Source organism: Streptomyces sp. NPDC005302 (genome assembly GCF_040607345.1).
Classification (GTDB): Bacteria; Actinomycetota; Actinomycetes; order Streptomycetales; family Streptomycetaceae; genus Streptomyces.
Map to the genome: position 1 here is coordinate 1 of NZ_JBEXGN010000021.1, position 57527 is coordinate 57527.

The 57527-nt window shown below is 71.1% G+C and carries 47 protein-coding genes, 1 pseudogene and 1 riboswitch (1 of these 49 running past the window's edge); of the genes and pseudogenes, 15 read left to right on the forward strand and 33 right to left on the reverse strand.

What is annotated here, in order from left to right:
• Window positions 1-143: 143 nt before the first annotated feature.
• Complete coding sequence (locus ABZT74_RS26725; RefSeq protein ID WP_081218833.1) at window positions 144-410, reverse strand: GlsB/YeaQ/YmgE family stress response membrane protein; 267 nt, start codon at window positions 408-410, stop codon at window positions 144-146.
• Window positions 411-591: 181 nt separating this feature from the next.
• On the opposite strand from ABZT74_RS26725, the gene ABZT74_RS26730 reads away from it, so the two are divergent.
• A complete protein-coding gene (locus ABZT74_RS26730) occupies window positions 592-1836 on the forward strand; it encodes an APC family permease (RefSeq protein ID WP_356438726.1) in 1245 nt (414 codons plus the stop codon).
• A gap of 147 nt (window positions 1837-1983) precedes the next feature.
• Here the strand turns inward: ABZT74_RS26730 and ABZT74_RS26735 are convergent, their stop codons facing one another.
• The 13 genes from ABZT74_RS26735 to ABZT74_RS26795 form a co-directional block, all read right to left on the reverse strand.
• Window positions 1984-2550: an SMI1/KNR4 family protein gene (locus ABZT74_RS26735; RefSeq protein ID WP_355884173.1), complete on the reverse strand. Its 567-nt coding sequence runs from the start codon at window positions 2548-2550 to the stop codon at window positions 1984-1986.
• A gap of 417 nt (window positions 2551-2967) precedes the next feature.
• Window positions 2968-3360: a YccF domain-containing protein gene (locus tag ABZT74_RS26740; protein WP_355884175.1), complete on the reverse strand. Its 393-nt coding sequence runs from the start codon at window positions 3358-3360 to the stop codon at window positions 2968-2970.
• Complete coding sequence (gene htpX / locus ABZT74_RS26745; RefSeq protein WP_356438728.1) at window positions 3357-4220, reverse strand: zinc metalloprotease HtpX; 864 nt, start codon at window positions 4218-4220, stop codon at window positions 3357-3359. The genes ABZT74_RS26740 and htpX overlap by 4 nt, the downstream gene beginning before the upstream one ends.
• A gap of 286 nt (window positions 4221-4506) precedes the next feature.
• A complete protein-coding gene (locus ABZT74_RS26750; protein ID WP_356438731.1) occupies window positions 4507-6006 on the reverse strand; it encodes an NADH-quinone oxidoreductase subunit N in 1500 nt (499 codons plus the stop codon).
• The gene (locus tag ABZT74_RS26755; RefSeq protein WP_356438734.1) at window positions 6003-7577 is read right to left on the reverse strand and encodes an NADH-quinone oxidoreductase subunit M; all 1575 of its coding nucleotides are present in this window, start codon (window positions 7575-7577) and stop codon (window positions 6003-6005) included. The genes ABZT74_RS26750 and ABZT74_RS26755 overlap by 4 nt, the downstream gene beginning before the upstream one ends.
• Window positions 7578-7583: 6 nt before the next feature.
• Window positions 7584-9575, reverse strand: a complete 1992-nt coding sequence (locus ABZT74_RS26760; protein ID WP_356178172.1) for an NADH-quinone oxidoreductase subunit L — start codon at window positions 9573-9575, stop codon at window positions 7584-7586.
• Window positions 9572-9952 (reverse strand): NADH-quinone oxidoreductase subunit NuoK, encoded by a 381-nt coding sequence (nuoK, locus tag ABZT74_RS26765; protein ID WP_356178171.1) that lies wholly within the window; start codon window positions 9950-9952, stop codon window positions 9572-9574. Before nuoK (ABZT74_RS26765) ends, ABZT74_RS26760 begins: the two co-directional genes overlap by 4 nt.
• Window positions 9952-10623, reverse strand: coding sequence for an NADH-quinone oxidoreductase subunit J (locus tag ABZT74_RS26770; RefSeq protein WP_356178168.1), 672 nt, complete (start codon window positions 10621-10623; stop codon window positions 9952-9954). Before ABZT74_RS26770 ends, nuoK (ABZT74_RS26765) begins: the two co-directional genes overlap by 1 nt.
• On the reverse strand, window positions 10620-11501 hold the full coding sequence (locus ABZT74_RS26775) for a 4Fe-4S binding protein (RefSeq protein ID WP_356438737.1): 882 nt from the start codon (window positions 11499-11501) through the stop codon (window positions 10620-10622). The genes ABZT74_RS26770 and ABZT74_RS26775 overlap by 4 nt, the downstream gene beginning before the upstream one ends.
• Window positions 11502-11503: 2 nt before the next feature.
• Window positions 11504-12472, reverse strand: a complete 969-nt coding sequence (locus ABZT74_RS26780) for a complex I subunit 1 family protein (protein ID WP_356438740.1) — start codon at window positions 12470-12472, stop codon at window positions 11504-11506.
• Complete coding sequence (locus ABZT74_RS26785; protein WP_356438743.1) at window positions 12469-14109, reverse strand: NADH-quinone oxidoreductase subunit C; 1641 nt, start codon at window positions 14107-14109, stop codon at window positions 12469-12471. Before ABZT74_RS26785 ends, ABZT74_RS26780 begins: the two co-directional genes overlap by 4 nt.
• Window positions 14106-14810 (reverse strand): NADH-quinone oxidoreductase subunit NuoB, encoded by a 705-nt coding sequence (gene nuoB / locus ABZT74_RS26790; RefSeq protein ID WP_356178161.1) that lies wholly within the window; start codon window positions 14808-14810, stop codon window positions 14106-14108. The genes ABZT74_RS26785 and nuoB overlap by 4 nt, the downstream gene beginning before the upstream one ends.
• Window positions 14801-15214: an NADH-quinone oxidoreductase subunit A gene (locus ABZT74_RS26795; RefSeq protein WP_355884195.1), complete on the reverse strand. Its 414-nt coding sequence runs from the start codon at window positions 15212-15214 to the stop codon at window positions 14801-14803. Before ABZT74_RS26795 ends, nuoB begins: the two co-directional genes overlap by 10 nt.
• Before the next feature lie 305 nt (window positions 15215-15519).
• Here ABZT74_RS26795 and ABZT74_RS26800 point away from each other — a divergent pair, with 305 nt between their 5' ends.
• From ABZT74_RS26800 to ABZT74_RS26820, 5 genes are all read left to right on the forward strand, one after another.
• Window positions 15520-16719 carry a sensor domain-containing protein gene (locus ABZT74_RS26800; RefSeq protein WP_356178160.1) on the forward strand — a complete coding sequence of 400 codons (1200 nt, stop codon included), beginning with the start codon at window positions 15520-15522 and terminating at the stop codon, window positions 16717-16719.
• 319 nt (window positions 16720-17038) lie between these two features.
• Window positions 17039-18394, forward strand: a complete 1356-nt coding sequence (locus ABZT74_RS26805) for a sensor domain-containing protein (RefSeq protein ID WP_355884199.1) — start codon at window positions 17039-17041, stop codon at window positions 18392-18394.
• Between the two features lie 343 nt (window positions 18395-18737).
• A complete protein-coding gene (locus ABZT74_RS26810; protein WP_355884205.1) occupies window positions 18738-19397 on the forward strand; it encodes a response regulator transcription factor in 660 nt (219 codons plus the stop codon).
• 235 nt (window positions 19398-19632) lie between these two features.
• Window positions 19633-21576 carry a 2-oxoacid:acceptor oxidoreductase subunit alpha gene (locus ABZT74_RS26815; RefSeq protein WP_356438746.1) on the forward strand — a complete coding sequence of 648 codons (1944 nt, stop codon included), beginning with the start codon at window positions 19633-19635 and terminating at the stop codon, window positions 21574-21576.
• Window positions 21569-22648, forward strand: a complete 1080-nt coding sequence (locus ABZT74_RS26820) for a 2-oxoacid:ferredoxin oxidoreductase subunit beta (protein WP_356438749.1) — start codon at window positions 21569-21571, stop codon at window positions 22646-22648. The genes ABZT74_RS26815 and ABZT74_RS26820 overlap by 8 nt, the downstream gene beginning before the upstream one ends.
• A 116-nt stretch (window positions 22649-22764) precedes the next feature.
• Here ABZT74_RS26820 and ABZT74_RS26825 read toward each other — a convergent pair whose 3' ends face one another.
• Complete coding sequence (locus tag ABZT74_RS26825) at window positions 22765-23178, reverse strand: helix-turn-helix domain-containing protein (RefSeq protein ID WP_356176911.1); 414 nt, start codon at window positions 23176-23178, stop codon at window positions 22765-22767.
• Between the two features lie 91 nt (window positions 23179-23269).
• On the opposite strand from ABZT74_RS26825, the gene ABZT74_RS26830 reads away from it, so the two are divergent.
• From ABZT74_RS26830 to ABZT74_RS26840, 3 genes are all read left to right on the forward strand, one after another.
• Window positions 23270-24124 (forward strand): SDR family oxidoreductase, encoded by an 855-nt coding sequence (locus tag ABZT74_RS26830; RefSeq protein WP_356438752.1) that lies wholly within the window; start codon window positions 23270-23272, stop codon window positions 24122-24124.
• A 218-nt stretch (window positions 24125-24342) separates the two neighbouring features.
• Window positions 24343-25311, forward strand: a complete 969-nt coding sequence (rarD, locus tag ABZT74_RS26835) for an EamA family transporter RarD (RefSeq protein ID WP_355878028.1) — start codon at window positions 24343-24345, stop codon at window positions 25309-25311.
• Between the two features lie 100 nt (window positions 25312-25411).
• Complete coding sequence (locus ABZT74_RS26840; RefSeq protein ID WP_355878031.1) at window positions 25412-25876, forward strand: VOC family protein; 465 nt, start codon at window positions 25412-25414, stop codon at window positions 25874-25876.
• Between the two features lie 21 nt (window positions 25877-25897).
• Here ABZT74_RS26840 and ABZT74_RS26845 read toward each other — a convergent pair whose 3' ends face one another.
• On the reverse strand, window positions 25898-26590 hold the full coding sequence (locus tag ABZT74_RS26845; protein WP_356438755.1) for a hypothetical protein: 693 nt from the start codon (window positions 26588-26590) through the stop codon (window positions 25898-25900).
• Window positions 26591-26729: 139 nt separating this feature from the next.
• Window positions 26730-27554: a hypothetical protein gene (locus tag ABZT74_RS26850; RefSeq protein ID WP_356438758.1), complete on the reverse strand. Its 825-nt coding sequence runs from the start codon at window positions 27552-27554 to the stop codon at window positions 26730-26732.
• A 346-nt stretch (window positions 27555-27900) separates the two neighbouring features.
• On the opposite strand from ABZT74_RS26850, the gene ABZT74_RS26855 reads away from it, so the two are divergent.
• Both ABZT74_RS26855 and ABZT74_RS26860 read left to right on the forward strand, forming a co-directional pair.
• A complete protein-coding gene (locus tag ABZT74_RS26855; protein ID WP_356438761.1) occupies window positions 27901-28080 on the forward strand; it encodes a hypothetical protein in 180 nt (59 codons plus the stop codon).
• A gap of 574 nt (window positions 28081-28654) precedes the next feature.
• Window positions 28655-29239 (forward strand): NAD(P)H-dependent oxidoreductase, encoded by a 585-nt coding sequence (locus ABZT74_RS26860; RefSeq protein ID WP_356438764.1) that lies wholly within the window; start codon window positions 28655-28657, stop codon window positions 29237-29239.
• A 21-nt stretch (window positions 29240-29260) separates the two neighbouring features.
• Here the strand turns inward: ABZT74_RS26860 and ABZT74_RS26865 are convergent, their stop codons facing one another.
• The 4 genes from ABZT74_RS26865 to ABZT74_RS26880 all read right to left on the reverse strand — a co-directional run bounded on the left by ABZT74_RS26865 (window position 29261) and on the right by ABZT74_RS26880 (window position 33989).
• The gene (locus tag ABZT74_RS26865; RefSeq protein ID WP_356438767.1) at window positions 29261-30268 is read right to left on the reverse strand and encodes an ABC transporter permease; all 1008 of its coding nucleotides are present in this window, start codon (window positions 30266-30268) and stop codon (window positions 29261-29263) included.
• A gap of 88 nt (window positions 30269-30356) precedes the next feature.
• Complete coding sequence (locus ABZT74_RS26870) at window positions 30357-31352, reverse strand: ABC transporter ATP-binding protein (RefSeq protein ID WP_356438770.1); 996 nt, start codon at window positions 31350-31352, stop codon at window positions 30357-30359.
• Window positions 31353-31383: 31 nt separating this feature from the next.
• Entirely contained in the window at window positions 31384-32646 is a 1263-nt protein-coding gene (locus ABZT74_RS26875) for a DUF2092 domain-containing protein (RefSeq protein WP_356438773.1), read from the reverse strand.
• Window positions 32647-32978: 332 nt separating this feature from the next.
• Window positions 32979-33989 (reverse strand): polyprenyl synthetase family protein, encoded by a 1011-nt coding sequence (locus tag ABZT74_RS26880; protein ID WP_081218804.1) that lies wholly within the window; start codon window positions 33987-33989, stop codon window positions 32979-32981.
• A 342-nt stretch (window positions 33990-34331) separates the two neighbouring features.
• On the opposite strand from ABZT74_RS26880, the pseudogene ABZT74_RS26885 reads away from it, so the two are divergent.
• The 3 genes and pseudogenes from ABZT74_RS26885 to ABZT74_RS26895 all read left to right on the forward strand — a co-directional run bounded on the left by ABZT74_RS26885 (window position 34332) and on the right by ABZT74_RS26895 (window position 38794).
• Window positions 34332-35355: pseudogene (locus tag ABZT74_RS26885) on the forward strand (oligopeptide:H+ symporter).
• Between the two features lie 10 nt (window positions 35356-35365).
• The gene (locus ABZT74_RS26890) at window positions 35366-37363 is read left to right on the forward strand and encodes a CocE/NonD family hydrolase (protein ID WP_356438776.1); all 1998 of its coding nucleotides are present in this window, start codon (window positions 35366-35368) and stop codon (window positions 37361-37363) included.
• Between the two features lie 537 nt (window positions 37364-37900).
• Window positions 37901-38061, forward strand: a riboswitch (cyclic di-AMP (ydaO/yuaA leader).
• Window positions 38062-38065: 4 nt separating this feature from the next.
• Complete coding sequence (locus ABZT74_RS26895; protein WP_356176898.1) at window positions 38066-38794, forward strand: LysM peptidoglycan-binding domain-containing protein; 729 nt, start codon at window positions 38066-38068, stop codon at window positions 38792-38794.
• A gap of 252 nt (window positions 38795-39046) precedes the next feature.
• Here ABZT74_RS26895 and ABZT74_RS26900 read toward each other — a convergent pair whose 3' ends face one another.
• From ABZT74_RS26900 to ABZT74_RS26910, 3 genes are all read right to left on the reverse strand, one after another.
• On the reverse strand, window positions 39047-39856 hold the full coding sequence (locus ABZT74_RS26900) for an HAD family hydrolase (RefSeq protein ID WP_355878058.1): 810 nt from the start codon (window positions 39854-39856) through the stop codon (window positions 39047-39049).
• A gap of 287 nt (window positions 39857-40143) precedes the next feature.
• Complete coding sequence (locus ABZT74_RS26905) at window positions 40144-41364, reverse strand: FAD-dependent oxidoreductase (protein WP_356438779.1); 1221 nt, start codon at window positions 41362-41364, stop codon at window positions 40144-40146.
• Window positions 41365-41391: 27 nt separating this feature from the next.
• On the reverse strand, window positions 41392-42663 hold the full coding sequence (locus ABZT74_RS26910; RefSeq protein ID WP_355878064.1) for an ATP-grasp domain-containing protein: 1272 nt from the start codon (window positions 42661-42663) through the stop codon (window positions 41392-41394).
• Between the two features lie 228 nt (window positions 42664-42891).
• Here ABZT74_RS26910 and fahA point away from each other — a divergent pair, with 228 nt between their 5' ends.
• Entirely contained in the window at window positions 42892-44133 is a 1242-nt protein-coding gene (fahA, locus tag ABZT74_RS26915) for a fumarylacetoacetase (protein WP_356438781.1), read from the forward strand.
• A 402-nt stretch (window positions 44134-44535) separates the two neighbouring features.
• On the opposite strand, the gene recQ is transcribed toward fahA, so the two are convergent.
• The 9 genes from recQ to ABZT74_RS26960 form a co-directional block, all read right to left on the reverse strand.
• Window positions 44536-46581, reverse strand: coding sequence for a DNA helicase RecQ (recQ, locus tag ABZT74_RS26920; protein WP_356438878.1), 2046 nt, complete (start codon window positions 46579-46581; stop codon window positions 44536-44538).
• A 236-nt stretch (window positions 46582-46817) separates the two neighbouring features.
• A complete protein-coding gene (gene nuoN / locus ABZT74_RS26925) occupies window positions 46818-48476 on the reverse strand; it encodes an NADH-quinone oxidoreductase subunit NuoN (protein ID WP_355878070.1) in 1659 nt (552 codons plus the stop codon).
• Window positions 48473-50044, reverse strand: a complete 1572-nt coding sequence (locus ABZT74_RS26930) for an NADH-quinone oxidoreductase subunit M (protein WP_355878073.1) — start codon at window positions 50042-50044, stop codon at window positions 48473-48475. The genes nuoN and ABZT74_RS26930 overlap by 4 nt, the downstream gene beginning before the upstream one ends.
• Before the next feature lie 5 nt (window positions 50045-50049).
• Window positions 50050-51963: an NADH-quinone oxidoreductase subunit L gene (gene nuoL / locus ABZT74_RS26935; RefSeq protein WP_356176891.1), complete on the reverse strand. Its 1914-nt coding sequence runs from the start codon at window positions 51961-51963 to the stop codon at window positions 50050-50052.
• 14 nt (window positions 51964-51977) lie between these two features.
• Window positions 51978-52277 carry an NADH-quinone oxidoreductase subunit NuoK gene (gene nuoK / locus ABZT74_RS26940; protein WP_164369613.1) on the reverse strand — a complete coding sequence of 100 codons (300 nt, stop codon included), beginning with the start codon at window positions 52275-52277 and terminating at the stop codon, window positions 51978-51980.
• On the reverse strand, window positions 52274-53089 hold the full coding sequence (locus ABZT74_RS26945) for an NADH-quinone oxidoreductase subunit J (protein ID WP_355878081.1): 816 nt from the start codon (window positions 53087-53089) through the stop codon (window positions 52274-52276). The genes nuoK (ABZT74_RS26940) and ABZT74_RS26945 overlap by 4 nt, the downstream gene beginning before the upstream one ends.
• Window positions 53086-53727, reverse strand: coding sequence for an NADH-quinone oxidoreductase subunit NuoI (nuoI, locus tag ABZT74_RS26950; RefSeq protein WP_356438784.1), 642 nt, complete (start codon window positions 53725-53727; stop codon window positions 53086-53088). Before nuoI ends, ABZT74_RS26945 begins: the two co-directional genes overlap by 4 nt.
• A complete protein-coding gene (gene nuoH, locus ABZT74_RS26955) occupies window positions 53720-55093 on the reverse strand; it encodes an NADH-quinone oxidoreductase subunit NuoH (RefSeq protein ID WP_355878087.1) in 1374 nt (457 codons plus the stop codon). The genes nuoI and nuoH overlap by 8 nt, the downstream gene beginning before the upstream one ends.
• Window positions 55090-57527 carry the 3' portion of an NADH-quinone oxidoreductase subunit G gene (locus tag ABZT74_RS26960; protein ID WP_356438787.1) on the reverse strand. It continues 67 nt past the right edge of the window, so 2438 of the gene's 2505 nt are visible here — the last part of the coding sequence; its start codon lies beyond the right edge, outside the window; it ends in the stop codon at window positions 55090-55092. The genes nuoH and ABZT74_RS26960 overlap by 4 nt, the downstream gene beginning before the upstream one ends.

Here is a 57527-nt window from a genome sequence, read left to right on the forward strand (position 1 = left end):
GGCGCCCGACGCTCAGCTCGTCGTCACCGTGGTGGGCGGCGTCACGCTCCTGTTCGGTGCGATCGTCGGTTGCGCGAAGGACGTCGGGGGTGCCCACCCTTCTCGCGTGCCGGTCATGGTCTCCGGCGGTACTCGCTGCGCGCTCAGTCGCGCGAGTTGCCGAAGAGGACCCGGTAGATGATCAGCAGCACGAGCGAACCGCCGATGGCGGCCGCCCAGGTGGCACCGTCGTAGAAGTGCTTGCTGATGGGGTGGTCCAGCCAGCGGGCCGATATCCAGCCGCCGATGAACGCGCCCGCGACACCGATGAGGGTCGTGCCGATGAAGCCTCCCGGGTCGCGGCCCGGGAGCAGGAGCTTGGCCACGGCGCCCGCCAGCAGCCCCAGAATGATCCAGCTGATGATGCCCATGCCCTGAACCTGCCCCTCCGTGCCGCAGCCACGCTGTCCCGAACCTGTGAGTTCGGTCCGGCCGTGACGTGCTCGTCCTGTCCGTCCACGCGGCCGGTGACGTTTGCGTCCCGGTGCCGTGTCGGTGAACAAGACGTGGCCACGGCTCCTTTCGGTTGCAGCGATCAGTAGGGTGCGGCGCATGCCTCAGTCCAGCACCGCGTTGCGCCGAACCCTCGGCCTGGGTGACGCCGTGGTCATCGGACTCGGCTCGATGATCGGCGCCGGGATCTTCGCCGCGCTCGGACCGGCGGCGCGAGCGGCCGGACCCGGACTGCTGCTCGGTCTCGCGATCGCCGCTGTCGTCGCCTACTGCAACGCGATGTCCTCGGCACGCCTCGCCGCCCTGTACCCCGCTTCGGGAGGCACGTACGTCTACGGGCGTGAGCGGCTCGGGGCCTTCTGGGGGTATCTGGCGGGCTGGTCGTTCGTCGTCGGCAAGACGGCCTCCTGTGCTGCCATGGCGTTGACGGTGGGCGCGTATGTCTGGCCGGCGCAGGCGCACGCGGTGGGCGTCGCGGCCGTGGTCGCACTGACCGCCGTGAACTACGGCGGCCTGCAGAAGTCGGCCTGGCTGACCCGGGTGATCGTGGCGGTGGTCCTGGGTGTCCTCGCCTCCGTGGTGGTCGGGTGTCTCGGCTCGGACGCCTCCGACGCAGGGCGACTCGGCGTCGGGCTGTCGTCGGGCGCGGGTGGGGTGCTCGAGGCGGCCGGTCTGTTGTTCTTCGCGTTCGCCGGGTACGCGCGGATCGCGACTCTCGGCGAGGAGGTGCGGGACCCGGGGCGCACCATTCCGCGGGCGATCCCGCTGGCCCTCGGCATCACGCTCGTGGTGTACGCGGCGGTCTCGGTCGCTGTCCTTTCCGTGCTCGGGCCGGGAGGCCTGGGGCACGCTGCCGCGCCGCTCGTGGACGCCGTGCGGGCGGCGGGGGTGCCCGGGCTCGTGCCGGTCGTGCGGGTCGGGGCCGCGGTGGCCGCGCTCGGCTCACTCCTCGCGCTGATCCTGGGCGTCTCGCGGACCACGCTGGCCATGGCCCGTGACCGTCATCTGCCCGGTGCTCTGGCCGCCGTGCATCCACGCTTCCAGGTCCCGCACAGGGCGGAGCTGGCCGTGGGCGTGGTCGTCGCCGTGCTCACGGCGACCGTGGACGTACGGGGTGCGATCGGCTTCTCCTCCTTCGGGGTCCTGGCCTACTACGCGGTCGCCAACGCGTCCGCTTGGACGCTGAGTTCGGCTCCCGTGTCGCGGGTCGTGCCGGTGCTGGGTCTCCTGGGGTGCCTGACGCTGGCGTTCGCCCTGCCGGTGACGTCGGTGGTGGTGGGCGCCGGTGTGCTGGCGGTCGGAGCAGCTGTCTACGGCGTACGTCTGTCAGCGGCCTCGCGCTGACCGACCCGGGCGCCGGCGACTGCGCCGGACCTGGACTCGGACTCGGACTCGGACTCGGACTCGGACTCGGACTCGGACTGGATGATGCCGCCGGACTTCGGTGGCTTCTTGTTCTGCTCCGCCGCGCCTGGTGAAGGGAGCTGTGGGTCAGGGCGTCCCGGCTGTCGCCGTGCGGCGGGAGAAGTCCGTCCAGGGCTGGAGGTCCACGCCGTCGCTCGATTCCTCGTACCAGCCCGTTCCGTCGAGCCAGGTGCGCAGCCAGGTCGCGAGGTCGGGCGCGTCCACGTACCAGGCGTGGTCCGCCTCGTCGGCGTTCGGCTCGTAGAGCAGGACGGCTCCGTCGGGGTCCTGGCAGTCCACGCACGCGTACATGCCGCAGCCCCAGTGGGATATCGGCAGCACGCCGTCTGGCCAGGGCCACTCGGGGTCCTTCTGGCCGCTCCGCCGACTGGCCAGGTACTGCGGGACGACCGCGGGCTCGCCCGAGGGCGGGCCTTCCAGGAGGGGCAACAGGCCGTATTCCGGACCGAATCCGCCGTCCCCTATCCGCAGGTAGAGCGAGGCGAGCAGTGCGGGCAGCGGGAAGCCCAGGACGGCCTCGGCGCGGGCGACCTCGGCCGTGTCCACGGGCGCGGGGAGCGAAGGCCAACCCCAAGGACGGGTGTTGCGGGCCTCCGTGGCAACCCGTGCCAGCAACTGCTCGATTTCGGTCATGGGTTCATCATGCAGCGCGCCGCTGACAATCGGGGAGCCTGTGGACAACCCTCACGCGAGACGGTCGTCGACCCCTTTTTCCGCCAGGAGCGCGGGCAGGTGGAGCGCCCGGAGCCCGGAGCCGCCGAGGTCTGGGACCTGTGGTGGAACAGGCGCGCGGCGTCCGGTCCAGGCTGTCCGGGCAGAGGTGCCCAGCGGGGCGGAACCTCCCGCACGCAGGTGCGGGAGGGTTTTCCCCAGGTCGTCCTGGGGCGCGCGTCCGAACAGTTCGCCGGTCCGGCGGGGGCGGGTCGCCGAACGGTCTCCGCGTCGGCGCGCAGGGCCAGGGCTCGCTCGGAGCTTCCCTGCCGCACGGCTCGGCCTCGGCCTCGTGCGGCATCAGCCGGTACTTGGGCCGGCCCTCCCCACGGTCACGCCCTAGCGCGCCGCGAACGGCTCGTCCGTGGGCACGATTTCTCGGCCCAGCGGGAACAGCGAGACCGGGATGAGCTTGAAGTTGGCGATACCGAACGGGATGCCGATGATCGTGATGCACATGGCGATACCCGTCACGATGTGGGTCAGGGCCAGCCACCAGCCCGCGAGGACCAGCCACAGGACGTTGCCCACGCAGGACGGCGCGCCCGCGTCGTGACGCTCCACCGTCGTATAGCCGAACGGCCACAACGCGTAGATGCCGATGCGGAAGGCGGCGATCCCGAACGGGATGCCGATGATGGTGATGCAGAGGATGACGCCCGCGGCCAGGTACCCGAGGAACAGCCAGAAGCCGCTCAGGATCAGCCAGATGACGTTCAGAATCGTTCTCATTGCTGTCGACCTGCCATCTGCTCGAGCCGGGCGATACGCTCCGCCATCGGCGGATGCGTAGAGAACATCTTGGACATTCCCTGTCCCGGGCGGAAGGGGTTCGCGATCATCATGTGGCTCGCGGTCTCGATGCGCGGCTCGGGAGGCAGTGGCAGCTGCTTGGTGCCTGCGTCGAGCTTGCGCAGCGCGCTCGCGAGGGCGAGCGGGTCGCCGGTGAGCCGGGCGCCGGAGGCATCCGCCTCGTACTCCCTGGAGCGGCTGATGGCGAGCTGGATGAGGGAGGCGGCGAGCGGGCCCAGAATCATGACCAGGAGCATGCCGAGGATGCCGGGGCCGTCGTCGTCGTTGGAGCGGCCGATCGGGATCAGCCAGGCGAAATTGACGAGGAACATGATCACGGAGGCAAGGGCGCCGGCCACGGACGAGATCAGGATGTCGCGGTTGTAGACGTGACTGAGCTCGTGGCCGATGACGCCGCGCAGTTCGCGCTCGTCCAGGATGCGCAGGATTCCCTCGGTGCAGCACACGGCCGCGTTGCGCGGGTTGCGGCCCGTCGCGAACGCGTTCGGTGCTTCCGTCGGTGAGATGTACAGCCGCGGCATGGGCTGGCGGGCCTGTGTGGAGAGGTCGCGGACCATGCGGTACAGGGCGGGGGCCTCGAACTCGCTCACCGGGCGTGCCCGCATCGCGCGAAGGGCCAGCTTGTCGCTGTTCCAGTAGGCGTACGCGTTCGTCCCGAGCGCGATGACCAGCGCGACGATCAGGCCGGTACGCCCGAAGAAGCTGCCGATGACGATGATGAGTGCGGACAGTCCCCCGAGGAGTACGGCTGTCCTGAGCCCGTTGTGCCGGCGGTGCACGGTACGCCCTCCAAGTGGTGCGGCAGGGGAACCCTTTGCTTGCTTGCTGCTCTGCTTCCACTCTTCAGTGGACCCTCCCGTACTGGTCAACGCCAGACGGGAGGCTCTAGTTCCCTTGTGCGCGCGGCCCGGCGGGTGGGCCGTCCGGGTGATCGGAGGGTGGGTCCACGCGCGGGACAAGCGCGCGGACGGGCTGGAGGGAGGGAGCGGATCGGGCCGGGAGCGGCGGGTCCGGTCGGGGCGGAACGCAGGTCTCCGGTCGGGTCCGGAACGCCGGTCCCCGGTTCTAGAAGAGGCCGGTCTCCGAGAAGCGCAGGACGATCTGGGGCGCACCGGAAAGGGCGATGCCCAGTACGGCCGTCAGAGCGATCGCGGCCGTGATCGGAGCGGGGACGCGGTGGGTGCCCGGCTCGCCCTCGGGGGCGCGGAAGAGGAGCGTCGTCCACTGGAGGTAGTAGAAGAGCGCGATCACCACGTTGACGGCCATGACGACGGCCAGCCAGCCGAGTCCGGCGTCGACGACCGCCGAGAAGACGGTCACCTTGGCGAAGAGGCCGATGATGCCCGGCGGCAGGCCCGCGAGGCAGAGCAGGAAGAACCCGAGCACCAGCGCGGCCAGGGGGTTCCTCGCGTAGAGGCCGCGATAGTCGCTGATGCGGTTGAGAGGGCTCGTACGGGCCACCAGGGCGGCGACGGCGAAGGCACCGAGGTTCACGGCGGCGTACATGAGGGCGTAGGCCACCGTGGAGCCGATGGCCTTCTCCGGGTCCTTGGAGTAGGCGGCGGACGCGATCGGCACCAGGAGGTAGCCGGCCTGTCCGACGGAGGACCAGGCGAGCAGGCGTACCGCGCTGTACGCGCGCGTGGAGCGCTGCCGCAGGGCCCCGACGTTGCCGACCGTCATGGTGAGGGCGGCCAGTGCGGCCAGGGCCGGGCCCCAGACGTCGGCGTACGACGGGAACGCGATGACGGTGACGAGGATCAGCCCGGAGAAGCCGACCGCCTTGCCGACGACCGACAGGTAGGCGGCGATCGGCAGAGGCGCCCCTACGTAGGTGTCGGGCACCCAGAAGTGGAAGGGCACGGCGGCCGTCTTGAAGGCGAAGCCGACGAGGGTGAGGACGACGCCCGTCTGGGCGAGGGTGTGGAACTGTCCGTCGACGTGCTGGATCCGGTCGGCGATCCGGGTGAGGTGGAGGGTGCCCGTCGTCGCGTAGACGAAGCTGACGCCCATCAGGCTCACCGCGGTCGCGGTGACGGACGACAGGAAGAACTTCAGGGCCGCTTCCGAGGACTTCCTGTCGCCGCGCCGGATGCCGACGAGGGCGAAGGCGGGCAGCGAGGCCACCTCGAGGGCGACGATGAGGGTGGCCAGGTCGCGGGAGGCGGGGAGCAGGGCGGCACCCGCGGCCGAGGAGAGCAGCAGGAACCAGTACTCGCCCTCGGGGAGTTCCTTGTCGGCGTCCTTGAGGGCGGTGACCGAGAGCAGGGCCGCGAGGAGCGCGCCGCCGAGGACCAGGAGCTGGATGACCAGGGTGAAGCGGTCCGCGACATAGCTGCACGCGTCCGCGTCGCCGGTCAGGCAGAACGTGGCCCGGTCGCCGTCCAGGAGGGGCAGCAGCAGCAGCGCGGACGCGGCGAGGCCCGCCACCGAGATCCAGCCCAGTACGGCCTTGCGGGCTTCGCCGACGAAGAGGTCGGCGACGAGCACGACGAGTCCGACGACCGCCGCGAGGGTGGGCGGCGCGATGGCGAGCCAGTCGACGGACTGGACCAGGGAACTCATCGGGTGCCTCCTGCGAGGAGCTGCTGTACGGCCGGGTCGGTCAGGCCGAGGAGGGCCCGGGGCCACAGGCCGGCGACGACGGTGAGGGCGACGAGCGGCGTCCAGGCGGCGAACTCGTAGCTCTGCACGTCAGCGAGTTTCGGCGCCTCCTGCGAGGCCGTGCCCATGCAGACGCGGCGCACCACGATGAGCATGTACGCGGCGGTGAGCAGCGTGCCGAACGCGGCGATCGCCATGAACGTCAGATAGGCGGGCCTGCTGAGGTCCTCGGCGGGCTTGAACGCGCCGAACAGGGCCAGCATCTCCCCCCAGAATCCGGCGAGGCCGGGCAGTCCGAGCGAGGCGACGGCGGCGAACGCGAGGAGGCCGCCGAGGCGGGGGGCCTTGCCGTACAGCGCGGCGCCCGTCCGGTCGGCGAGGGCGTCGAGGTCGGTGGTGCCCGTGCGGTCCTTCAGCGCCCCGACGAGGAAGAAGAGCAGGCCGGTGATGAGGCCGTGGGCGATGTTGGCGAACAGCGCGCCGTTCACGCCGGTCGGCGTCATGGTCGAGATGCCGAGCAGGACGAAGCCCATGTGGCCGACGGAGGAGTAGGCGATGAGCCGCTTGAGGTCGCCCTTCGCGCCCTGCTTGGCGAGGGCCAGACAGGCCAGCGAACCGTAGATGATCCCCACCACCGCGAGAGCGGCGAGGTAGGGGGCGAACGTGCGGAAGCCGTCCGGGGTGATGGGCAGCAGAATCCGCACGAACCCGTACGTGCCCATCTTCAGCATGACGCCGGCGAGCAGGACCGAGCCGACCGTCGGCGCGGCGGTGTGGGCGTCCGGCAGCCAGCTGTGCAGCGGCCACATCGGCGTCTTGACCGCGAGCCCGATCCCGATCGCCAGAACGGCGATGACCTGCACGGATGTGCTCAGCGACCGGCCGTTGTCAGTGGCGAGTGCCACCATGTCGAATGTGCCGGCCCTGATTCCGATGAGGAGCAGGCCGAGCAGCATGACGACCGAACCGAGCAGGGTGTAGAGGATGAACTTCCAGGCCGCGGCCTGGCGTTGGGCGCCTCCCCACCGGGCGATGAGGAAGTACATCGGGATGAGCACCATCTCGAACGCGAGGAAGAACAGCAGCAGATCGAGGACAGCGAAGGTCGCGAGGGTGCCGGTCTCGAGGACGAGCAGCAGTGCGACGAATGCCTTCGGGGTCGGGCCCGCGGGCATCTTGAAGTAGGAGTACAGCGCGCAGAGGAACGTCAGCAGCGCGGTCAGCACCAGAAGGGGGAGGGAGATGCCGTCGATGCCGAGGTGGATCCGCACGTCGAGTGCGGGGATCCAGCTGATGTCCGTCGTGGCCTGCATCTTCGACGGGTGGTCGTGGTCGAAGCCGAGTGCGAGGACGATCGCGGCGATGAGGACGACTCCGGTGACGACCACGCCGTGCCGCAGCACGGCCTGCTCGGGAGACTTCCCCTTCAGTCCGGGCGGGGCCGGCAGCAGGGCCGCGGCGGCCCCGATGAGCGGCCCGACGACGATCAACGCGAGAAGAACCTGCATCACGGACTCACTGATATCGATCACGCCTGCTCACGCTCCCGTGGCGACGAGGACGGCGGCGACCACCAGGACGACGGTGCCGGCGAGCAGCGCGCTCACATAGGTCTGCACGTTGCCGGTCTGGGCCCGCCGTACGGCGGTGCCGAGCCAGCGGGGTAGGGCGCCCGCGCCGCGTACGTAGGTGTCGACGACCTCGCGGTCGAGGAACCGGACGAGCTGGGCTCCGGCCTGGACCGGGCGGACGAACAGCGCGTGGTACACGGCGTCGAGGTGGAAGCCGACGGCCGCGTGGCGGTGCAGCGGGCCGAGCAACAGCCGGCCCGGGTCCGCGGGGTCGGGCGCGTAGGCCACGTCTCCGAAGGCGGGCTCGTGGCTGGCGATGGCCTCGGCCTCCACCACTCCGGCGTCTGCGTCGGGGTGGGCCGCGACCGCACCCAGCGGGACGCGGAGAGCCATCGCGGTGGTGTGCCGCCAGGCCCCGTAGGTGATGATCACGCCGACCAGGGCGAGTCCGGTGCCGAGCACCGACGTGGTGAGCACGGGCGTGAGGTCGCGGCCGTCGAACCAGTCGGGGAGCGGCCCGTAGGCGAGGCCGAAGGCGACCGAGGGCACGGCGAGCACCCACAGGACGGCGGTCATGGTGACCGGCTGCCTGCCGTGGTCGGGGGCCTCGGTTCCCTGGCCGTGGAAGGCGAGGAGCCACAGCCGGGTCGCGTACGCGGCGGTGAGGACGGCGGTGGCCAGGCCGGTGATGAGGACGATCCAGCCCGCGGCGCCGGGAGCGTGTTCGGTGTGACCGGTGGCGACGTGCTCGGCGGCGCCGAGGACGGCCTCCTTGGAGAAGAAGCCGCTGAAGGGCGGGATCGCGGCGAGCGCGAGGAGCGCCACGGTCATCGTCCAGTAGGCGTCGGGCACGCGGTTGCGCAGGCCCTTCATGCGGGACATGACGGCGAGCGAGTTGGTGCCGGAGGCGTGGATGACGACACCGGCGGCGAGGAACAGCAGCGCCTTGAAGGCGCCGTGCGCGAGGAGGTGGAAGACGGCGGCACCGCGGTCGCCGACGGCGAGGGCGCCGGCCATGTAGCCGAGCTGGCCGATCGTCGAGTAGGCCAGGACCCGCTTGATGTCGTCCTGGGCGAGCGCGGCGAGGCCGGACCCGGCCATCGTGACGCCGGCCATGACGGCGAGGACGATCATCGCGGCCGAGGATGCCTGGAAGACGGGAAGGAGCCGGGCGACGAAGTAGATGCCGGCGGCGACCATCGTCGCGGCGTGGATCAGCGCGGAGACCGGGGTGGGGCCCGCCATCGCGTCGGGCAGCCAGGTGTGCAGCGGGAACAGTGCCGACTTGCCCGCCACTCCGGCGAGGAGGAGCAGGGCGACCAGCGTCGGGTGGTGCAGTCCGCCGCTCGCGACGGTGCCGAGGACCGAGGTGATGCGGAAGGAGCCGGCGTCGGTGGCCAGCGCGAACAGGCCGATGAGGAAGGGGACGTCGCCGAGCTTGGTGACCAGGAAGGCCTTGAGGGAGGCGGCGCGGGCTTCCGGGGTCTCCCAGTAGTGGCCGACGAGGAAGTACGAGCAGATGCCCATGATCTCCCAGCCGACCAGGAGCACCATCAGGTCGCCGGAGTAGACGACGAGCAGCATCGCGGAGGTGAACAGGGAGACGAGAGCGGCGTACGAGGGGTAGCGCGGGTCGTCGCGCAGGTAGCCCGTCGAGTAGATCTGCACGCAGGTCGCGACGACGCCGACGAGGACGGCGACGAGGGCGGCGAAGCCGTCGATGTGCAGGGCCAGTTCGATGGGGACCGAGCCGGTCGGGGTGAGTTCGGTGTGCGCGTCGATGGCCTGCCCGCCGCCCTGGCGGACGGCGACGGTCACCGCGAGGACGAGTGACGCGAGCGGGGGCAGCACGGCGAGCGGACGGACGAACCCGGGTGCCGTACGGCCCAGCAGGAGGCCGGCGGCGGCGCCCAGGAACGGAAGGAGGGGGACGAGGACGGCGAGGGTGGTCGTGGTCACGCGGTGGCCTCAGCCTTCTCGGCCACGGGGGCGTCGCTGTCGGGGTCGTCGGGGCCGTGGCCCTCGGCGGTGTCGCGGAGCTTGTCGATGTCCGAGGTGCCGCGGTTGCGGTAGACGGACAGGACGATCGCGAGGCCGATGCCGATCTCGGCGGCGGCGATGGCGATGGTGAACAGGGTCAGGGCCTGGCCGGAGTGCAGGGTGTCGCGGGCGGCCCTGGAGAGCCAGACGTCGAAGGCGACGAGGTTCAGGTTGACGGCGTTGAGCATGAGCTCGACGGACATCAGGACCAGGATCGCGTTGCGGCGCGCCAGGACTCCGTACAGGCCGGTGCCGAACAGGAGGGCTGCCAGCACGGCGGGATAGGCGAGGTGCATCAGCGGGCCCCCTGCTTGTCTTCCTGCTTGTCGTCGCGTTCCGTGCCGTTGCGGCCACCGGGGACGCGTGGGGTGGCCGTCGCGTCGGCGTCCGCCTTCGCCTTGCGGGAGAGGACGATCGCGCCGACCAGGGCGGCGAGGAGCAGGACGGAGAGGGCTTCGAAGGGGAGGACCCAGTTCTGGAAGAGGCTCGCTCCGGTGACCTCGGTGGAGCCGGCGGCGGGACCGTTCAGGTCGACCCAGGTCGTGCGGAACGCGTCGACGACGACCCAGACGAGGGCGCCGGTCGCGGCGACGGCGACGGTGAGGGCGGCCCAGCGGTTGCCGGAGTCGGCGTCCGGGGAGCGCCCGATGGGAGCTCGTGTGAGCATCAGGCCGAAGAGAAGGAGGACGACGACGGAACCGACGTAGATGAGGACCTGCACCCAGGCGATGAACTCGGCCGTCAGCAGCAGGTATTCGACGGCCAGGCCGCCGAGCGCCACGACCAGCCACAGGGCCGCGTGCACGAGCTGCTTGGTGGTGACGGAGACGATCGCGGCGCCGAAGGTGACCAGGCCGACGAGGACGAAGGCGATCTCGACGCCCGTCGGGGAGAGGAAGCCGTGGTGTCCGGCGGCGACGGTGGTGGTCGCGCGGGCCACCGTGGCGGTGGCTGCTGCGAAGGTCACGACTGGCCCTCCTGAGGACCGGAGGGAGGTGTGGCCGGAGGCTCCGGCTGCCCGGGCGGCGCGGTCGGCGGTCCGGACGGCGCGGTCGGCGGTCCGGGCGGCGCGGTCGGCGGTCCGGGCGGTGCCGCCTGATCGCCCTGCGCGGAATCGGCCTCCGTCGGCTCTTGCGCCGCCTCGGCCTGCGCGGGACCAGCCTGCGCGGAATCGGCCTGCGGTGCCTCGGCCTGCGCGGGATCGCCCTGCGCGGAATCGCCCTGCGGTGTCTCCGTCGGCCCTTGCGCCGCCTCGGCTTGCGCCGCCTCGGTCCGCGCCGCCTCGGCCTGCGCTGCCTGTTCGGTGGCGAGTTTGTCGGCGGACTTGCGGGCGGCGGCGATCTCCTTGGGTTCCTCTGCGGCGGGGTCGAGGGCGGGTGGGGCCGGGACGGTCCACATCCACTCGCGGAGCTTGTCGCGTTCGTGGGTGAGTTCGTGGATGTCGGTCTCGGCGTACTCGAACTCCGGGGACCAGAAGAGCGCGTCGAAGGGGCAGACCTCGATGCAGATACCGCAGTACATGCACAGGGAGAAGTCGATGGCGAAGCGGTCGAGGACGTTGCGGCTGCGCTCGCGGCCACCGGGGGCGGTGGGCGGCACCGTCTCCTTGTGGGAGTCGATGTAGATGCACCAGTCCGGGCACTCGCGGGCGCACAGCATGCAGACCGTGCAGTTCTCCTCGAAGAGGCCGATGACGCCACGGGTGCGGGGCGGGAGTTCGGGCTGCGCGTCGGGGTACTGCGCGGTGACGGTCTTCTTCGTCATCGTGCGGAGGGTGACGGCCAGACCCTTGGCGAGGCCGGAGCCGGGGATGCGGGAACGGGTGGGCGGGAGGGGCTCGGCCATGGTTACGCGATCACCACCTTGACGATGCCGGTGAGGGCGATCTGGGCGAGGGAGAGGGGGACGAGGACGGTCCAGGAGAGTTTCTGGAGCTGGTCCTCGCGCAGGCGCGGGTAGGTGACGCGGAGCCAGATGACGACGAAGGCGAGGATCGCGGCCTTCAGCAGCGTCCACACCCAGCCGAGGCCGTCGGCGCCCCAGGGGCCGTGCCAGCCGCCCAGGAAGAGGACGGTGGTCAGGCCGCACAGGATGACGATTCCGGCGTACTCGGCGAGCAGAAACAGGGCGAAGCGCAGGCCGGTGTACTCGGTGTACGCGCCGAAGATGATCTCGGAGTCGGCGACGGGCATGTCGAAGGGCGGCCGCTGGAGTTCGGCGAGGCCGGCGACGAAGAACACGATCGCGCCGACGATCTGCCAGGGCAGCCACCACCAGTGGAAGGCGTCCACGATGCCCGGCAGCGAGACCGTGCCGGCGGCCATCGCGACCGAGGCCGCCGTCAGGAGCATGGGGAGTTCGTAGGCGAGGAGCTGGGCGGCGGTGCGCAGGCCGCCCAGGAGGGAGAACTTGTTGGCCGAGGCCCAGCCCGCCATGAGCGAGCCGAGGACGCCCACGCCCATCACGGCGAGGACGAAGAAGATCCCCGCGTCGACGACCTCACCGACCGCGCCCTCACCGGGGCCGATGGGGATCGCGAGGAGGACCAGGAGGTACGGGAGGAGCGCCACGGCGGGCGCGAGCTGGAAGATGCGGCGGTCCGCCCCCGCCGGGACGATGTCTTCCTTCTGCGCGAACTTGACTCCGTCCGCGACGAGTTGGGCCCAGCCGTGGAACCCGCCCGCGTACATCGGGCCGAGACGGCCCTGCATGTGGGCCATCACCTTGTGCTCGGTCTGGCCGACGATCAGAGGGAACGTCAGGAACACGACGAAGACGACGATCAGGCGGAGGGCGACGTCGAGAGCGTCGTTCACTGCGGTCCTCCTGAGGGGTCGTCGTCAGGGCTTGGGGCGGGCGCGGACTCGGGGTCTTCCGCGGAGGCTGACGCGGGGTCGGGGTTCTCGGGGTCTGACGCGGGGTCGGGGTCCGAGTCCGACCCGGACACCGGACCGCGCGCCGGATCAGCACCGGGTTCGGCCTTCGGCTCGGGCGTCGGCCCTGGCGCGGGCGTCGATTCCGGCACTGGTCCGCTACCGGCCTCGCCTCCGGCCTCCGGCTCATGCGCGGGCGTCGACTCCGGCCGTGGTCCGCTCTCGGCCTCCGACCCGGGCTCGGGCGTCGATTCCGGCACTGGTCCGCTACCGGCCTCGCCTCCCGCCTCCGGCTCGGGCGCGGGCGCCAATTCCGGCACTGGTCCGCTACCGGCCTCGCCTCCGGCCTTCGGTTCCGGCGCTGCTCCGCTCCCGGCCTCGCCTCCGGCCTCCGACTCGGGCGCGGGCGTCGATCCCGGCGCCGGTCCGCTCTCGGGCCCGGCCTCGGCTCCGGCCTCGGGCGCCCTCTCCGGCGCACGGTCGGCCTTCGGCTCACGCTCGGGCTCGGTCCTCGGCTCGCGCTCCCGCTTCGGCTCCCGTTCCTCCTTCGGCGTCGCGTCCTCGAACGCGGGCTTCGGCTGGTGCCAGGGGGCGTCGGCCGCCGGGGCACCCGGAGCTGTCGGAGTATCCGGAGCCGCAGGAACCGCAGGAACCGCCGGCCCGGTGCGAGGCGTCGCCCCGGACGGAGCGCTCGCCCCGGACGGGGCGCTCGGCCCGGAGGCCGGCTCCGTTGGGTCCGAAGGTGCGACCTCAGCTGGTGTGACCGTCGCGGCCCGCTGGCTCGCCGAGCCCTGGCCCGCGCTGCGCGTGCGGCGGGCCGGGCGGGCCGTCTCGGTACCGGGAGCCGCACCCTCGACCGCGCCCGCGGACGCCGCTCCCTCCGGAGCAGCACCCGCCGCGGAATCCGAAGGCGTCTGGCCGGCCGAGCCGTCGGCCGCCGTGCGGGTCCTGCGGACCGGGCGGTCGCCGGCGGCGCGGGCCGCGCCACGGGCGGGCCGGGACGGCGCCGGGGGGAGCTGGCCCTTGAGAGGGCCCCATTCGTTGGGGTCGGGGACACCGGGCGGGAGCATCTGGCGGCGCTTCGGGCCGCCGTGCTCGGACTCGCCGGGTTCCTTCGCGCCGGGCCAGGCCTTGGCGACGCGGGCGGCCAGGACGAAGTCCTTGCGGAGAGGGTGGCCCTCGAAGCCCTCCGGCAGCAGCAGGGGGTCGAGGTTGGGGTGGCCCTCGAAACCGACGCCGAACATCTCGTGGGTCTCGCGCTCGTGCCAGCCGGCGCCCGCGTAGACGGAGACGGCCGACGGGAGGACCGGGGTGGCGTGCGGGACGGTCGTACGGACGAGGAGGCGGCGTACCGGGGACAGGGCCACGACGTGGGCGCTGACACGGAAGCCGGTGCCGGGTTCGTCGACGGCGCTCAGCCAGTCGAAGTAGGTGCAGCCGAGGGTGTCGCGGGCCGTTTCGAGGGCCGCGATCCAGGCCGTGGGCGGTACGTCGACCGTGAGGACCTCGTAGGACTCCTCGGCCGTGGCGTCGGGGCCGAAGAGTTCCTCGGCGGGGGCGGGGAGCCAGCCGACGGTCATCGGTCCTCCTCGCCGGGAGCGGGGGCGGGAGCGGGAGTGTCGGTCGCGGAAGGTGCCGCCCCGGGGGCCGGTGAGGTCGGGCCCTCACCCGACTCGGGCGGCAGGGATGCCGTGCCCGCGGGCACCGGCGGCTTCACCAGGCCGCTCTGCAGAGCCGCAGCAGAGGGCCGGGCCGTGCCGTACCGCTCCCCCAGCGACTCCCGGGCGATCTTCTCCTGGAGCTTGAGGATGCCCTGGAGTAGCGCCTCGGGGCGGGGCGGGCACCCCGGGACGTACACGTCGACGGGGATGATCTGGTCGACGCCCTTGGTGACGGAGTACGAGTCCCAGTAGGGGCCGCCGCAGTTGGAGCAGGCGCCGAAGGAGATGACGTACTTCGGCTCGGGCATCTGCTCGTACAGGCGCTTGACGGCGGGCGCCATCTTGTCGGTGACCGTGCCGGACACGACCATCAGGTCGGCCTGGCGGGGACCCGGCGCGAAGGGGATCACGCCGAGCCGGATGAAGTCGTGGCGGGCCATCGACGCGGCGATGAACTCGATCGCGCAGCAGGCGAGGCCGAAGTTGAAGACCCAGAGCGAGTAGCGGCGGCCCCAGTTCAGGACCACCTTCATCGGCTCGGGGGCGAGCCGGGCGAGCGCGCCGAGCCGCTTGGGCTCGGGCAGCAGGACCGGCTCCGGGGCCGAGGGGGTCACGTCCATGCGAGGACGCCCTTCTTGTATGCGTACAGCAGGCCCACGGCAAGGAAGCCGAGGAAGATGAACATCTCGACGAGGGTGGCGGCGCCGTAGCCGGGAGCGGCGAAGACCGTGGCCCAGGGGAACAGGAAGATCGAGTCGACGGCGAAGATGACGTAGAGGAACGCGTACACGTAGTAGCGGACCTGGGTGTGGGCCCAGCCCTCGCCGACGGGGTCGACGCCGCACTCGTACGTCAGGAGTTTCTCGGGCGTGGGGACCACGGGCCGCAGCAGGCGGCCCGCCCCGAACGCGACGGCGACGAAGAGCACGCCGACGACGGCGAGCAGTCCGACGACGGAGTACGACTGGAAGTAATCCGCCGCGACGACGGTCCCGGTCGCCGTGACAACGGTCGGTTCCGGCACGTCAGCCCCTCACTCCCTGACCTCGTTGCGCCCCGTCGTGCGCCGTCGCGCAGTCGGTGATGCGCCGTGTTCGACGATCTGTACGGACGGGAGTCTAGGGCCTGCTAAAGAGAGCGTAAGCAGCCCGTCACGCCTCGACCATCCCCCGACCACCGGGCACGCGTTCACGTCTCACTGTGTGAACGGCTCCCCGCCGGTATCTCGTGTCCCGTCCCGCCGTCACCCCTGAGGGTGGGGTTATCCCCAGTGCATCGCGGCGGCCCACCTCATGGCGCGGCGGCGCGCCGCCGGGCAGGCTAGCGGATATGACCGAACGCATCACGCCCGCCGGTCCGTCGGACGGACCGTCCGACGGCGACCGGCCGCCTCCCGCGCGCTTCGCCCTCGACCAGCAGACCTGGAAGGAGATCGCGCATCTCCTGCTGAACCTGCCGGCCTCGCTCATCGGTTTCGTGTACGTGGTGACGATGCTGGCAACCGGTGCCGGGCTGGCGGTGACGGTCGTCGGACTGCCGCTGCTCGCGGGCGGGCTGCGCGGTTCGCGGCAGCTGGGCAAGGTGGAGCGGGCGCGGGCGCGGCGGCTGTTGGGGCTGCGGATCGACGAGCCGAGCCCGTTGCCGGTGCGGCGGGCCGGGCTCTTCGGCTGGCTGTGGTCGAGCCTGAAGGACCCGGTCGCCTGGCGCGCGACGCTCTACGACTTCATACGGCTGCCTTGGGGCATCGCCACCTTCGTCATCACGCTGGTGTCGCTGTTCGTGCTGTGGCCGGTGCTGCCGTTCCTCGCGCGGGGGCTGACGAACGTGGACCGGGCGCTGGTGCGCGGACTGCTGTCGCCCGACGACGCGCTGGAGCGGCGGATCGCCGAGCTGGAGTCCGACCGCGGGGTGGTGGTGGACGCGGCGGCCGCCGATCTGCGCCGCATCGAGCGCGATCTGCACGACGGGGCGCAGGCCCGGCTGGTCGCGCTGGCGATGGGCCTCGGTCTGGCCAAGGAGAAGCTGCTGGAGGATCCCGACGCGGCGGCGGTCATGGTCGACGAGGCGCACGGCGAGGTGAAGCTCGCCCTGCAGGAGCTGCGCGACCTGGCGCGCGGTATTCATCCGGCGGTCCTCACCGACCGAGGACTGGACGCGGCCCTGTCCTCGGTGGCCTCGCGGTGCACGGTGCCGGTGAAGGTGACCGCCGACCTGGAGGCGCGGCCGGCCGCGGCCATCGAGGGCATCGCCTACTTCACCGTCTCCGAGCTGCTGCAGAACGTCAGCAAGCACAGCGGTGCGCGTTCGGCGTCCGTCGACGTGTGGCGGTCGGACGACCGTCTGCTCATCCAGGTCCGCGACGACGGCCACGGCGGCGCGGGCCTCGACCGCGGCAGCGGCATGGCGGGGCTCGCCGATCGGCTGGGGGCGGTGGACGGCCTGTTCGTCGTCGACTCGCCGGAGGGCGGCCCGACGGTCGTCACGGCCGAACTCCCGTGGCGGGCACGCGAGGACGGGCCCGCGCGGTAGCGCGTGCGGCGGCACACCCTCTCCCGGACACCAAGGAAAGGCCGCCGCTCCCGGACCGAAGGAAAGGCCGCACGGTGGACCACCGTGCGGCCTTCGGCGTCCGACCGGTGCTGACAGAGGTTGCGGCCCGTACGGGAAGTGCGGCCCGTGGGGCGCGTGGCCCCGTGCGGGAGGGGCGGCCCGTAGGTAGGGAAAACCCCCGGACCGAGACGCCGACCCGCTCCATGGTCCGTGGGCGGCGCGGACAGCAGAGTAGGGGTACGAGCCGACGCGCGGAACGAGTCGAGGCGCAGGACGCGACGAGAGAACGGACGGACCGATGGCCACGGAGTACGGAAACGGATACGGGCACCGGAGCGGGCCCGGATTCGACGGGGCGGGCGCCACGGAGCGGCGACACCGTCTTCCGGCCCCGCTGCGGGCACCGATCGAGGCCCGGAGCTGGCGGGAGTTCGGCTACGTGATGCTGGGCCTTCCGCTCGGCATCCTCATGTTCACGTTCGCGGTCACGATGGTGTCGCTGGGCGCGGGCCTGCTCATCACCTTCCTGGGCGTCCCGGTGCTCGCCGCCGCGCTGGCCGGCTGCCGCGGCTTCGGCTCGCTGGAGCGGGCGCGGGCGCGCGGGCTGCTGGGTGTCGAGGTGGCCGATCCCGAGCCGCTGCGGATGCGCAAGCAGGGTCCGATGGCGTGGATGGGCGCGGTGCTCAGGAGCGGCGCCTCGTGGCGGCATCTGCTGTACGCGGTGGTCCAGTTCCCGTGGGCGGTGTTCTCCTTCACGGTGGCGCTGAGCTTCTGGCTGTACGGGTGGGCACTGCTGACATACCCCCTGTGGTTCTGGGTCTTCCCGATGTACGCGGGCCAGGGCGGCCTCCAGCTGTACGGCGACGGAACGCACTCGGTGTACCTGGACAACCCGTTCGAGATCACGATGACCGCGCTGCTCGGGCTGCTGTTCACGATGGCGACCCCGTGGATCGTGCGGGCGCTGACGACCGTGGACGGGCTGATGGTGCGCGGGCTGCTCGGCCCGTCGCGGCTGGCGACCCGTGTGGTGGAGCTGGAGTCGGACCGGGGCGTGGTCGTCGACACCGCGGCGGCCGACCTGCGGCGCATCGAGCGCGATCTGCACGACGGGGCACAGGCCCGGCTCGTCGCGCTGGCGATGGACCTGGGTCTCGCCAAGGAGAAGCTGACCGAGGACCCGGAGGCCGCCGCGCGGATGGTCGGCGAGGCGCACGGCGAGGTGAAGACGGCGCTTCAGGAACTGCGGGACCTGGCGCGCGGTATCCACCCCGCGGTGCTGACCGACCGGGGGCTCGACGCCGCGCTGTCCTCGGTGGCCTCGCGGTGCACGGTTCCGGTGCGGGTGGAGGTCGACCTGCCGGCCCGGCCGATGCCCGCCATCGAGGGCATCGCCTACTTCACCGTCTCCGAGCTGCTGCAGAACATCAGCAAGCACTCCCGGGCGACCCGGGCGAGCGTGGACGTGTGGCGGGTGGAGAACCGGCTGATGCTCCAGGTCGTGGACAACGGGGTCGGCGGCGCCGACGCCTCCTCGGGTTCGGGCCTCGCGGGCCTCGCGGAACGGCTCGACGCGGTCGACGGGATCCTCGTCGTGGACTCGCCGGCCGCCGGACCGACCCGGATCACGGCGGAACTGCCCTGGCGGGGCTGAACCGCCCCTGCGGGCCGGCACTCCGTCGCGGGGCGGATACGGCTCAGCGGGACAGGACCGGGCGGGGCCGGCAGGCCCCGCCACACCGCGCGCCCCTCCGGGATCACCGGCCGGGCGCGCGGCACACCCGTCCGGAAACGCCGGGCGGGCTGACGCGTCACCCTCCGGAACCGCACCTCCACGGACCCCTGGCGTATTCACGCCGCCCGGGCGCGCCCCGATCGGAATGCTGGAATGCTGGGGTCTGTCGTACGACCGCGGTCGTACGAGCGGGGACGAACCCGGCGGGTCCGGGGACGGCCCGGGGTGGGCTCTGGGGGGCCGAAGAATCGTGGAGGACAGGGTGCGGGTCGTCATCGCCGAGGATTCAGTGCTGCTCAGGGAGGGCCTGACCCGGTTGCTGACCGACCGGGGGCACGACGTGGTGGCGGGGGTCGGGGACGGCGAGGCGCTGATCAAGACCATGGCGGAGTTCGCGGCGCAGGACGCGCTGCCGGACGTGGTGGTCGCCGATGTACGGATGCCGCCGACGCACACCGACGAGGGCGTGCGGGCGGCCGTGCAGCTGCGCAAGGCGCATCCCGGACTCGGTGTGCTCGTGCTGTCACAGTACGTGGAGGAGCGGTACGCCACCGAACTGTTGGCCGGTTCCAGCCGTGGCGTCGGTTACCTGCTCAAGGACCGGGTCGCCGAGGTGCGCGAGTTCGTGGACGCCGTGGTGCGGGTGGCTCAGGGGGGTACCGCGCTCGACCCCGAGGTCGTGGCGCAGTTGCTCGGCCGCAGCCGCAAGCAGGACGTGCTGGCCGGACTGACGCCGCGGGAGCGGGAAGTGCTCGGGCTGATGGCCGAGGGCCGGACGAACTCGGCCGTCGCCCGCCAGCTGGTGGTGAGCGACGGGGCCGTCGAGAAGCACGTCAGCAACATCTTCCTGAAGCTCGGACTGTCCCCGAGCGACGGGGACCACCGGCGTGTTCTGGCCGTTCTGACCTATCTGAACTCCTGACCATCTGACACTGTGTCAGTTGTCGTACAGAACCAGGAGGCAGACCGGGAGCGTCGTTCGGAGTGAGAGCCGAGGGCGGGGAAATTATGACAAGTCAGGGCGTCAGGCCGTCTCAAAATGGTGTCCATCATGCGAATGGCCGAAGGAAGGCGACCCTTACGGACGTAGGGTTGAAAAGGGAAGGGTCTACGGCAGGACCACTCCCGGACAGCCGCCTCAAAGGAGGTCCAGTTCAGTGACGAGCCAGGTCAGTAGCCCAACGGAGCAGGCCGACGACGCCCTCGTGGGAGAACAGCGCAAACCGGTGGGGACGAAGGACGTCCGCCGCCTCGACCGGGTCATCATCCGCTTCGCGGGGGACTCGGGTGACGGGATGCAGCTCACCGGTGACCGTTTCACTGCGGAGACGGCCTCGTTCGGCAACGACCTCTCGACGCTGCCGAACTTCCCGGCCGAGATCCGCGCGCCCGCAGGAACCCTGCCGGGCGTTTCTTCTTTTCAACTGCACTTCGCCGACCACGACATCCTCACGCCGGGTGACGCCCCGAACGTTCTGGTGGCGATGAATCCGGCGGCGTTGAAGGCGAACATGGCCGATGTGCCGCGGGGTGCGGAGATCATCGTGAACACCGATGAGTTCACGAAGCGGGCGATGCAGAAGGTCGGATACGCGACCAGCCCGCTGGAGGACGGTTCCCTCGACGGATACAGCGTGCACCCCGTCCCGTTGACGACGATGACGGTGGAGGCGTTGAAGGAGTTCGACCTCTCGCGCAAGGAGGCCGAGCGGAGCAAGAACATGTTCGCGCTGGGGTTGTTGTCGTGGATGTACAACCGGCCGACGGAGGGGACGGAGAAGTTCCTGGCGACGAAGTTCGCGAAGAAGCCGCAGATCGCGGCGGCGAACCTGGCGGCTTTTCGGGCGGGTTGGAATTTCGGGGAGACGACGGAGGATTTCGCGGTCTCCTATGAGGTGGCTCCGGCGGCGCAGACGTTCCCGACGGGTACGTACCGCAACATCTCGGGGAATCTGGCGCTGTCGTACGGTCTGATCGCGGCGTCGCGGCAGGCGGATCTGCCCCTGTATCTGGGGTCGTATCCGATCACTCCGGCCTCCGACATCCTGCATGAGCTGAGCCGGCACAAGAACTTCGGTGTGCGCACGTTCCAGGCGGAGGACGAGATCGCGGGGATCGGGGCGGCGCTGGGCGCCGCGTTCGGCGGTTCCCTCGCGGTGACGACGACGTCGGGGCCCGGTGTCGCCTTGAAGTCGGAGACGATCGGTCTGGCGGTGAGTCTCGAACTGCCGTTGCTGGTCATCGACATCCAGCGCGGCGGACCGTCCACGGGTCTGCCGACCAAGACGGAGCAGGCCGACCTGTTGCAGGCGATGTACGGCCGCAACGGCGAAGCCCCGGTGCCGGTGGTCGCGCCCATGACGCCGGCCGACTGCTTCGACGCCGCGATGGAGGCGGCGCGGATCGCGCTGACGTACCGGACGCCCGTACTGCTCCTCTCCGACGGCTACCTCGCGAACGGCAGCGAGCCCTGGCGCGTCCCCGAGGTGGATGAACTCCCGCACCTGCGCGTCCAGTTCGCCCAGGGTCCGAACCACACCCTGGACGACGGCACCGAGGTCTTCTGGCCCTACAAGCGGGACCCGCAGACCCTCGCGCGCCCCTGGGCCGTGCCCGGAACGCCGGGCCTCGAGCACCGGATCGGCGGGATCGAGAAGCAGGACGGCAGCGGGAACATCTCCTACGACCCCGCCAACCACGAGTTCATGGTCCGCACCCGCCAGGCCAAGATCGACGGCATCGACGTTCCCGACCTCGACGTCGACGACCCCACCGCGGGTACCGACGAGGCCGCCGACACCCTGGTCCTGGGCTGGGGTTCCACCTTTGGGCCGATCACCGCGGCCGTGCGCCGACTGCGTGCCGCGGGCGTTCCCATCGCGCAGGCCCATCTGCGGCACCTCAACCCCTTCCCGCGCAACCTCGGTGAGGTGCTGGGGCGTTACGACAAGGTGGTGATCCCGGAGATGAACCTGGGACAGCTCGCCACCCTGATCCGGGCCAAGTACCTGGTGGACGCCCGCTCGTACAACCAGGTCAACGGCATGCCGTTCAAGGCTGAGCAGCTCGCCACGGCTCTCAAGGAGGCCATCGATGGCTGAGACGTCCACGGAAGGCACGGGCACGATCGAGTCGCTCTCCCTCGTCCCCAAGGCCGAGGCCAGACAGTCCATGAAGGACTTCAAGTCCGATCAGGAAGTGCGCTGGTGCCCGGGCTGCGGTGACTACGCGGTCCTGGCGGCCGTGCAGGGGTTCATGCCGGAGCTGGGGCTGGCGAAGGAGAACATCGTCTTCGTCTCCGGGATCGGCTGTTCCTCGCGGTTCCCGTACTACATGAACACCTACGGGATGCACTCGATCCATGGCCGGGCCCCGGCGATCGCGACCGGACTGGCGTCCTCGCGGCGGGACTTGAGCGTGTGGGTCGTCACCGGCGACGGTGACGCGCTCTCCATCGGCGGCAACCACCTCATCCATGCTCTGCGCCGCAACGTGAATCTGAAGATCCTGTTGTTCAACAACCGGATCTACGGGCTGACCAAGGGGCAGTACTCGCCGACCTCGGAGGTCGGGAAGATCACCAAGTCGACGCCGATGGGGTCGCTGGACGCGCCGTTCAACCCGGTGTCGCTGGCGATCGGCGCGGAGGCCTCGTTCGTGGCCCGCACGGTCGATTCCGACCGCAAGCACCTCACCGAGGTACTGCGGCAGGCCGCGGCCCACCCGGGCACGGCGCTGGTGGAGATCTACCAGAACTGCAACATCTTCAACGACGGCGCCTTCGAGGTCCTCAAGGACAAGCAGCAGGCCGAGGAAGCCGTCATCCGTCTCGAACACGGCCGGCCCATCACCTTCGGCACCGACCAGTCCAAGGGCGTCGTCCGCGACCCCGCCACCGGAGACCTGAGGGTCGTGGCCGTCACGGACGAGAACCGGTCGCGGATCCTCGTGCACGACGCGCACTCCCCCAGCCCCACCACCGCGTTCGCGCTGTCGCGCCTCGCCGACCCCGACACCCTGCACCACACCCCCATCGGCGTGCTCCGCTCGGTCGAACGGCCGGTCTACGACACGCAGATGGCGGACCAGCTCGACGCGGCCATCGAGCAGAACGGCAAGGGAGACCTCGGCGCACTGCTGGCCGGAGGAGACACCTGGACCGTCGTCGGCTGACCCCGGCCGGACCGCGGCACAGCCGATGCCTTCGGCCGTGCCCCGGCACCGTTCGCCACTCACCGTCATGACGAGACCCGGGCCTCAGGGCCCGGGTCTCGTCGCGTCCGGAGCCCCTAGGAGGCCCGGGCCCTGAGCGCGCGGGTCTCGTCGTACGCGGCGCGGGACTGCTCCACGTCGGCCATCCGCTTCTTGGTCCACATCGCGAGCCCCCGCACCTGCTCCGCGGCCTCGCGGCCCAGCTCGGTGAGCGAGTAGTCGACGCGCGGCGGGATCACCGGCTTCGCGTCACGGTGGACCAGCCCGTCCCGCTCCAGGGTCTGCAGCGTCTGGGTCAGCATCTTCTCGCTGACCGGCCTGCCGACCCGGCCCACCGCCCTGCGCAGCTCACTGAACCGGTACGGACGCTCCAGCAACTCGATCAGGACGAGGACGCCCCAGCGGCTGGTGACATGTTCCAGGACCAGGCGGTAGGGGCACATCGCCTCACCGGCGTCGTACCCGTCCGCTGCCTTGCTACTTACGACCATGCCAGTACCTTACTTCAAGGTGGGTACTTTCCAACAGTTAGTGCAGCTCCTAGGGTGAGTGTCATCCGCACCCCACAAGGAGATGTACGTCATGAGCATTGTCGTCACCGGAGCCACCGGACACCTCGGCCGTCACGTCGTCGAGCAGCTGCTGGAGAAGGTCCCGGCCGAGCAGATCACCGCCGTCGTACGCGACGAGGCCAAGGCCGCCGACCTCGCGGCCCGGGGCGTACGGCTCGCGGTCGCCGACTACAGCGCGCCCGCCACCTTCAACGGCCTGCTCTCGGCCGGTGACAAGGTGCTGCTGATCTCGGGCAACGAATTCGACAAGGACCGCGTCGGGCAGCACCGGGTCGTCATCGACGCCGCCAAGGCGGCCGGTGTCGCCCTGCTCGTCTACACCAGCGCCCCCGGTGGCCTCACGGCCGCCCTCGCCGACGACCACCGCGCCACCGAGGAGGTCCTCCTCGCCTCCGGAGTGCCCTACACGCTGCTGCGCAACGGCTGGTACCACGAGAACTACACCGAGAACCTCGCCCCGGCGCTGGAGCACAACGCCGTGGTGCAGGCCGCCGGTGACGGCCGGATCGCCTCCGCCTCGCGCGCCGACTACGCCGCCGCCGCGGTCGCGGTGCTGACCGGCGAGGGCCACGAGAACGCGACGTACGAGCTGAGCGGCGACGAGGCATGGGGATTCGCCGAGTACGCCGCCGAGCTGAGCCGGCAGACCGGCAAGGAGATCGTCTACAGCCCCGTCTCCCCCGAGACCTTCACCGGCATCCTGACCGGCGCCGGGCTGCCCGAGGTTCTCGCCGGGATCCTCACGGGCGTCGAGTCCTCCATCGAGAAGGGCGAGCTGGCCGCCACCAGCGGCGATCTTTCGCGGCTGACCGGGCGTCCGACCACCCCGATCGCGGAGGCCGTCGCCGCCGGGCTGAAGGGCTGATCCCGCCGGCCGACGGGCCGATTCCGCGGCCCGCCCGCCTCGGATCCGGGGTGCCGAGGCCCCACCCGCGCCTGTCATGACCGTATGGCGATACGGGCATGACAGGCGCAGGTTCGCGGCGCTACCTTCTTGGAGGCCGCACGCGGGTTCCGACGGCTCGGGACCTGAGGCGGTGGGGGCGCGGTGGGCGTCCGGGAGCGCGCGAGAAGGAGTTGCCGGTGGCCAGGAAGCCGAGGGGCGAGCAGCACATAGGTCTGCTGAACGGCTTCGCCGCCTATGGCATGTGGGGGCTCGTCCCCCTCTTCTGGCCGCTGCTCAAGCCGGCCGGGGCGACCGAGATCCTCGCGCACCGGATGGCGTGGTCGCTGGTGGTCGTCGGTGCCGTGCTGCTCGTCATGCGCCGGTGGGCCTGGGCGGGCGAGCTGTTGCGGCAGCCGCGCAAGCTGGGGCTCGTCACCGTCGCCGCCGCGGTCATCACCGTCAACTGGGGCGTCTACATCTGGGCGGTGAACTCCGGGCACGTGGTCGAGGCCTCGCTCGGGTACTTCATCAACCCCCTCGTCACCATCGCGATGGGCGTGCTGCTCCTCAAGGAACGGCTGCGGCCGGTCCAGTGGGCCGCCGTCGGGGTCGGGCTCGCCGCCGTCGTCGTCCTGACCATCGGGTACGGCCGGCCGCCGTGGATCTCCCTCTGCCTCGCCTTCTCCTTCGCCACGTACGGCCTCGCGAAGAAGAAGGTCAACCTCGGCGGCATCGAGTCGCTCGCCGCCGAGACCGCGATCCAGTTCCTGCCGGCGATGGCGTACCTGCTGTGGCTGGGGTCGCACGGTGACGCGACGTTCGGCACGGAGGGGGCGGGGCATGCCGCGCTGCTCGCGGCGACCGGCGTGGTCACCGCGATCCCCCTGGTCTGCTTCGGCGCCGCCGCGATCCGCGTGCCGCTGTCCACGCTCGGCCTGCTCCAGTACCTGGCGCCCGTCTTCCAGTTCCTCCTCGGCATCTTCTACTTCCACGAGGCGATGCCCGCCGAGCGGTGGGCCGGGTTCGCGCTCGTCTGGGTCGCCCTGTCGCTGCTCACGTTCGACGCGTTGCGGACGGCCCGGCGGGGTGCGCTGGCGCTCCGGGAGTCCGCCCGTGCGGGGGGCGCCGCCGAGGCGGCGGTCCCTGTCGTGTCGGAGCGCGCGTAGCGCCGGGTCCGGTGCGGCCCCCGGGACGGCCGGGTGGGGCGAAGAGAGCGAAAACCCGCTTCACGCGCGGGCGGCATGAAGGATGCGTATAAGTGAAGGCATGACGCCGACTCCCGTACCCGTCCACTGGAAGCTCGTCATCGACGCCGCCGACCCGCACGCGCAGGCCGACTTCTGGTCCGCCGCGCTCGGGTACACGGTCGAGGACAACAGCGCCCTCATCGAGCAGTTGCTCGGTATGGGTGCCCTGCCCGCCGAGGCCACCCTCGACTTCCACGGCCGCCCGGCCTTCCGTGACCTGATCGCCGTACGGCATCCCGACGACCCCTACGACACCGAGCGCGGCACCGGTCTCGGGCGGCGGATCCTCTTCCAGCGGGTTCCCGAACCCAAGACGGGCAAGAACCGTCTCCACCTCGACCTGCACCCCGGCGAGGGACGCCAGGCCGACGAGGTCGAACGGCTGGGCGCCCTGGGGGCGAACATCCTGCGCGACGTGAAGGAGCCGTCCGGCGCCTGGGTGGTGATGGCGGACCCCGAGGGGAACGAGTTCTGCGTGCACTGACGGCCCGCGGGGACTCGCCCCTCAGCGGTGGTGGGCACGTGTCGGTGCCGGGGCCGCTGTCCGCCGGGCGGCGGGCGACCTGCGGGTCAGTTCCCCCGTCGTCTCGACGCGCTCCTCGTTGAGCGCGTGCGCCGCGGCCGGGGTCGGCCCGGTGCGCAGATGCGCCGCCACGGTCGGCGGCAGCTTCCCGCCGACCGCAAGATCGGCCGCGACGTGGGAGCGGAGCACCGCGACCACCGCGAGGTGACGCCGCAGCTGCTCCGGAGGGAGCGACGCCACGGAGACGTTCACGGCGGCGCGTACGTCCGCCGGATTCGTCGGGACGGGCGCGGCGCCCTCGGAGTTCGGCACGCGGGAGCCGGAGGCCGTCGTACGGTTCCGTGCGTTCCTGTCACCCGGACGGGCCGAGGGATCGGACACCGGCGGCTGGACGGTGCGCCAGCTCATCGTGCCGGTGAGTTCATTGACGCTCACCTCCACCCGGGGGCGCGGGGCCGTCCCGGTGGCGGCGCGGTGGGACACCGGTGAGCGGCTGTACGCGGCGGTGACCCGGGCGCGATCGAGCACGGCAGCGGGGACGGACGCCGACACGGAAGCGGCCGCGGTACCGCTCGTGGAAGAGGCGTGGGTGGGCTGCTGTGACGGGAGTGCGGGCCTGCTCCTGACCTGGCCGGCGGCCTTCTCGATGTCCTCGGCCCGCCGGTCGCCGGGCACTCTCCTCTTTCCCGATCGCCTCCCCATCGGCTGATCCCCTTCCGTCCCGTGCCCGTGGGTCCGCTTCTCCCCCTTCTCTCCCCCTGATGCGCGGTCGTCACTCGCGCGGGAGCGGGCAGGGTCGGTCAGGGAGTGTCGTTCACAGGGCGCGGGCGCGTTCGGCGAGGCGGCCCATGCGGGTGCGGGCCGACTCCAGTTGACCGATGTCGTCGGCAGCCGGGCCGCCGTCGGCGGCGAGTTCGGTCCAGACGCCGATCAGGGCGCGCCCGAGGTGCAGGCCCTGGAGCGGGTCGCGCACGGCACGCCACGCGGTGGCCGCGCTCTGCACGTTGCCGTACGCGCCCTCCGCGTCCCGCTGACGCCACCGCACCCGCGCCAGATCGAGCGACAGGTGGAACGACCTCAGCGCGTCGCCGGCCAAGTAGGCGATGTACGCGGTCAGCTCGCGCAGCTTCAGCACCTCGGGGTGCTCTTCGCCGAGCGCCTGCGCGGCCGCGGCGACCGTGCGTTCCGCCGTGCCCGCGGCCTCGTCGATACGGCCCATCTTCACGGCCTCGTTGATCCGCGCGACGGGCTCCGCGTAGAAGGCCGTGGTGCCGCCCCGCCCCGGGTCCGCGTCGTCCGGGTTCGGCGCGAGGACCGCCTCGGCCACGGCGTCGAAGCCGCGCACGGGAGCGGGCTTCGGCTCCGGTTCCCGCTCGGGGGTGAGCAGGGCCAGTGCCTCCATGGCGGGGGCCGACGGCTTCGGCGCGGGGGCGGACGGCGGCTCGGCGACGGGGTCCATCACCGGTGCCGGTCCGAACCGGCCCAGCGGAGCGGGCACTGGTTCCGCCGCCGACCGCAGCACCTGGGTCACGCCACCGCCCGGCAAGGACAGGTACTCGGGCTCGGACTCGGACTCGGACTCGAAGTGCGGCTGCGGCCGCACCTTGCGCAGGACCACGGTGGACGGGGCGGAGGTCACGGGCTTCACCGTTTCGGCGGGTTGGGCGGGCTCGGCGGGCTCGGACGCACTCACCGGTACCGGTGCAGATGCGGGTGCGGATGCAGGTGCGGGCGATGGCGCGGGTGCCGCCTGTGGGGCGGGTGGTGTCTGAGGGGCCAGTGGTGTCTGAGGGGCCGGTGGTGTCCCTTCCGGGCGCGGCGGCATTCCCTCCGGGCGCGCCGGCGTCCGTACCGGCTCCCCCGTGTAGCGGCTGGAGCCGTCGACGGACACCTGAAGCGGCACGACGAAGCCGATGCGTTCGTCGTGCACGCGCGCGAGGACGGGGTGGCCCACCGCCAGCGCGAGGTGGTGGAGGTGCCTGAGGATGGCGGCCTGCACCGGCTCGCCCGGCTCGGCCACGATCGGCCTTCCGTCGGCCGTCGCCACGGCGGGGGCGCCGTCGCCGGACGCCGAGGCGGCGGGCGTCGCCGGTACGCGCACCTCGACCGGGGCCTCCCCGGTGGCCGGCTGCCCCCCGGCACCGGCCGCCGGGTACTGCCGCTGAGGTTCTCGCTGCTGATCGCGGCTGAGTCGAGACATCGGTTCCCTCACGAAGGGGTGGTCGGGGGCGAGGACGGGATCGGGTGGGGGGACGAGGAACAGGGCGGTGGTGTCTCCGCCGCACAGGCGGGGCGGCGGAACACGTGCGGGCCGCGGCCGATCGGGGTCACGGCGGTGACGGTGGTCCCTGTGCTCGTACCCGTTCGCCGGCCGCTACGCACACCTCCGCTACGCCACCCGGTCGCTCCCGTGCGCGTGGTCCTCATCCTCGCCTCCCTCCACACTTCGGTCCCGGCCGGGGTTCCGGACCCACGGACGGCTCTTCGCCGCGGGGTGGGTGTGCCGAACCGGTCGAGCGGCTGCCGCCGTCTCACGATGAGCTCCGGCCGCCCCACGGTCCGGTCGGCCGACGCCTACAGCCGAGTCTCCCCGCTCCCACCTGTTTCCCAGGTCACCACGACGTCACAGGCTCGTCCCAGGGCAGGTCGGACCCCCTGGACAACTAGATGCGTACGCATATATTGTCCACGCATGTAGTCGTCGCGTCGCGTTCCGCGGCGCGTACCCCAGGGGGAGCCATGACCCGGAATTTCCTGTTCGTGCTGGGCAGCAGCCGCGCCGAGGGCAACACCGAGCTGCTGGCCCGCAAAGCCGCCGAGCAACTGCCTCCGGACGTCGGGCAGCGCTGGCTGAACCTGGCCGAACACGCGCTCCCCGACTTCGTGGACCTGCGCCGCGACAGCGACCACGTCCGTCCGCCCACCGGTACCGTCCCGGGGCTGTTCCTCGACGCCACGCTCGCGGCCACCGACATCGTGATCGTCTCGCCGCTGTACTGGTACTCGGTGTCCGGCCTCACCAAGCGGTACCTGGACTACTGGTCGGGCTGGCTCCGCACGCCCGGCATCGATTTCAAGGAGACCCTCGCCGGGCGCACCCTGTGGGGTGTCACCGCCCTCGCGCACGAGGAGCAGGAGGTCGCGGATCCGCTGGTGGGCACCCTGAACAACTCGGCCGCCTACATGGGGATGCGGTTCGGCGGTGTCCTGCTCGGCAACGGCAGCAGGCGCGGCGACGTACTGAACGACGCGGACGCCCTGGCCCGGGCGAAGACGTTCTTCGCGCAGGAACCGCCGCTCGCCCGCTTCCCTTACGAGGTGTGAGCAGCGCGCGTCCGGGTGCCGTCAGGCCGTGATGTCCTTGGCCGTGAAGCGTGCCCACGCCGCCGAACCGAACACGGCCGCGTACAGCGCCTGGAGGCCGAGGTTGCGGGTCAGATCGTCCCAGTAGACCGGCTCGCGCATGAGGTCGGCGAAGGACAGCCAGTAGTGGGAGAAGAAGTACGGCTGGAGCGCGTGCAGTTGCGGGATCTGGTCGAGGATCTGGACGGTGATGAGCAGGCCTACCGTCGTCGCCATGGCCGCGATGCCGCTGTTGGTGAGGGTCGAGACGAACAGCCCGAGCGCGGCCACGCCGATCAGTGACGCGGCGACGACGAGGGCGATGAGCAGCGCCCGGCCGAGCCCCTCGGTGAAGCTGATACGGGTGCCGGAGATGGTGGTCAGCTCGCCCAGCGGGAACAGCAGTACGCCCACCGTGAGCGCCGACACCGTCACGACCAGGGTGGCGACCAGGCAGAACGTCATCGTGGTCGCGTACTTGGTGAGGAGCAGCCGGGTGCGGCCCGCGGGCGCGACGAGGAGGTAGCGCAGGGTGCCCGCGTTGGCCTCGCCGGCGATCGCGTCGCCGGCGATGACCCCGACCGCCATCGGCAGGAAGAACGGGAGGGTCGCGGCCAGCGCCGTGAACACCAGGAACAGGCCGTTGTTGGTGATCTGCGCGATGAACGCCGGGCCCTCGCCGCCGCCTCCGCCCGCGGACGAGCCGTCGCTCGTCTCGATCCGGATCGCCACGCCGATCAGGACCGGCACGGCCGCGAGCACGCCGAGCAGTGCGATCGTCCGCCAGCGCCGGAAGGTGGTCACCAGCTCGCTGCGGAAGAGGCCGAGGGTCCAGAGCGGGTTCGGTCGCCGTCCGGCCGGTGCGGGGCGTGCGGCGGTGGCGGCGCGTGTCGACGGGGTGTCGGTCCCGCTCGTCCCGGCGCTGGCCCGCGCGCCCGGTGCCGATTCCGCCGCGGAGCCGGATCGCGCCCTCGCCTCCGTCGCCCCGTCGGTGGGGACGGGCGCATCCATTGCGGCCGGGGAGCCGGCCCCCGCTTCGGCCCCGGAGTCCGGCTGTGAGCCCGCGCCTTCTCCGGTGCGGCCCGTCTCCGGAAGGCTCTCAGCCCGCGACATCGAAGCCCTCCCCCGTCAGCGCCACGAAGGCGTCCTCCAGCGAGGCCCGTTCGACCCCGAAGCCGCGGACCCGGACACCCGCCGTGACCAACGCGGCGTTCAGTTCGGCGAGTTCGCGGTCCGGCGGTTCAGCGGTCACCCCTGTCTCCGTCACGACGAGATCCGTCACGCCCTGCTCCTTGAGGACCCGGGCCGCGTCTGCCGCGTCCGGGGTGGTCACGACCAGCCGTCCGCGTGCGCCCGCCGCGAGGTCGGCGACGGCGCCCTGGGTGATGAGCCGTCCCTGCGCCATCACGGCGGCGTGCGTACAGACCTGCTCGATCTCGTCGAGGAGATGCGAGGAGAGGAAGACGGTGGTGCCGTCGGAGGCCAGCTCCCTGACCAGGGAGCGGATCTCGCGCATGCCCTGCGGGTCGAGCCCGTTGGTCGGTTCGTCCAGGACGAGCAGCCGGCGGGGCTGGAGCAGCGCGGCCGCGAGACCGAGCCGCTGCTTCATGCCGAGGGAGTACGCCTTCGCCTTCTTGCTGCCCGCGGCCGTCAGCCCGACCCGGTCGAGGGCGGCGGCGACACGCGTCCGCCGGGTTCGGGGGTCGGCCGCCGGGTCGGCGGCGTCGTACCGCAGGAGGTTGTCCCGCCCGGAGAGGAAGCCGTACAGCGCGGGGCCCTCGATCAGGGCCCCGACGTGCGGGAGCACGGCCCGGGTGGCCCGGGGCATGGGCTGCCCCAGGACACGGGCCGTGCCCGAGGTCGGCTCGATCAGGCCCATCAGCATGCGGATGGTGGTGGTCTTGCCCGAGCCGTTCGGCCCGAGGAAGCCGAAGACGCTGCCCGCCGGGACGGTCAGGTCCAGACCGTCCACGGCGAGCTGTCCGCCGCGGTAGCGCTTGCTCAGCGAGCGCGTCGCGATCGCCGCGTCGTCGTCGGACGCGGTGCCGCGCCCGGCGTTCGCCGGATCGGGCTCGGCGGCGGACAGCTCCTCCATGGGCTCCCTCGGTTCGGCGTGCCTGCGGGACTCAGTGGGCCGCGTCGGCCGCCTTGACCAGGGCGGCCTTGGTGACGGCACCGGCGTAGACCTTGCCGTCGTCCGTGATCAGCGCGTTGACCAGGCGGGTGGAGAAGACGGTGCCCGAGCCGAACTTGCCGGTGACGTGGTCGCCCAGGGAGTTCAGGAAACCGTCGACGTCACTGTTGCCCGACGAGCCCTTCCCGCCGGACGGCATGCCCTGGCCGCCGTTGTCGAACACGGCGATCGTGCTCCAGCCCTTGCCGATGGTCTTCACACCGTCGAGGCCCTTGGCCAGGTCCTTGTCACCCTTGGGGAGCGACTCGTCGCCCTTGGGGAGGTCCTTGTCCAGGCCCTGGTGCGGCGTCTTCCCGGCACCCTTGTGGTCGTCGCCCTCGGTGACCTTCGCGCCCTTCGGCGGGGTGAAGGCGAACGTCGAGGCGGCCGGACGGGAGAAGTCGACCTTGGTGAAGCCCGCGTCCACGACGGCCGCGCCACCGCTCGCCGGGGTCAGCGTGAACTTCAGCGGCAGCCCGGTCTTCGCGTCCACCGCGATGCTGATCGCGCCGACCGTCGAGCCGGACTGCCTGGGCTTGACGACCAGCTTGTACGCGTCGCGGCCGGCGACCTGCGCGGTGCCGTCGACGGTCACGGACGTCGTGTCGTCCACGGACTTGAGCGCCTCGTCGGCGAGGTCCTTGGGCGTCGCCGGAACGTCGTGCGGCGCCTTGCCCTTCGCGTCCGCGGACTCGGGAGCGGCCGCGTGGTAGACCTCGTTCGACTTGCTGTCGTACCCCCACACGTGCTTGCCGTTGTGGATGACGCTGTACTCGGCGGCGTTGTCGAGGAGGGAGACCTTGCCCTTGTCCGGGCCGTCGGCGGCGACGCGCAGCGTGTGCGTGCCCGACGCCAGTTCCATCAGCTTGGACTGCGGGTCGGCGGAGGAGCCGCCGTCACCCTTGACGGCCCCGGACGCGAAGCCGCTCGCCAGGCCGCCCAGGTCGGGCAGTCCCAGGTCGGTGGTGATCTTGACCGTGCCGGACAGCTGCTGGACGTCCGACTTGGCGATCTTCTCGATGAGTTGCTGGGCGGTGACCTTCGGCAGGTCGGGGTCCCCGGACGAGGCGAGCGCGGGGACGAGCCCGATGGTCGCCGCCGCCACCCCCACCACCGCGACCGGAACGACGTACCGCGCGGCCCTGTGCCGTCCGGCGCGCACGTCGTCGGCCTCGTCGGTGGCCTTCGCGTTGTCGTCGGTTTCGTACGGTGCCATGTCTGCCTTACCTCCGTCGTCGGCGGCGGCTCTGTGGTCCTGCCCCTGCTCCACCCCTAAGCCGCCATTCTCACCCGAACCGGTGAGGAGTGGTGCTCTCCATATGACCAAATCCGCGCGATGGAAGCGTCAGCCCGCGGAATCAACTCCGCGTAGTCCTGCGGTATGACACGAGAGGGCGGCGCCTCCCCGGACCCGTAGGGGTCGTACCGGGGCGGGCGCCGCCCTCTCCGCGTGTCAGGTCACCGACGGCCCGGCAGAACCGCCGGGAACGCCCGTGTCAGCCGGGCGAACAGCCAGGGGGCCGCTCGACGAACAGCCAGGTGGGCCGCTCAGCCGGCCCGGTGCACCACGGCGTCCGCCAGCTCGACCAGCGCGGCCTTGGCGTCGCACTCGGGCAGCGGGGCCAGCGCGGAGCGCGCGTCCTCCGCGTACCGCACCGTGTCCCGGCGGGCCTGCTCCAGCGCGGGGTGCTCCCGCAGCCGGGTCAGCGCCTCCGCGTGCCGCGCGTCGTCCGTCAGGTCGGAGTCCAGCAGCTCGCACAGCGCGATGTCCTCGGCGAGGCCCAGCCGCTCCGCGCGCTCCCGCAGCCGCAGCACCGGCAGCGTGGGGATGCCCTCGCGCAGGTCGGTCCCCGGGGTCTTGCCCGACTCGTGCGACTCGGAGGCGATGTCGAGGACGTCGTCCGCGAGCTGGAAGGCGACGCCGAGGCGCTCGCCGTACTGCGTCAGCACGTCGACGACCGTCTCGTCGGCGCCCGACATCATGGCCCCGAAGCGGCACGCGACGGCGACCAGCGAGCCGGTCTTGCCGCTCAGCACGTCGAGGTAGTGGTCGACCGGGTCCCGGCCGTCGCGCGGCCCCGCGGTCTCCAGGATCTGGCCGGTCACCAGCCGCTCGAACGCCTCGGCCTGGATGCGGACGGCGTCGGGCCCGAGGTCGGCCAGGATGTACGAGGCGCGGGCGAAGAGGAAGTCTCCGGTGAGGACGGCCACCGAGTTGCCCCAGCGGGCGTTCGCGCTGTCGACACCGCGCCTGACCTCTGCCTCGTCCATCACGTCGTCGTGGTACAGCGTGGCGAGATGGGTCAGCTCGACGACCACGGCCGAGGGCACGACACCCGGCGCGTAGGGATCACCGAACTGGGCTGCGAGCATCACGAGCAGCGGCCTGAACCGCTTCCCCCCGGCACGCACGAGGTGCTGGGCGGCTTCCGTGATGAAGGGGACCTCGCTCTTGGTGGCTTCGAGCAAACCCTCCTCGACAGCCGCCAATCCGGCCTGGACATCGGCTTCGAGAGCCTGGTCCCGCACGCTCAGCCCGAACGGCCCGACGACGGTCACGAGAGGTTCTCCTGTCTGCTGACGATCACATGGCGAACTCGGTCGATCATTCGGTCGATGACACGGTTTGTCGATGTGTCGCTGCCATCACTCAAGTCAGCGTATCCGGTCACGTTTCGATCACCACGAGCGCCCACCGTCCCTCGGCCGAGTCGACTCCGCCGGGAGGAATGCGGCGATGACACCTGTAGGACACACGGATACACGTCCGTATGCCCGGCTCTGCGAGTACCCCTCCTCCCGGGCGGTATCCGGGAGCCGACGGTATGTTCATGATCAGTTGAGACAAGCCGACATACGACGACATGTACCAAGGTCCGGTGTACACGGAAGAGGGTGGCGGTGTCCCGTAGCTCCGTGGCGGCCGAGCCCGGCCCGCCCCCGGCCGACGACACCGCCTTCTTCGGCCGGCCCAGGGGGGCTCCTCACGCTGTCCGGCCTGGAGGTCTGGGAGCGCTTCTCGTTCCTCGGCATGCAGGCGATCCTGGTCCTCTCCTTCGCCGACACGGTGTCCCACGGCGGGCTCGGCATGGCGCCGGGCACCGCGGCGTCGGTCTCGGCGGCCTACGGAACGCTCGTCCACCTGGTCTCCGTCCCCGGCGGCCGGCTCGCCGACCGGATGCTCGGCGCCTACCGCGCGGTCCTGTGGGGCGGCGTCCTGATCGCCTGCGGCCACTACGCCATGGCAGTCCCGGCGGCCGCCGCGACCTGGGCGGGCCTCGGCCTGATCAGCGCGGGGACCGGCCTGCTCAAGCCGAACGTCGCCACCATGGTCGGCAAGCTCTACCGGACCGACGACGAGCGCCGCGACGCCGGTTTCGCCCCCTCCTACATGGCGATCAACATCGGCGCCTTCACCGGCCCGCTGATCACCGCCTGGCTCGGCGACCACGAGGGCCGGCACCGGGGCTTCTCCGCGGCGGCCGTCGGCATGACATTCGGCCTGATCCAGTACGCGGCCGGCCGCCGTCACCTGGCCGGGCGCACCCGGTCCGCGGAATTCGCCCTCGCGCCGGACACCATGCGCCGTGCCGTCCGCGGGATCGTCCTCGGACTGTTGGCCGTCGCTGTCCTCGCCGTGCTGTTCGCCTCCGTCGGCCGGCTGACCATGGACCGCTTCCTGGAGACGTCCGGCATGTCGGCGACCACCAAGCTCGCCCCCGCCGCCTTCCCCAGCCAGACCATGTCCCTCTGGTTCCTGTCGCTCGCGCTCGCCAACGGCATCCAGGCCCAGACGGTGAAGCTCTACGACGACGTCTCCAAGCCCGCCTACTTCGGCGTCAACGGCGCGATCGCGGTGGCCGCGGGCCTGGCCGTGACGGCCCTCGCCCCCTGGCTCCGCCGCACGATGCATCCCGTCCACTGAGGTGACCCGCATGCGCATCCGTACGTCCTTCCCCTACGAGACCGTTCACGAGGACGTCCTCGTCCCTCTCCCGGACGGCACCCGGCTGTACGCCCGGATCTGGCGCCCGGTGACGGAGGAGCCCGTACCGGCGCTCCTGGAGTACCTCCCGCACCGGCTGACCGACTGGACGGCACCGCGTGACCGGCAGCGCCATCCCTGGTACGCCGGGCACGGCTACGCCTCCGTCCGCGTCGACGTGCGCGGTCACGGCAACTCGGAGGGCCTGCCGGGCGACGAGTACTCCGAGACCGAGCTGGCCGACGGGGTCGCGGTGGTGGAGTGGCTGGCCTCCCAGCCCTGGTGCACCGGCCGGGTCGGCATGTTCGGGATCTCCTGGGGCGGCTTCAACTCCCTCCAGATCGCAGCCCTCGCACCCGAGCCGCTCAAGGCGGTCGTCACGGTCTGCTCGACGGACGACCGCTATGACAACGACGTGCACTACACGGGAGGTTCCGTCCTCGCCGTCGACATGCACGCCTGGGCGGCCACCATGCTCGCCTTCGTCGCCCGCCCGCCGGACCCGGTGCACGTCGGCGAGGTGATGTGGCGCGACATGTGGACCGAGCGGCTGGAGGCCGTCGACCCGTTCGTCCACACCTGGCTGGCGCACCAGACCCGGGACGCCTACTGGCGGCACGGCAGCGCCTGCGAGGACTACGGCGCCATCCGCGCGGCGGTCCTCGCGGTCGGCGGCTGGCACGACCCGTACCGCGACACCGTGCTGCGCCTGGTCGAGAACCTGCCGCCGGAGCGCGTACGCGGTCTCATCGGCCCCTGGTCCCACCAGTACCCCGACCGGGGCCTGCCGCCGGGTCCGGCGATCGGCTTCCTCCAGGAGACGCTCCGCTGGTGGGACCACTGGCTCAAGGACGAGGACTCGGGCGCGCTCGCCGTCCCCCTGCTGCGCTCCTACGTGATGGACGCGCATCCCCCGGCGACCGTGTACGAGGAGCTGCCCGGCCGCTGGGTCGGCGACCCCGCGTGGCCCTCGCCGTCGGTGACCCCCGTCCCGTACGCGCTCCAGGGCGCCCCGCTCCTGGTGCGCTCCCCGCAGCACACCGGCGTCGACGCCGGCCGCTTCTTCCCGTTCGGGAACGACGCGGACCTGCCGCCCGACCAGCGCGAGGAGGACGCCCGGTCGGTCTGCTTCGAGTTCGAAGTACCGGAGGAGACGTGGGTGTTGGGCCGGCCCCGGGTCCGCCTGCGGCTGACGTCGACGTCCGCCCGGGGCCAGGTGATCGCCCGGCTGTGCGACGTGACCCCGGACGGCGCCTCCACGCTCGTCACCCGGGGCGTCCTGAACCTGTCGGCGCGCCGTGGCCGCGACCAGGCCGTTCCCTGGGAGCCGGGCACCACGGAGGACGTGGAGTTCGAGCTGAACGGCATCGGCTACGCGTTCCCTCCGGGCCACCGCATCCGCCTGAGCGTCTCCTCGGCGTACTGGCCCTGGGTCTGGCCGCAGCCCGGCTCCGAGGCCGGATTCACGCTGGACCCCGAGGGCAGCACCCTGGAACTGCCGGTACGGACGCGGGAGTCGGACCCCTCCATCACCTTCGAGGAGGCGGAGGAGGCCGAGCCCCTCGGCGTGGTGGTCCCGGTGACGCTCGACGAGCCGCGCCCGGAGCGCCTGGTCCTGCGTGATGTGGCCGCGGGCACCTGGCGTCTGGACGTGGATCCCCGTTACGGCGGCACCCGCGTGTATCCCGACGGCCTGGAGTGCACGGAGGACGCGCGGGAGACGTACACGATCGACGAGTCGGACCCGCTGTCCGCCCGCGCCCGGTCCACCTGGACGGTCCGGCTGCACCGCCCCGACCTGCCCTGGGACACCCGCGTCGAGACGACGTCGGTCATCAGCTGCGACGCGCGGGACTTCATCACCTCGAACGAGGTCGTCTGCCGGGACGGCGACGAGGTCGTCTTCCACCGGACCTGGGAGAAGCGCATCCCGCGCACCGCGGGCTGAAGGAAGCGGGCGGGAACGGCAGTTCACCGGCCGCCCCCGCCCGGCATCCTTCCTGGAGCCGCCCGGCATCTGGCCTGAGGCCGCCCGGCCACTCGGCCGTGAGCCGCCCGGGAGTCGTCAACTCCGCCTCCACGCGGCGCAGTTCACCCGCGCCGGCACCGGCACCGCCTCGGTCCCGCACGCCGTGCGGCCCGCCCGTCCCCCACACCGTGCGGCCCGCCCGGCGGGCGTCCCGGAACTCTCCGCGCCCCGGACAGTGGTGGCGTAATGCCCGACTTGCCCGGCATGCCGCCTTGATGACCCCCGGGCGCGTGAGTTGAGTCACGCGAGAACCAATGGATCACCCGCTGCCCACTCCTTGCCACCCCCTTCGCCAAAGGCAAGTTGAGGATTCAATTCCGGCGCAATCGGACGTTTCACCCTCGCCCTAAACAGGCAAAAGCGATCTTCACCGCCACATCAGGCCTTGTTCCCGACATGTGCAGTCGCATACGTTCTCGTCGCACCGAGCGGATCGCCTAATCCTGCCGCCGCCCGGTAACCCACCCACCCACGCACGGCAGGAGCGGGGGAACCACAGGTAAGCCGCCGATCCGGGAGACCGGACCGGCTAGGGGTGAAGCCGCGCCCAACAGCGCGGCCGGGCATCTCCCGCCCGAACCCGACAGCTCACCTCGTAGGCGTCGGAGAGGACATTTCGTCATGCCCGCAGGCACGCACCGTCACGGCCGGACCACCTTCATCACCCGCGGAATGATCGCCGCCGGAACGGGCGCACTCGCCCTCGCCCTCCCGCTCATGAGCGCGACCGGCGCCCACGCCGCGACCCCCCAGGTCGCGAAGACCGCCAAGACCGCGGTCGTCCCGAACGTCCAGCTCGTCACCTACAAGGTGGTGGCCGGGGACACCCTGACCAAGATCGCGAAGAAGTACCCGTCGAGCGGCGGCTGGCAGAAGCTGTACGCGGCGAACCGCGCGGTCATCGGCGACAACCCCGCCCACCTCCGCACGGGCCTCACGCTGACCGTCGGCACCAAGACCCTGAAGGCTCCGGCCAAGGCGACCACGGCCGCCAAGACCACCGCCACCCAGGCGTCCGCCACCACGTACGCCAACAACCTGGACGGCTGGATCAAGCAGTCCCTGGACATCATGGGCAAGGCAGGCATTCCGGGCAGCTACGACGGCATCCACCGCAACGTGATGCGTGAGTCGTCCGGCAACCCCCAGGCCATCAACAACTGGGACTCCAACGCGGTCGCGGGCACCCCCTCGAAGGGCCTGCTGCAGGTCATCGACCCCACGTTCCAGGCCTACCACGTGGCCGGCACGTCGATGGACCCCTACGACCCGGTCGCCAACATCACGGCCGCCTGCAACTACGCCGCCGACAAGTACGGCTCGATCGACAACGTCAACGGCGCCTACTGATCGCACCGGCGCACCCCGCGCCCCCGCACGACACCGGCCGGCGGCACCTTCGGGTCCGCCGGCGGTGGCGTACCGGCCCGCGGGCGGGAACGACCGGTGCCGTGGGACGGTGGCGGACCGGGTGCGCGGAGCGGTCGCCTTCCTGAGGGTGACGCGCCCGGCGTCCGGCGCCCCGACGCCTCACCCGCCCGGGACCGGGAGTGCTGACGGCACGGCCTGGGACGACGGCGGAAGTCCCGGGCCGGCTCCCTCCTAGAACCCGAAGATCCGTTCCAGGACCACCGCGATCCCGTCCTCCTCGTTCGAGAGGGTGACCTCGTCCGCCACGGCCTTCAGTTCCGGATGGGCGTTGGCCATCGCGACCCCGTGCGCCGCCCAGTCGAACATCGGGATGTCGTTGGGCATGTCCCCGAAGGCCAGCGTCGCCGACCGGGTGAGGCCGAGGTGGGTCGCGGCGAGCGCGAGGCCGGTGGCCTTGGTCACTCCGCATGGCTGGAGTTCGACGGTCCCGGGTCCCGACATGGTGACCGTCGCCAGCGAACCGACCACTCCCCGGGCCGCCGACGCCAACTCGTCGTCGGACAGGGAGGGATGGCGGAGCAGCACCTTGCTGATCGGCTGGGCCCACAGGTCGTCCCGCCGCCGCACCCGCACCGCCGGAAGAGTGGGATGCGGCATCACGTACCCCGGCTCGATGAGCGTCAGCCCGTCCACGCCGTCCTGGTCCACCGCCGCGTACAGCAGGCCGACCTCCGCCTCGATCTTTCCGAGTGCCGTCTCCGCCAACTCCCTGTCCAGGGTCACCGACCACAGCAGCCGGTCCGTCCCCGCGTCGTACAGCTGCGCGCCCTGACCGCACACCGCCAGCCCCTCACCGCCGAGTTCGTCGAGCAGCGGTCGAACGCGGGGCGCGGGACGGCCCGTCACCACCAGGTGCTGGGCGCCCGACGCGGTCACCTTCGCCAACGCGGCCCGCGACCGGTCGGAGAGCGTGTCGTCGCCGCGCAGCAGCGTTCCGTCCAGGTCAGTGGCGATGAGTGAATATGCAGTCGGAGCGGCCATGATCCGAAGAATACGGATCGAACGACACATCGGCCCGGCGTGAACCGGACGACGTCCGGTATCCCGTCAGCAACGCCGTTCACCGTACGGTGGCAGGCGCGTTGCGACCGGTTGGGATCACGCAGGGCCCGCTTCCGCTCGGACGGACTTTCCCGTACAGGAACGATCACAACGGCTCAACACCCCTGATCCGGAACGCCGATCCCCACCGGGCGACCCGGTCGCCCGGACCCTCGCGGAGGATTCCTGACGGACGGGTTGCCCGGTGGGGCCAGTGATCCGGTGGCTCACCCGTGCGCGGCCGCCAGGTGCTTGGCGAGCCGCGGGGAGGCGAACTCCGTGCCGCACACGAAGCGCATCACCGGACCGTACGAGGACGCCGCCGGCAGGCCCGTGAAGTACAGCCCCGGAAGTGAGGAGCGGTACCCGGCGCCCAGCCTCGGCGTGCCGCGACTCGCGACGAGCCCCGCCCGGAGTTCATGCCCGAGGAAGTCCATCGCGGCGATGTCGACGCGATAGCCGGTCGCCGCTATGACGTGGTCGGCGGTGAGTTCCTCGACCCGGCCGCCGAGGGTCCGCACCGTGAGGACGGGCTTCCCGTCGGTGGCCTTCGCGCCGACGATCCGCTGCACCTCACGGACGGCGACCTTGCCCTCGAAACGGTCCCGGAGCCACCACGCACCGAGGGGTCCGAGCACCCGGCGGACCAGGTAGTGCCGGGCCTCGGCGGGCAGATAGCGGTACGGCTGCGGGTAGTAGCTCAGGGCCCACAGGGACCAGGCGCGCCCGAACGGCGACTCGGGACGCAGCTTCGGCTGGTCCCACGGAGGCGCCCCGAAGTCGACCGCCCCCGCGCCCCGGGACACGACACGGACCTGCGCGCCCGCCTCCGCGGCCAACGCCGCCGTCTCCAGGGCGGACTGGCCGGCGCCGACGACGATCAGCTCCTTGCCGGAGAACCGGCGCAGATCGTGGTGCTGCGAGCTGTGCGAGACCGGACCGGAGGGCGTGGGACCGTCCGCCGCCGCCCCGGCCAGCTCGGCGGGCAGGTGGGCCAGCCCGGACAGCCCGGTGGCGACGACGACCGCGCGCGCGGTGAACGACTCCCCGGAGTCCAGCTTGATGTCGAAACCACCGGACCCGTCCGCGTCCCGGCCGCTCCTCCGGTCGACCGAGACGACCCGCACCCGCTCCAGCTCCGGCACGAGCTTCTGCCGGAACCACTCCCCGTACGCGATGAACGTCTCGACCGGGATGATGTCCTCGTCCGTGACGAGGCGCGGTATCCCCGCCGCCACGCAGTAGTCGCCGAGGGTGTGCCCCCGCTGCGGGGCGTCGATGTTCGAGGCGGCCGGAGTCGACTTGAGGAGCATTCCCTCGGGCATGTGGTCGCGCCAGCTCACCATGGGTTCGCCGAAGACCCGCACCGGAATGCCCCGCGCCCGCAGATGGGCGGCGGTGGACAGTCCGAACGGCCCCGCGCCGATGACTGCTACGGGATGAATCACGAAGTCCCTCCCCAGGACGTACTACGTCTACTTCGCGGTGGAACTGCTGCTGCCGCCGCGGCGGTTGGTCCGCCACAGTTGGTACAGATGCTTCGCGCCCGGCCGCACGAAGCGCGCGAGCATCGTGAAGAACGGCCGCAGGTCGTCACCCGCGAGCCAGGCCAGCTCCGTACCGCTCGCGCGGGCCGGCGCGTGCGGTGTCGTGTAACCACTACGCCGGTAGGCGAGCAGCGCCGGCAGGTCGATGTTCTCCACGATGTACCGGTGGCCGGCGCGCTGTTCCCCCTCCGGAACGGCCCGGCCGGTCAGGTTCAGGTGCAGGGCACGGACGACATCGATCCCCGACTCGCTCTCGAAGAGCCGGAACTGGGCGCCCATGCGCGGGTTGAAGTCGAGCAGCTTGTACTGACCGTCACGGCGGTCGAAACGCAGGTCGAGGTCGATGATTCCGGTGAAGCCGATCTGTTTGATGAAACGTGCGGCGATGTCCGCGAGTTCCGGATTGTCGACGACGTACGCGTTCGCCGTCATGCCCGCGTGCGGCGGCCAGGAGCGGACCTTGACGCCGGTGAACATCGCGAGCGGTGTCGAGTCCGCGTCGAAGCAGGCGTGCACGATCCAGTCCTCCGCGTCCTCCCTCGGCAGGTACTCCTGGAGGATCACGCCGGGCTGCGGCCCCCAGTCGCGGGCGAGCGCCAGCAGCCCCTCGCGGGTCGCGATCCGGGTCGTCCCGTTCACCGCGGGCCGGCTGCGGCGCACGAAGGCCTCGCGGTTCTTGGCGACGAGCGGGAAGCGCGCCTTCTCGGCGAACGTCTCGATCTCCTCGTACGACTGCGGGAAGGCCGCGGCGGGGCTGGGGATGCCGTGTTCCACGCACAGTTCGTGCAGCCCCTGCTTGCTGGCGAGCCGACGCGGCAGTTTGGCGTCCACCCTCGGGAAGAGGAAGCGGCCCGCCAACTCCTCCTGGTGCTCGGCGATCAGCACCGCGGCCTCTTCGTCGGTCGGGACGAGGACCGTGGGGCGGCCGATGCGCCGGCCGACGCGCAGCAGCCCCTCGACGAGCTGTTCGGGTTCCTCCGTCCCCGTGGTCGGCCACACGAACGCGCGCCGCAGATAGCGCGAACTGGCGGCCGGCGTGTACCGGTCCTCGGTGATGGCGTACATGGGTATGCCGAGCCGGCCCAGGCTCCGGATGGCGCCCACACCGCCGTGATGCAGCGGGTAGTCGCCGAACTTGACTATGAGGCCCGGGACTTCACGGTCGGCGTCGACCGGCACACCGCTGGAACTCCTGGCCATGGGTCCCCCCACATGTCCCCCCTACGGACCGGACCCACCCCGTCCGTGTCCCCCAAAGGACGCTAAGCCGGAATTGCCACCTCCGACAAGGCCATTTCGGACATTGCAAACTCTTTAGACACTGCCGCTGCGGGCCCACTCCCCCGTAACGTGTGCCCCGACCACAGGAAACGCGTGGAACGCATGGATCACATGGCGCGTACGAACCCGAAAGCGAGGCACCTACCGATGCCCCCCTTCGATGTCCCCGAGGGCGATCCCTTCGGCCCGCACAACCTCCCGTACGGCGTGTTCTCCCCGACCGGCGCGGCGGGTGCCGCGCAGCGGCGCGTGGGCGTACGCCTCGGCGACCATGTGCTGGACGCGGGTGCCGCGGCCCGTGCGCTCGGCTCCCCGTACGCCGGGCTGCTCGCGCAGCCGACGCTCGACCCCCTGCTCGCCGCGGGCCGCACCGCCTGGTCCGACGTCCGGCGCGCGCTGACGGCCTGGGTGACCGTCCCGGCCCACCGGGACACCCTCGCTCCGCATCTCCATCCCCTCTCCGAGGTGACACTCCACCTCCCCTTCACCGTCGCGGACTACGTCGACTTCTACGCCTCCGAGAACCACGCCCGGAACGTCGGCCAGATCTTCCGTCCCGACGCCGCCGACTCCCTCACGCCCAACTGGAAGCACCTGCCGATCGGCTACCACGGCCGCTCCGGCACGGTCGTGGTCTCCGGCACGGACGTCGTGCGCCCGTCGGGTCAGCGCAAGGCCCCCGCGGACGCCGCCCCCGTCTTCGGCCCGTCGATCCGCCTGGACATCGAGGCGGAGGTCGGCTTCGTCGTCGGCGCCGCCACGAAGATGGGCCACCCGGTCGGGATCGGCGACTACCGCGACCACGTCTTCGGGCTCTGCCTCCTCAACGACTGGTCGGCCCGCGATCTCCAGGCCTGGGAGTACGTCCCCCTCGGCCCGTTCCTCGGCAAGTCCTTCGCCACGTCGGTGTCGGCCTGGATCACGCCGCTCGACGCGCTCGACGACGCCCGTGTCGCGCCCCCGGCCCGCACGCACCCCCTCCTCCCCTACCTGGACGACGCCACCGAGGACCCGGGCGGCTACGACCTCCGGATCTCCGTCGCCGTCAACGGCCACGTCGTCTCCGAGCCGCCCTTCTCCACCATGTACTGGACGGCCGCCCAGCAACTGGCGCACATGACGGTCAACGGCGCCTCCCTGCGCACCGGCGACCTGTACGGCTCGGGAACCGTCAGCGGCGCCTCCGACGCGGAGCGCGGCTCCCTGCTCGAACTCACCTGGAACGGCCGCGACGCCCTCGAACTCCCCGACGGCAAGCGGACGTTCCTGGAGGACGGCGACGAGGTCACCCTGACGGCCTGGGCGCCGGGCCCGGGTGGCACCCGGGTCGGCCTGGGCGAGGTCCGGGGCCGCATCACCCCGGCCGTCACCCCGGCCGTCACCCCGTAACGGACGGCCCGTCGCCGGGCCGTCCCTCGAAGGAGAGACGGGAGACGGAGGGGGACGGGAGACGGAGAGACGGAAAGTCCGTGTCACGGTGGCCAGGGCCCTGGCCACCGTGACCCGTTGCAGGACCGGCCAGGGGCCCGCGCGGAGCGGAACTGGTTCGGCCACGGCGGCAAGCCGGGTCCGCCTCCGTGTCTCGTCGGGCCCGGCGGCGTCCCGGGCCCGCCGCACGGCCACACGGGACCCGTGTTCTGGCTCAGTGCTCTCGGCCTGAGTCCTCGACCGGGACCTCGGCAGATGGACTCGGCCCGGTGTCCGCGCCCGGCGCCTCCGGCGGTGTGCTCCGTCGGTGCACTCCGCCGGTGTGCTCGGTCGGTCCCTCGCCCGGCGGCTGGGCGTCGCGCGCTACATCCAGTCCTCGGGCTCGGGCTCCTGGTCCAGTTCGGGCCAGTCCGGGTCGGGTCGGTGGTCGGCCGCCGGTGCGGGAGCCGAGGCCGCGGCTGCCGGCGCCGGGGCGACCGATGCCGGAGCGGCCGGTGCCGGGGCGGTCGCGGGTGCGCCGCCGTCCAGTGAGGCCAGCACCGCGATCACGCCCTCCCCGTACGTGGCGAGCTTCTTCTCGCCCACGCCGCTGATGGTGCCCAGGTCCTTCACCGAGGTGGGCCACAGCGTGGCGATCTCCCGCAGCGTGGCGTCGTGGAAGATGACGTACGCCGGGACGCCCTGCTCGCGTGCCTGCTCGCCGCGCCAGGCACGCAGCGCCTCGAAGGCGGGGACGAGTTCGGCCGGCAGCTCGGCCGCCGCGGCGGCGGCCTTGGCCTTCCGCTCGCTCTTGGAGCCGGACGACCGGGAGGCCACCGGCTTCGGCGGCTCCTTGCGCAGCGGCACGTCCCGCTCCCGCCGCAGCACGGTCCCGCTGCCCTCGGTCAGCACCAGCGTGCCGTACTCCCCCTCGACCGCGATCAGGCCCTGGGCCAGCAGCTGTCTCGCGACACCGCGCCATTCGGACTCGGCCAGCTCCTCGCCGATCCCGAAGACGGACAACTGGTCGTGGTCGAACTGGATCACCTTGGCGGTCCGGCGCCCGAGCAGGATGTCGACGATCTGCCCCGCGCCGAACTTCTGTCCCCGCTCCCGCTGCAGGCGCACCACGGTGGACAGCAGCTTCTGCGCCGCCACCGTGCCGTCCCAGGTCTCGGGGGGCGTCAGGCAGGTGTCGCAGTTCCCGCAGGCCGGGGTGTTCGGGTCCTGGCCGAAGTAGGCGAGGAGCTGGGATCGCCGGCACTGCGCCGTCTCGCACAGGGCGAGCATCGCGTCCAGGTGGGAGGCGGCGCGACGGCGGAACGCCTCGTCCCCCTCCGAGCCCTGGATCATCTTGCGCTGCTGGACCACGTCCTGCAGGCCGTACGCCATCCACGCCGTGGACGGCAGTCCGTCCCGGCCGGCCCGGCCCGTCTCCTGGTAGTACCCCTCCACCGACTTCGGCAGGTCGAGGTGCGCGACGAACCGTACGTCCGGCTTGTCGATGCCCATGCCGAAGGCGATCGTGGCGACGACCACGAGTCCCTCCTCCCGCAGGAAGCGCGACTGGTGGGCGGCGCGGGTCCCCGCGTCCAGGCCCGCGTGGTACGGCACGGCCTCGATGCCGTTGCGCGAGAGGAACTCCGCCGTCTTGTCCACGGAGTTGCGCGACAGGCAGTAGACGATGCCCGCGTCGCCCGCGTGCTCCTCGCGCAGGAAGGACAGCAACTGCTTCTTGGGGTCGGCCTTGGGCACGATCCGGTACTGGATGTTGGGGCGGTCGAAGCTCGCCTCGAAGTGGCGGGCGGCCGGCATGCCCAGGCGCTGGGTGATCTCCTTGTGCGTCGCACGGGTGGCCGTGGCCGTCAGCGCGAGCCGCGGGACGTCCGGCCAGCGCTCACCGAGCAGGGACAGCGCCAGATAGTCGGGGCGGAAGTCGTGGCCCCACTGCGCGACACAGTGCGCCTCGTCGATCGCGAAGAGGGAGATCTTGCCCCGGGAGATCAGGTCCAGCGTGGACTCCAGGCGCAGCCGCTCCGGGGCGAGGTAGAGCAGGTCGAGCTCGCCGGCCAGGAACTCGGCCTCGACCACGCGCCGCTCGTCGAAGTCCTGCGTGGAGTTCATGAACCCGGCGCGCACGCCCAGCGCCCGCAGCGCGTCCACCTGGTCCTGCATGAGCGCGATGAGCGGCGAGACCACGATGCCCGTACCTGGCCTGACCAGGGACGGAATCTGGTAGCAGAGGGACTTGCCGCCGCCGGTCGGCATCAGGACGACGGCGTCACCGCCCGCCACCACATGCTCGATGATCGCTTCCTGCTCGCCGCGGAAGGCGTCGTATCCGAAGACCCGGTGGAGGGTGGCCAGTGCCTCACTCCCGCCCAGCGTCTCCGTCGCGTCCGCTCCGGTCATCACACCCGTCCCGCCCATCGTCCTGTCCCCCGTACGTCGCGCCTCGACCACTGCGTCCACGATAGGGGTCCGCGCCGACAGTCCGAGAGTTGTCCACAGGCTGCGACCGCCCGACTTCCCTACGCATCGGAACGCGCCCGGCCCACGATGGACGCGAATCGCGCACTCGCCCCACTGAGGCCGATGGGCCCACGCGAACGGGCCGGGCCCCGCTCCCAGGAGAGGAGCGGGGCCCGGCCCGTGTGACGCGGGGTTCAGCGCACGAAGACCCCGGCCTGGCCGGCCAGGTCCAGGAAGTACTGCGGCGCCACACCCAGCACCAGCGTGACCGCCACGCCCACCGCGATGGCGGTCATGGTCAGCGGCGACGGCACGGCGACCGTCGGCCCCTCGGGATGCGGCTCGCTGAAGAACATCAGCACGATCACGCGAATGTAGAAGAACGCGGCGATCGCCGACGAGATCACACCGACCACGACCAGCGCGCCCGCGCCGCCTTCCGCCGCCGCCTTGAACACGGCGAACTTTCCGGCGAACCCGGAGGTCAGCGGAATGCCGGCGAAGGCGAGCAGGAAGATCGCGAACACGGCGGCCACCAACGGCGACCGGCGCCCGAGCCCCGCCCACTTGGACAGGTGCGTGGCCTCTCCTCCCGCGTCCCGGACCAGCGTGACGACCGCGAAGGCGCCCACCGTGACGAACGAGTACGCGCCCAGGTAGAACAGCACCGACGAGACGCCGTCGGGCGACGTCGCGATGACACCCGCGAGGATGAATCCCGCGTGCGCGATCGACGAGTACGCAAGCAGCCGCTTGATGTCGGTCTGGGTGATCGCGACGATCGCGCCGCCCAGCATGGTGACGATCGCCACCGCCCACATGACCGGCCGCCAGTCCCAGCGCAGCCCTGGCAGGACGACGTAGAGCAGGCGCAGCAGCGCGCCGAACGCGGCCACCTTCGTCGCCGCCGCCATGAAGCCGGTGACCGGGGTCGGCGCTCCCTGGTAGACGTCGGGTGTCCACATGTGGAAGGGCACCGCGCCGACCTTGAAGAGCAGGCCCATGACGACCAGGGCGGTGCCGATGAGCAGCAGGACGTCGTTGCCCATCGTGCCGGCGAGTGCCGGGTCGACGCTGGTGATCGTGCCGTCGACGACCTGCGAGATCGTCGCGTACGACACGGAGCCCGCGTAGCCGTACAGCAGGGCGATGCCGAAGAGGGTGAACGCGGAGGCGAAGGCGCCGAGCAGGAAGTACTTCACCGCGGCCTCCTGCGACATGAGCCGCTTACGGCGGGCCAGGGCGCAGAGCAGGTACAGCGGGAGCGAGAAGACCTCCAGCGCGATGAACAGCGTCAGCAGGTCGTTGGCGGCCGGGAAGACCAGCATGCCGCTGATCGCGAAGAGCAGCAGCGGGAACACCTCGGTGGTGGTGAACCCGGCCTTCACGGCCGCCTTCTCGCTGTCGCTGCCGGGCACGGAGGCGGCCTGCGCGGCGAAGGAGTCGACGCGGTTGCCGTGCGCCTCGGGGTCGAGGCGCCGCTCGGCGAAGGTGAATACGCCGAGCACTCCGACCAGCAGGATCGTTCCCTGGAGGAACAGGGCCGGTCCGTCGACCGCGATGGCACCCATCGCGGCGATGTGCGCCTTGGTGGTGCCGTATCCGCCGGCCGCGAGCGCGACCACCGCGGCGAACGCGGCGGCGAGTGCGACGACGGAGACGAACAGCTGTGCGTAGTAGCGGGACTTGCGCGGCACGAACGCCTCGACCAGGACCCCGATGATCGCGGCACCCAGAATGATCAAGACGGGGGACAATTGCCCGTATTCGATCTTCGGTGCGTTGATCTTGGGGATCGGGTCGGCCGCGACGGCCGCCGTTGTCCACAGGCTGTGGACGGCTGATGCGCTCACTTGGCCGCCTCCACCGCGGGCTGGGGGTCCGTCTTGTGTACATCTGACATGGTCTGCTTGACCGCCGGGTTGACGATGTCGGTGACCGGCTTCGGGTAGACGCCCAGGAAGATCAGCAGAGCGATCAGCGGGGCGACCACCAGGAGCTCGCGCACCCTGAGGTCCGGCATCTCGGCGACCTCCGCCTTGACCGGGCCCGTCATCGTCCGCTGGTACAGGACGAGGGTGTAGAGCGCGGCCAGGACGATGCCGAAGGTGGCGATGATGCCGACGGCCGGGTAGCGCGTGAACGTGCCGACCAGGACCAGGAATTCACTCACGAAGGGCGCGAGCCCGGGGAGCGAGAGGGTCGCGAGACCGCCGATCAGGAAGGTGCCCGCGAGCACCGGGGCGACCTTCTGCACCCCTCCGTAGTCGGCGATCAGGCGCGAGCCGCGCCGCGAGATCAGGAAGCCGGCCACCAGCATCAGGGCGGCCGTCGAGATCCCGTGGTTGACCATGTAGAGCGTCGCGCCCGACTGGCCCTGGGTGGTCATCGCGAAGATGCCCAGGATGATGAAGCCGAAGTGCGAGATCGACGCGTACGCGACCAGCCGCTTGATGTCCCGCTGTCCGACCGCGAGCAGCGCACCGTAGATGATGCTGATCAGCGCCAGGACGAGGATCACGGGCGTCGCCCACTTGCTGGCCTCCGGGAAGAGCTGGAGGCAGAAGCGGAGCATCGCGAAGGTGCCGACCTTGTCGACGACCGCCGTGATCAGCACCGCGACCGGTGCGGTGGCCTCACCCATGGCGTTGGGCAGCCAGGTGTGCAGCGGCCACAGCGGCGCCTTCACCGCGAAGGCGAAGAAGAAGCCGAGGAACAGCCACCGCTCGGTACTGGTCGCCATGTGCAGCGACCCGTCGGCCCGGGCCTGGACGATCTCCTGGAGCGAGAAGTTCCCCGCCACCACGTACAGCCCGATCACCGCGGCCAGCATGATCAGGCCGCCGACCAGGTTGTAGAGGAGGAACTTCACCGCGGCGTAAGAGCGTTGGGTCGCCGCCGCCTCGTCACCGTGCTCGTGGGCACGGTCCCCGAAGCCGCCGATGAGGAAGTACATCGGGATGAGCATGGCTTCGAAGAAGATGTAGAAGAGGAAGACGTCGGTGGCCTCGAAGGAGATGATCACCATCGCCTCGACGGCCAGGATCAGGGCGAAGAAGCCCTGCGTCGGCCGCCACCGCTTGTTGCCGGTCTCCTGCGGGTCGGCGTCGTGCCAGCCCGCGAGGATCACGAAGGGCATCAGCAGCGCGGTGAGCGCGACGAGCGCCACCCCGATGCCGTCCACACCCAGCTCGTACCGCACCCCGAAGTCCGCGATCCAGGCGTGCGATTCGGTGAGCTGGTAGCGGTCGCCGCCCGGGTCGAAGCGCACCAGGGTGACCACGGCGAGCGCCAGGGTGCCCAGGGAGACCAGCAGCGCGAGCCACTTGGCGGCGACGCGCCGCGCGGCCGGCACGGCGGCCGTGGCGATCGCCCCGAGGGCCGGGAGCACCGCCGTCGCTGTCAGCAGAGGAAAGGACATCGGCATCAGACCGCCCTCATCAGCAGGGTCGCGGCGACGAGGATGGCCGCACCGCCGAACATCGAGACCGCGTAACTGCGCGCATAGCCGTTCTGCAGCTTGCGCAGCCGCCCGGAGAGACCGCCCATCGAGGCGGCCGTCCCGTTGACGACTCCGTCGACCAGCGTGTGGTCGACGTACACCAGGGAGCGGGTGAGGTGCTCACCGCCGCGCACCAGCACGACATGGTTGAAGTCGTCCTGGTACAGGTCGCGTCGGGCCGCCCGGGTGAGCACGGATCCGCGCGGGGCGACGACCGGGACGGAACTGCGGCCGTACTGGAGGTAGGCGATTCCCGCGCCGACGACCAGCAGCACCATCGTGGCCACGGTGACCGTGAGGGCGCTGACGGGCGAGTCGCCCTCCGAGTGCCCGGTGACCGGCTCCAGCCAGTGCAGGAAGCGGTCGCCGATGCTGAAGAAGCCTCCGGCGAACACCGACCCGAAGGCCAGCACGATCATGGGGATCGTCATGGAACGGGGCGACTCGTGCGGGTGCGGCTCATGGCCGTCCGCGTCGGACTGCCAGCGCTTCTCGCCGAAGAACGTCATGATCATCACGCGCGTCATGTAGTACGCGGTGATCGCGGCGCCCAGCAGGGCCACGCTGCCGAGGATCCAGCCCTCGGTACCGCCCTTGGCGAAGGCCGCCTCGATGATCTTGTCCTTGGAGAAGAAGCCGGACAGGCCCGGGAAGCCGATGATCGCGAGGTACCCGAGGCCGAACGTCACGAAGGTGACCGGCATGTACTTCCGCAGACCCCCGAACTTCCGCATGTCCACCTCGTCGTTCATGCCGTGCATGACCGAACCGGCGCCGAGGAAGAGTCCGGCCTTGAAGAAGCCGTGCGTCACCAGGTGCATGATCGCGAAGACGTAGCCGATGGGGCCGAGGCCCGCGGCGAGCACCATGTAGCCGATCTGCGACATGGTCGAGCCGGCCAGCGCCTTCTTGATGTCGTCCTTCGCGCAACCGACGATCGCACCGAACAGGAGCGTGACGCCGCCCACCACGGTGACGACGAGCTGAGCGTCGGGCGCCGCGTTGAAGACGTTCGCCGAGCGCACGATCAGGTACACACCGGCGGTCACCATGGTCGCCGCGTGGATGAGGGCCGAGACCGGGGTCGGGCCCTCCATCGCGTCCCCGAGCCAGGACTGCAGCGGCACCTGGGCCGACTTGCCGCAGGCCGCGAGGAGCAGCATCAGGGCGACAGCGGTGAGCTTGCCCTCGGTGGCGTCCCCGACCAGACCCGGGTGCCCCTCGGTGCCGAGCAGCGGCCCGAACGCGAAGGTCCCGAAGGTCGTGAACATCAGCATGATGGCGATGGACAGGCCCATGTCGCCGACGCGGTTGACCAGGAAGGCCTTCTTCGCGGCGGTGGCGGCGCTGGGCTTGTGCTGCCAGAAGCCGATCAGCAGGTACGAGGCGAGACCGACGCCCTCCCAGCCGACGTACAGCAACAGGTAGTTGTCGGCGAGGACGAGCAGCAGCATCGCCGCCAGGAACAGGTTCAGATAGCCGAAGAAACGGCGGCGGCGCTCGTCGTGCTCCATGTACCCGATCGAGTACAGGTGGATGAGCGAGCCGACGCCGGTGATCAGCAGCACGAACGTCATCGACAGCTGGTCGAGCTGGAAGCCGACGTCCGCGCGGAAGCCCCCGACGGGGATCCAGGTGAACAGGTGCTGGGTCAGGGACCGGTCCTCGGCGCCCTTCCCCAGCATGTCGGCGAAGAGCACGGCGCCGATCACGAAGGAGGCAGCCGCGAGCGCGGTGCCGATCCAGTGGCCGACGGCGTCCAGCCGCCGGCCGCCGCACAGCAGTACGGCCGCTCCGAGCAGAGGCGCCGCGACGAGCAGCGCAATCAGGTTCTCCACGATTCAGCGACCCCTTACAGCTTCATCAGGCTGGCGTCGTCGACCGAGGCCGAGTGGCGGGAACGGAACAGCGACACGATGATCGCGAGCCCGACCACGACCTCCGCGGCGGCGACGACCATCGTGAAGAAGGCGAAGATCTGGCCGTCGAGGTTGCCGTGCAGGCGGGAAAAGGCGACGAACGCGAGGTTGCAGGCGTTGAGCATCAGCTCGATGCACATGAACACCACGATCGCGTTCCGCCTGATCAGCACACCGGTGGCGCCGATCGTGAACAACAGGGCGGCGAGATAGAGGTAGTTGACCGGATTCACTTGGACGCCTCCTCCGACTTCGTGCGCTCCAGGCGCTCCTCGGCACGCTGTTCCAGCGCCTTCAGGTCGCTCAGCGCGTCGGCCGACACGTCACGGACCTGCCCGCGGTCGCGCAGCGTCTTCATGACGGTCAGCTCGGACGGAGTGCCGTCCGGGAGCAGGCCGGCGACATCCACGGCGTTGTGCCGGGCGTAGACGCCGGGGGCCGGCAGCGGCGGCAGGTGCTTGCCCTCGCGGACGCGCTGCTCGGACATCTCCCGCTGCGTCTTGGGTCGCTCGGTGCGCTCGCGGTGCGTCAGCACCATGGCGCCGACGGCGGCCGTGATGAGCAGGGCGCCGGTGATCTCGAAGGCGAACACGTACTTCGTGAAGATGAGGGCGGCGAGGCCCTCCACGTTGCCGTTCGCGTTCGCCTTCGCCAGGCCGTCGAAGTCCTTGATGGACGCGTTGCCGATTCCGGCGAACAGCAGGACGCCGAAGCCGAGTCCGCAGAGCAGGGCCAGCCAGCGCTGCCCCTTGATGGTCTCCTTCACGGAGTCCGCCGCGGTGACACCGACGAGCATGACGACGAAGAGGAACAGCATCATGATCGCGCCGGTGTAGACGACGATCTGGACGATGCCCAGGAAGTACGCGCCGTTGGCGAGGTAGAAGACCGCCAGGACGATCATGGTCCCGGCGAGGCACAGCGCGCTGTGCACGGCCTTCCTCATGAGGACGGTGCACAGGGCGCCGATCACCGCGACCGTACCGAGGACCCAGAACTGGAAGGCCTCACCGGTGGAGGTCGCGTACGCGGCCAGCTCGGTCATGCCTCCGCCCCCTTTTCGGCAGCCGTGCCCGACGGACTCCCCGAAGGGCTCCCCGACGGGTAGGACTCGCCCTTGGAGACGGCCGTCTGACGCTCGGTGCCGGGCGCCGCCTCGGTCACCAGGCCCCGGTAGTAGTCCTGCTCGTCCGTACCCGGGAAGATCGAGTGAGGCGAGTCGACCATGCCCTCCTCCAGACCGGCGAGCAGCTGCTCCTTGGTGTAGATGAGGTTGGCGCGGCTGCTGTCCGCGAGCTCGAACTCGTTCGTCATCGTCAGCGCGCGCGTGGGGCACGCTTCGATGCACAGGCCGCACAGGATGCAGCGGGCGTAGTTGATCTGGTAGACGCGGCCGTACCGCTCGCCCGGGGAGTAGCGCTCCTCCTCGGTGTTGTCCGCGCCCTCCACATAGATGGCGTCCGCGGGGCAGGCCCAGGCGCACAGCTCACAGCCGACGCACTTCTCCAGGCCGTCCGGATGACGGTTGAGCTGGTGCCGGCCGTGGAACCGAGGCGCTGTGGTCTTCTGCTGCTCCGGGTACTGCTCGGTCAGCCGCTTCTTGAACATGGCCTTGAAGGTCACGCCGAAACCGGCGACGGGGTTCTGGAAACCCGGTTTGGTCTCCTTCGGCTCCTCAGCCATCGGACCCCTCCTTTCCGTCACGAGATCCGGCGATCGATCCGTCACTCGCAGTATCGGACCCGCCACTGACAATCAACTCCCGCTCCCGGCGCGGGCTGCGCCGCGGCACCGGGGGCAGTTCCTGACCGGGCAGCGGCGGCACGGGGAACCCGCCCGCCATCGGGTCGAAGGCGGCGGGCTCGGCGGGTGCTTCCTCGGCCTTCTGCTTGTCGCGGAAGATGTCCGCCGCGAACGACAGCAACAGCAGGAAGAGGACGCCTCCGCCCACGTACAGGGCGATGTCCGCGAAGTCGTAGTTCTCGTTGCGCAGCGTCCGGACGGTCGCGACGAGCATCAGCCAGACCACCGAGACCGGGATGAGGACCTTCCAGCCCAGCTTCATCAACTGGTCGTAGCGGACACGCGGCAGCGTGCCGCGCAGCCAGATGAAGAAGAACAGCAGCAGCTGCACCTTCACCACGAACCAGAGCATCGGCCACCAGCCGTGGTTGGCGCCCTCCCAGAAGGTGCTGATCGGCCACGGAGCCCGCCAGCCGCCGAGGAAGAGCGTCGTCGACACGGCCGAGACCGTCACCATGTTCACGTACTCGGCGAGCATGAACAGCGCGAACTTGATGGACGAGTACTCGGTGTTGAAGCCGCCGACGAGGTCGCCCTCGGACTCCGGCATGTCGAAGGGCGCCCGGTTGGTCTCGCCGATCATGGTCACGATGTAGATCAGGAACGACACCGGCAGCAGCACGATGTACCAGCGGTCGTGCTGCTGCTCGACGATCGTCGAGGTCGACATCGACCCGGAGTAGAGGAACACCGAGGCGAACGCGGCGCCCATGGCGATCTCGTACGAGATCATCTGCGCGCAGGACCGCAGGCCGCCCAGCAGCGGATAGGTCGATCCGGAGCTCCATCCGGCGAGCACGATCCCGTAGATGCCCACCGAGGCCACCGCGAGGATGAAGAGCATCGCGATCGGCAGGTCGGTGAGCTGCATCGTGGTGCGCTGGCCGAAGATCGAGACCTCGTTGTCCGCGGGCCCGAAGGGGATCACCGCGATCGCCATGAACGCCGGGATGGCGGCGACGATCGGTGCGAGGACGTAGACCACCTTGTCCGCGCGCTTGACGATGACGTCTTCCTTCAGCATCAGCTTGATGCCGTCGGCGAGCGACTGGAGCATCCCCCACGGACCGTGCCGGTTGGGGCCGATGCGCAGCTGCATCCAGGCGACGACCTTGCGCTCCCACACGATGGAGAACAGCACGGTCACCATCAGGAAGGCGAAGCAGAACACCGCCTTGACGACGACCAGCCACCAGGGGTCGCGGCCGAACATCGAAAGGTCTTCAGCGGCGAGGTACGGCGTCATGCCTCCACCTCCTTGGGGGCCTCGGCGGCGATGGTCGCCGGGCCGATGCGAACGAGTGCGCCGGGCAGCGCCCCGGTGTCGGAGGCGACGCCCCCGCCGGTCGAGTTCAGCGGGAGCCAGACCACCCGGTCGGGCATCTCGGTCACCTGGAGCGGGAGTTCGACGACTCCGGCGGGGCCTGTCACGGCGAGGAGATCGCCGTTCTTGACGCCCGCCTCGGCGGCCGTGGCGGCCGACACGCGCGCGTGGGCGGCGTGCCGGGTCCCGGCGAGCGCGTCGTCGCCCTGCTGGAGGCGGCCCTGGTCGAGGAGCAGCCGGTGCCCGGCCAGTACGGCCTCACCGGCGGCCGGACGCGGCAACTGCGTCCCGGTCTCCAGGGGTTCGGTGGCGTGCGGCCCGTCCCAGGCGCCGAGCCGGTCCAGCTCGCCGCGCGCCGTCCGCAGATCCGGAAGTCCCAGGTGTACGTCCATGGCGTCGGCCAGCATCTGCAGCACGCGCGCGTCGCTGGGGGCGAGACGCCGGGTCATCTGGTCGGGCTTGAGGGCCGCCTCGAAGGAGCGCACCCGGCCTTCCCAGTTGAGGAAGCTTCCGGCCTTCTCGGCGACGGCGGCGACGGGCAGGACCACGTCCGCCTGGTCGGTGACCTCGCTGGGCCGCAGTTCGAGCGACACCAGGAAGCCCACCTCGGCAAGTGCCTCACGCGCGCGTGCCGGGTCGGGAAGGTCGGCGACCTCCACACCGGCGACGACCAGGGCACGCAGTTCGCCTCCGGCGGCGGCCTCGACGATCTGGCCGGTGTCGCGGCCGTAGCGGTGCGGGAGTTCGGAGACGCCCCAGACGGCGGCGACCTCCTCCCGCGCGCGCGGGTCGGTGGCCGGACGTCCGCCCGGCAGGAGCGACGGCAGCGCGCCCGCTTCGATCGCACCCCGCTCGCCCGCCCGGCGCGGAAACCACACCAGCTGGGCCCCTACGGCGGCGGCGGCCCGTACGGCGGCGGTGAGCCCGCCGGCCACGGCGGCCAGCCGCTCACCGACGGCGATCACCGAACCCTTGCCGCGCAACGCGTCCGCGGCCGTCGCACCGTCTCCTTCGAGACCGACCCCGCTCGCGAGCGCGGCCAGCCACTCGGTCTCGGTGCCGGGCGCCGCCGGCAGCAGGGTGCCGCCCGCCTTCGCCAGACCGGGGGTGGCGTGCGTGGCGAGCGCGTAGGTCTTCTGACCGTGCCCCCGCCAGGCCTTGCGCAGCCGCAGGAAGACGCCGGGCGCCTCCTCCTCGGACTCGAAGCCCACCAGCAGAACGGCGGGCGCCTTCTCCAGCAGGGTGTAGGTGACGCCCGTACCGTCGAGGTCCCGTCCGCGTCCGGCGACCCGGGCGGCCAGGAAGTCGGCCTCCTCGGAGCTGTGCACGCGCGCGCGGAAGTCGATGTCGTTCGTGTCGAGGGCCACCCGCGCGAACTTGCTGTACGCGTAGGCGTCCTCGACGGTGAGCCGGCCGCCGGCGAGGACACCGGTGCGGCCGCGGGCATTCGTCAGCCCCTGTGCCGCCGCCTCCAGGGCCTCCGGCCACGAGGCCGGCTCCAGGACGCCCTCGGCGTTGCGGACCAGAGGGGTGTCGAGACGGTCGCGCTGCTGCGCGTACCGGAACCCGAACCGCCCCTTGTCGCAGACCCACTCCTCGTTGACCTCGGGGTCGGTGGCGGCGAGACGCCGCATGACCTTGCCGCGCCGGTGGTCGGTGCGTGTCGCGCAGCCGCCGGAGCAGTGCTCGCACACCGACGGCGAGGAGATTAGGTCGAAGGGGCGCGAGCGGAACCGGTACGCCGCCGACGTCAGCGCGCCCACCGGGCAGATCTGGATCGTGTTCCCGGAGAAGTACGACTCGAAGGGATCGCCGTCGCCGGTGCCGACCTGCTGGAGAGCGCCCCGCTCGACCAGCTCGATCATCGGGTCGCCCGCGATCTGGTTGGAGAAGCGGGTGCAGCGGGCGCACAGCACGCATCGCTCGCGGTCGAGGAGCACCTGTGTGGAGATCGGTACGGGCTTCTCGTAGGTCCGCTTCTTGCCTTCGAAGCGGGACTCGGCGCTGCCGTGCGACATCGCCTGGTTCTGCAGGGGGCACTCGCCGCCCTTGTCGCAGACCGGGCAGTCCAGCGGGTGGTTGATGAGCAGCAGCTCCATCACACCGTGCTGCGCCTTCTCGGCGACCGGCGAGGTGAGCTGCGTCTTGACGACCATCCCGTCCGTGCAGGTGATCGTGCAGGACGCCATCGGCTTGCGCTGGCCCTCGACCTCGACGATGCACTGGCGGCAGGCGCCGGCCGGGTCGAGGAGCGGGTGGTCACAGAACCGGGGGATCTCGATGCCGAGCTGTTCCGCGGCCCGGATGACCAGGGTGCCCTTGGGCACGCTGATCTCCACGCCGTCGATCGTCAGCG

Coding starts and splice junctions, on each gene's coding strand:
- nuoH (WP_355878087.1), bottom strand. CDS start 55,093: ATGACGCCGTACCTCGCCGCTGAAGACCTTTCGATGTTCGGCCGCGAC.
- ABZT74_RS26855 (WP_356438761.1), top strand. CDS start 27,901: ATGGCGGCCTGCACCGGCTCGCCCGGCTCGGCCACGATCGGCCTTCCG.
- ABZT74_RS26725 (WP_081218833.1), bottom strand. CDS start 410: ATGGGCATCATCAGCTGGATCATTCTGGGGCTGCTGGCGGGCGCCGTG.
- ABZT74_RS26900 (WP_355878058.1), bottom strand. CDS start 39,856: ATGGCCGCTCCGACTGCATATTCACTCATCGCCACTGACCTGGACGGA.
- ABZT74_RS26775 (WP_356438737.1), bottom strand. CDS start 11,501: ATGGCCGAGCCCCTCCCGCCCACCCGTTCCCGCATCCCCGGCTCCGGC.
- ABZT74_RS26800 (WP_356178160.1), top strand. CDS start 15,520: ATGACCGAACGCATCACGCCCGCCGGTCCGTCGGACGGACCGTCCGAC.
- ABZT74_RS26930 (WP_355878073.1), bottom strand. CDS start 50,044: ATGTCCTTTCCTCTGCTGACAGCGACGGCGGTGCTCCCGGCCCTCGGG.
- fahA (WP_356438781.1), top strand. CDS start 42,892: ATGCCCCCCTTCGATGTCCCCGAGGGCGATCCCTTCGGCCCGCACAAC.
- ABZT74_RS26860 (WP_356438764.1), top strand. CDS start 28,655: ATGACCCGGAATTTCCTGTTCGTGCTGGGCAGCAGCCGCGCCGAGGGC.
- ABZT74_RS26910 (WP_355878064.1), bottom strand. CDS start 42,663: ATGGCCAGGAGTTCCAGCGGTGTGCCGGTCGACGCCGACCGTGAAGTC.
- ABZT74_RS26840 (WP_355878031.1), top strand. CDS start 25,412: ATGACGCCGACTCCCGTACCCGTCCACTGGAAGCTCGTCATCGACGCC.
- ABZT74_RS26945 (WP_355878081.1), bottom strand. CDS start 53,089: ATGACCGAGCTGGCCGCGTACGCGACCTCCACCGGTGAGGCCTTCCAG.
- ABZT74_RS26730 (WP_356438726.1), top strand. CDS start 592: ATGCCTCAGTCCAGCACCGCGTTGCGCCGAACCCTCGGCCTGGGTGAC.
- nuoI (WP_356438784.1), bottom strand. CDS start 53,727: ATGGCTGAGGAGCCGAAGGAGACCAAACCGGGTTTCCAGAACCCCGTC.
- ABZT74_RS26890 (WP_356438776.1), top strand. CDS start 35,366: ATGCGCATCCGTACGTCCTTCCCCTACGAGACCGTTCACGAGGACGTC.
- recQ (WP_356438878.1), bottom strand. CDS start 46,581: ATGGGCGGGACGGGTGTGATGACCGGAGCGGACGCGACGGAGACGCTG.
- nuoK (WP_356178171.1), bottom strand. CDS start 9,952: ATGCACCTCGCCTATCCCGCCGTGCTGGCAGCCCTCCTGTTCGGCACC.
- ABZT74_RS26870 (WP_356438770.1), bottom strand. CDS start 31,352: ATGGAGGAGCTGTCCGCCGCCGAGCCCGATCCGGCGAACGCCGGGCGC.
- ABZT74_RS26825 (WP_356176911.1), bottom strand. CDS start 23,178: ATGGTCGTAAGTAGCAAGGCAGCGGACGGGTACGACGCCGGTGAGGCG.
- ABZT74_RS26785 (WP_356438743.1), bottom strand. CDS start 14,109: ATGACCGTCGGCTGGCTCCCCGCCCCCGCCGAGGAACTCTTCGGCCCC.
- nuoB (WP_356178161.1), bottom strand. CDS start 14,810: ATGGACGTGACCCCCTCGGCCCCGGAGCCGGTCCTGCTGCCCGAGCCC.
- ABZT74_RS26875 (WP_356438773.1), bottom strand. CDS start 32,646: ATGGCACCGTACGAAACCGACGACAACGCGAAGGCCACCGACGAGGCC.
- ABZT74_RS26895 (WP_356176898.1), top strand. CDS start 38,066: ATGCCCGCAGGCACGCACCGTCACGGCCGGACCACCTTCATCACCCGC.
- ABZT74_RS26740 (WP_355884175.1), bottom strand. CDS start 3,360: ATGAGAACGATTCTGAACGTCATCTGGCTGATCCTGAGCGGCTTCTGG.
- ABZT74_RS26820 (WP_356438749.1), top strand. CDS start 21,569: ATGGCTGAGACGTCCACGGAAGGCACGGGCACGATCGAGTCGCTCTCC.
- ABZT74_RS26750 (WP_356438731.1), bottom strand. CDS start 6,006: ATGAGTTCCCTGGTCCAGTCCGTCGACTGGCTCGCCATCGCGCCGCCC.
- ABZT74_RS26805 (WP_355884199.1), top strand. CDS start 17,039: ATGGCCACGGAGTACGGAAACGGATACGGGCACCGGAGCGGGCCCGGA.
- ABZT74_RS26865 (WP_356438767.1), bottom strand. CDS start 30,268: ATGGATGCGCCCGTCCCCACCGACGGGGCGACGGAGGCGAGGGCGCGA.
- ABZT74_RS26735 (WP_355884173.1), bottom strand. CDS start 2,550: ATGACCGAAATCGAGCAGTTGCTGGCACGGGTTGCCACGGAGGCCCGC.
- ABZT74_RS26830 (WP_356438752.1), top strand. CDS start 23,270: ATGAGCATTGTCGTCACCGGAGCCACCGGACACCTCGGCCGTCACGTC.